The 42,855-nt window shown below is 69.6% G+C and carries 33 protein-coding genes and 2 tRNA genes (1 of these 35 running past the window's edge); 17 read left to right on the plus strand and 18 right to left on the minus strand.

Annotated features, from left to right (window positions below):
* The 3 genes from AC5RUW_RS14815 to AC5RUW_RS14825 form a co-directional block, all read left to right on the plus strand.
* Positions 1-951, plus strand: partial view of a cysteine desulfurase family protein gene (locus tag AC5RUW_RS14815; RefSeq protein WP_494161384.1) — the 3' portion only. It extends 198 nt beyond the left edge of the window; only the last 951 of its 1,149 coding nucleotides appear in the window; the start codon falls outside the window, past its left edge; it ends in the stop codon at positions 949-951.
* Positions 952-1,038: 87 nt separating this feature from the next.
* Positions 1,039-2,523 carry a M20/M25/M40 family metallo-hydrolase gene (locus tag AC5RUW_RS14820; protein WP_494161385.1) on the plus strand — a complete coding sequence of 495 codons (1,485 nt, stop codon included), beginning with the start codon at positions 1,039-1,041 and terminating at the stop codon, positions 2,521-2,523.
* A complete protein-coding gene (locus AC5RUW_RS14825) occupies positions 2,520-3,983 on the plus strand; it encodes an MFS transporter (RefSeq protein ID WP_494161386.1) in 1,464 nt (487 codons plus the stop codon). The genes AC5RUW_RS14820 and AC5RUW_RS14825 overlap by 4 nt, the downstream gene beginning before the upstream one ends.
* A gap of 17 nt (positions 3,984-4,000) precedes the next feature.
* Here AC5RUW_RS14825 and AC5RUW_RS14830 read toward each other — a convergent pair whose 3' ends face one another.
* The 5 genes from AC5RUW_RS14830 to AC5RUW_RS14850 all read right to left on the minus strand — a co-directional run bounded on the left by AC5RUW_RS14830 (position 4,001) and on the right by AC5RUW_RS14850 (position 12,259).
* On the minus strand, positions 4,001-4,519 hold the full coding sequence (locus tag AC5RUW_RS14830; protein ID WP_494161387.1) for a MarR family winged helix-turn-helix transcriptional regulator: 519 nt from the start codon (positions 4,517-4,519) through the stop codon (positions 4,001-4,003).
* Positions 4,520-4,523: 4 nt separating this feature from the next.
* Positions 4,524-5,663 (minus strand): LLM class flavin-dependent oxidoreductase, encoded by a 1,140-nt coding sequence (locus AC5RUW_RS14835; RefSeq protein WP_494161388.1) that lies wholly within the window; start codon positions 5,661-5,663, stop codon positions 4,524-4,526.
* A gap of 70 nt (positions 5,664-5,733) precedes the next feature.
* Positions 5,734-8,862 (minus strand): efflux RND transporter permease subunit, encoded by a 3,129-nt coding sequence (locus tag AC5RUW_RS14840; RefSeq protein ID WP_494161389.1) that lies wholly within the window; start codon positions 8,860-8,862, stop codon positions 5,734-5,736.
* Positions 8,863-8,988: 126 nt separating this feature from the next.
* Entirely contained in the window at positions 8,989-10,488 is a 1,500-nt protein-coding gene (locus tag AC5RUW_RS14845) for a malate:quinone oxidoreductase (RefSeq protein ID WP_494161390.1), read from the minus strand.
* An 88-nt stretch (positions 10,489-10,576) separates the two neighbouring features.
* On the minus strand, positions 10,577-12,259 hold the full coding sequence (locus AC5RUW_RS14850) for an ABC transporter substrate-binding protein (protein ID WP_494161391.1): 1,683 nt from the start codon (positions 12,257-12,259) through the stop codon (positions 10,577-10,579).
* A 128-nt stretch (positions 12,260-12,387) separates the two neighbouring features.
* On the opposite strand from AC5RUW_RS14850, the gene AC5RUW_RS14855 reads away from it, so the two are divergent.
* Positions 12,388-14,130 (plus strand): ABC transporter ATP-binding protein, encoded by a 1,743-nt coding sequence (locus tag AC5RUW_RS14855; RefSeq protein ID WP_494161392.1) that lies wholly within the window; start codon positions 12,388-12,390, stop codon positions 14,128-14,130.
* 80 nt (positions 14,131-14,210) lie between these two features.
* Here AC5RUW_RS14855 and AC5RUW_RS14860 read toward each other — a convergent pair whose 3' ends face one another.
* The 5 genes from AC5RUW_RS14860 to bcp all read right to left on the minus strand — a co-directional run bounded on the left by AC5RUW_RS14860 (position 14,211) and on the right by bcp (position 18,820).
* On the minus strand, positions 14,211-15,158 hold the full coding sequence (locus tag AC5RUW_RS14860; RefSeq protein WP_494005259.1) for an ABC transporter permease: 948 nt from the start codon (positions 15,156-15,158) through the stop codon (positions 14,211-14,213).
* Positions 15,155-16,159: an ABC transporter permease gene (locus tag AC5RUW_RS14865; RefSeq protein ID WP_494005258.1), complete on the minus strand. Its 1,005-nt coding sequence runs from the start codon at positions 16,157-16,159 to the stop codon at positions 15,155-15,157. The genes AC5RUW_RS14860 and AC5RUW_RS14865 overlap by 4 nt, the downstream gene beginning before the upstream one ends.
* A gap of 102 nt (positions 16,160-16,261) precedes the next feature.
* Complete coding sequence (locus AC5RUW_RS14870) at positions 16,262-17,956, minus strand: ABC transporter substrate-binding protein (RefSeq protein ID WP_494161393.1); 1,695 nt, start codon at positions 17,954-17,956, stop codon at positions 16,262-16,264.
* A 265-nt stretch (positions 17,957-18,221) separates the two neighbouring features.
* A tRNA-Leu gene (locus AC5RUW_RS14875) sits at positions 18,222-18,303 on the minus strand.
* A 49-nt stretch (positions 18,304-18,352) separates the two neighbouring features.
* Complete coding sequence (bcp, locus tag AC5RUW_RS14880) at positions 18,353-18,820, minus strand: thioredoxin-dependent thiol peroxidase (RefSeq protein ID WP_494161394.1); 468 nt, start codon at positions 18,818-18,820, stop codon at positions 18,353-18,355.
* A 181-nt stretch (positions 18,821-19,001) separates the two neighbouring features.
* On the opposite strand from bcp, the gene AC5RUW_RS14885 reads away from it, so the two are divergent.
* Positions 19,002-19,472 carry a MarR family winged helix-turn-helix transcriptional regulator gene (locus AC5RUW_RS14885; RefSeq protein ID WP_494161395.1) on the plus strand — a complete coding sequence of 157 codons (471 nt, stop codon included), beginning with the start codon at positions 19,002-19,004 and terminating at the stop codon, positions 19,470-19,472.
* 156 nt (positions 19,473-19,628) lie between these two features.
* Here the strand turns inward: AC5RUW_RS14885 and AC5RUW_RS14890 are convergent.
* Positions 19,629-19,704, minus strand: a tRNA-Lys gene (locus AC5RUW_RS14890).
* Between the two features lie 104 nt (positions 19,705-19,808).
* On the minus strand, positions 19,809-20,189 hold the full coding sequence (locus AC5RUW_RS14895) for a hypothetical protein (RefSeq protein WP_494161396.1): 381 nt from the start codon (positions 20,187-20,189) through the stop codon (positions 19,809-19,811).
* 131 nt (positions 20,190-20,320) lie between these two features.
* Here AC5RUW_RS14895 and AC5RUW_RS14900 point away from each other — a divergent pair, with 131 nt between their 5' ends.
* Positions 20,321-21,292: a 2-hydroxyacid dehydrogenase gene (locus tag AC5RUW_RS14900; protein WP_494161397.1), complete on the plus strand. Its 972-nt coding sequence runs from the start codon at positions 20,321-20,323 to the stop codon at positions 21,290-21,292.
* On the opposite strand, the gene AC5RUW_RS14905 is transcribed toward AC5RUW_RS14900, so the two are convergent.
* Positions 21,289-21,714 (minus strand): hypothetical protein, encoded by a 426-nt coding sequence (locus tag AC5RUW_RS14905; protein ID WP_494161398.1) that lies wholly within the window; start codon positions 21,712-21,714, stop codon positions 21,289-21,291. The genes AC5RUW_RS14900 and AC5RUW_RS14905 overlap by 4 nt on opposite strands.
* Before the next feature lie 205 nt (positions 21,715-21,919).
* Here AC5RUW_RS14905 and ilvD point away from each other — a divergent pair, with 205 nt between their 5' ends.
* From ilvD to metG, 8 genes are all read left to right on the plus strand, one after another.
* Positions 21,920-23,623, plus strand: a complete 1,704-nt coding sequence (gene ilvD, locus AC5RUW_RS14910) for a dihydroxy-acid dehydratase (RefSeq protein ID WP_494161399.1) — start codon at positions 21,920-21,922, stop codon at positions 23,621-23,623.
* 501 nt (positions 23,624-24,124) lie between these two features.
* Complete coding sequence (locus AC5RUW_RS14915; protein WP_494161400.1) at positions 24,125-26,032, plus strand: acetolactate synthase large subunit; 1,908 nt, start codon at positions 24,125-24,127, stop codon at positions 26,030-26,032.
* 3 nt (positions 26,033-26,035) lie between these two features.
* Positions 26,036-26,548, plus strand: coding sequence for an acetolactate synthase small subunit (gene ilvN, locus AC5RUW_RS14920; RefSeq protein ID WP_494005249.1), 513 nt, complete (start codon positions 26,036-26,038; stop codon positions 26,546-26,548).
* Positions 26,549-26,592: 44 nt separating this feature from the next.
* Complete coding sequence (gene ilvC, locus AC5RUW_RS14925; RefSeq protein ID WP_494161401.1) at positions 26,593-27,618, plus strand: ketol-acid reductoisomerase; 1,026 nt, start codon at positions 26,593-26,595, stop codon at positions 27,616-27,618.
* Positions 27,619-27,789: 171 nt separating this feature from the next.
* A complete protein-coding gene (gene serA, locus AC5RUW_RS14930; RefSeq protein ID WP_494161402.1) occupies positions 27,790-29,385 on the plus strand; it encodes a phosphoglycerate dehydrogenase in 1,596 nt (531 codons plus the stop codon).
* A gap of 196 nt (positions 29,386-29,581) precedes the next feature.
* Entirely contained in the window at positions 29,582-30,322 is a 741-nt protein-coding gene (locus AC5RUW_RS14935; RefSeq protein ID WP_494161403.1) for an ABC transporter ATP-binding protein, read from the plus strand.
* Positions 30,319-31,704 carry an FtsX-like permease family protein gene (locus AC5RUW_RS14940; protein ID WP_494161404.1) on the plus strand — a complete coding sequence of 462 codons (1,386 nt, stop codon included), beginning with the start codon at positions 30,319-30,321 and terminating at the stop codon, positions 31,702-31,704. The genes AC5RUW_RS14935 and AC5RUW_RS14940 overlap by 4 nt, the downstream gene beginning before the upstream one ends.
* 9 nt (positions 31,705-31,713) lie before the next feature.
* A complete protein-coding gene (gene metG, locus AC5RUW_RS14945; RefSeq protein WP_494161405.1) occupies positions 31,714-33,273 on the plus strand; it encodes a methionine--tRNA ligase in 1,560 nt (519 codons plus the stop codon).
* A 159-nt stretch (positions 33,274-33,432) separates the two neighbouring features.
* On the opposite strand, the gene AC5RUW_RS14950 is transcribed toward metG, so the two are convergent.
* The 5 genes from AC5RUW_RS14950 to AC5RUW_RS14970 form a co-directional block, all read right to left on the minus strand.
* The gene (locus tag AC5RUW_RS14950) at positions 33,433-33,936 is read right to left on the minus strand and encodes a hypothetical protein (protein ID WP_494161406.1); all 504 of its coding nucleotides are present in this window, start codon (positions 33,934-33,936) and stop codon (positions 33,433-33,435) included.
* Between the two features lie 181 nt (positions 33,937-34,117).
* Positions 34,118-36,646 (minus strand): ABC transporter permease, encoded by a 2,529-nt coding sequence (locus AC5RUW_RS14955; protein ID WP_494161407.1) that lies wholly within the window; start codon positions 36,644-36,646, stop codon positions 34,118-34,120.
* Between the two features lie 2 nt (positions 36,647-36,648).
* A complete protein-coding gene (locus AC5RUW_RS14960; protein WP_494161408.1) occupies positions 36,649-37,419 on the minus strand; it encodes an ABC transporter ATP-binding protein in 771 nt (256 codons plus the stop codon).
* 163 nt (positions 37,420-37,582) lie between these two features.
* Entirely contained in the window at positions 37,583-38,278 is a 696-nt protein-coding gene (locus AC5RUW_RS14965; protein ID WP_494161409.1) for a response regulator, read from the minus strand.
* Between the two features lie 4 nt (positions 38,279-38,282).
* Positions 38,283-39,497 carry a sensor histidine kinase gene (locus AC5RUW_RS14970; RefSeq protein WP_494161410.1) on the minus strand — a complete coding sequence of 405 codons (1,215 nt, stop codon included), beginning with the start codon at positions 39,495-39,497 and terminating at the stop codon, positions 38,283-38,285.
* A 181-nt stretch (positions 39,498-39,678) separates the two neighbouring features.
* On the opposite strand from AC5RUW_RS14970, the gene AC5RUW_RS14975 reads away from it, so the two are divergent.
* The 3 genes from AC5RUW_RS14975 (at position 39,679) to AC5RUW_RS14985 (ending at position 42,696) form a co-directional block, all read left to right on the plus strand.
* Positions 39,679-40,743, plus strand: a complete 1,065-nt coding sequence (locus AC5RUW_RS14975; RefSeq protein WP_494161411.1) for a 3-isopropylmalate dehydrogenase — start codon at positions 39,679-39,681, stop codon at positions 40,741-40,743.
* 62 nt (positions 40,744-40,805) lie between these two features.
* Entirely contained in the window at positions 40,806-41,912 is a 1,107-nt protein-coding gene (locus tag AC5RUW_RS14980) for a branched-chain amino acid aminotransferase (RefSeq protein ID WP_494161412.1), read from the plus strand.
* Between the two features lie 7 nt (positions 41,913-41,919).
* Complete coding sequence (locus AC5RUW_RS14985) at positions 41,920-42,696, plus strand: MBL fold metallo-hydrolase (RefSeq protein ID WP_494161413.1); 777 nt, start codon at positions 41,920-41,922, stop codon at positions 42,694-42,696.
* Positions 42,697-42,855: the final 159 nt, after the last annotated feature.

Genomic DNA, 42,855 nt, shown 5'->3' on the forward strand with positions numbered 1-42,855 from the left:
TCGGGCGGCACCGAGGCCGACAACCTGGCCGTCAAGGGCTGGGCCCTGGCCGCTCCGAGGGGCCGGCACCTGGTCTCCTCCGCCGTCGAACACCCCGCCGTCCTTGAGTCCCTGGACTTCCTGCGCCGGGTCCACGGGTTCCGGGTCACCCTGGTTCCGGTGGACGCCGAGGGCCGGGCGGACCCGGAGGCCTTCCGGGCGGCGGTCACCGCGGAGACGACGCTGTGCACTCTGATGTACGCCAACAACGAAGTGGGCACCGTCCAGCCCGTAGCCGAGGTGGCCGCGCACTGCCGGGCGCTGCGGGTGCCCTTCCACACCGATGCCGTGCAGGCGGCCGGCTGGCTCCCGCTGGACGTCGGCACGCTGGGCGTGGACGCCATGAGCATCTCCGGGCACAAGCTGGGCGCGCCCAAGGGCAGCGGGCTGCTCTACGTACGCGGGTCGCTGCCGTTGGAACCGCTGCTGCACGGCGGCGGGCAGGAGCGCGGGCGGCGCTCCGGCACCGAGAACGTCGCCGGCGCCGTCGCGGTCGCCGTCGCCCTGGCCCTGGGTGAGGCGGAACGGAGCGAGGCTGCGGAGCGGATCCGCCGGTATCGGGACCATCTGGTGCGCCGGGTCCTGGCCGAGGTGCCGGAGGCGGTGCTGACCGGGCATCCGGAGCAGCGGCTGCCCGCCCATGCCTCATTCTGCTTTCCGGGCACCAGCGGGGAATCGGTGCTGCTGGAGCTGGAACGGGCCGGGGTGCAGTGTTCCAGCGGCTCCGCCTGCGCTGCGGGCCGGGACGAGCCCTCGCCCGTGCTCACAGCCATGGGCTATGACCCCGACACCGCGGGCACCGCGGTCCGCTTCACCTTCCCGACCTCAGTGACGGAGGCGGAGGCGGCGCTCGCCGCCTCCGTCATCGGGCCTGCGGTGGCGCGGGTGCGCGGCCTGGCTCCACGCACCTGACGCCGGAGCCGGGGCCGGTTCCGCAACGCGCCGGCGGGCCGGACCGTCGTTCGCAGCGGTCAGCGTGAGCGCCGTTACACTGCCTGCATGCGCATCCCTTCCCGGCGGACCGCCCGGTTCCGCGGCCCTGCGGCTCCGCCGATCCGCCCTGGCACGACCGCCCAGGGCTCCGCCGCTCCAGCCCAGGCTGCATCCCCTCCACCCGCCGGTGCCGCCCCGGAGCAGGACGCGGCCGGCCTGGGCGCTGAGGCGGCCGAGCGCCTGGCCCGGCTGATCCGCTGCCGTACCGTCTCCTCCCGAAACGCGGCGGAGGTGGACCCCGGCGAGTTCGAGACGTTCATCGCGGCGCTGCGGGAGCTCTATCCCGCCGTCCACGCCGTGCTGGAGCACGAGCGGGTTAACGGGTACGGTCTGCTCTTCCGCTGGCCGGGACGCACCGCGGGCCGGCCAGCGGTGCTGATGGCGCATCACGACGTGGTGCCCGTGGCGGACCCGGACGGGTGGGTGCATCCGCCGTTCTCTGGGGCGGTGGCCGACGGGTTCATCTGGGGCCGCGGTGCCCTCGATGACAAGGGGGCCCTCGCGGCGATCATGGAGGCCGTCGAATCGCTGGCGGCCGACGGCTTCGTCCCGGCGCGGGACGTCTACCTCTCGTTCGGCAACAACGAGGAGACCGCCGGAGACACCGCCGCGGCGGCCGCGGCGCTGCTGGCGGCCCGTGGGGTGCGGCCCTGGCTTGTCCTTGACGAAGGCGGCGCCGTTGCGTCGCAGGCCTTTCCCCTCATCGCCGCCCCCATGGCCGTCATCGGAGTGTCCGAGAAGGGGATCCTCGACGTCGAGCTGTCCGCGGAGGATCCCGGCGGTCATGCCTCCACGCCGCGCCGCGGCGGAGCAACCGCCCGGTTGGCCCGCGCCATCGTGCGGATCGACCGGCGGCCCTTTCCGACGCTGCTGCCGGACGTGCCGGTGGAGATGCTGCACCGGCTGGCTCCGGCGGCGCCGCTGCCGCTGCGCCCCGTGCTGCGCCGGGCCCACGTGCTGCGTCCGGTGCTGGCCGCCGCGTTCAGCAGGCTGGGCGGGGAACCGGGAGCGATGGTGCGCACGACGGCGGCGGTCACCGAACTGCGCGGCTCGCCGGCGTCCAACGTGCTGGCGACCCGGGCCTCCGCCAACGTCAACGTCCGCATTGCGGTGGGGGAGGACATCGCCGGTACCCTGGACCGGCTCCGCCGCATGATCGCGGATCCGTCCATCGCGCTGCGGGTGGTCGAGGGCACCGAGCCCTCGCCGGTATCCGGGACCGCCAACGACCAGTTCCGGCTGCTGGAGGAGACCGTCACCGCCGTGTTTCCCGACGCCGTGCCCGCGCCCTACATTATGCTCGGCGGCAGCGACGCCCGCCGCTTCACCGGCATCAGCGACGCCGTGTACCGGTTCGCTCCGTTCCGGATGGACGCGGCCGCCCGGGCCTCCATCCACGCAGACAACGAACGGCTGGGCGTCGAGGCCTTCGGCGAGGGCATCCTGTTCTACCGGCGGCTGCTGCAGGCCCTGCCGGCGGCCCGGCAATGAGCGCGCCCGCCGCCGGCCTGCGCCGACTGGGCCCGGTGGTGCTCTTCCTGGCCCTGCTCGAGGTTACCAGCGGCATCCTGCAGGGCTACTACACGCCGATCCTGACCGACATTGCCCGCCACCTGCGCATCGCCGACGGCGACGTGAACTGGTTCGAGGCGGCGCAGCTGATGCTCAGCGCCCTCGCCGTGCCGGTGCTGTCCAGGTTGGGGGACCTGTACGGCCACAAGCGGATCCTGATGGTCTCCACGGTCCTCACCGCTGCGGCCTCGTGGGGCGTCGCGCTGGCCCCGGACTTCTGGACCTTCCTGCTCGCCTGGTCCCTGCAGGGCTTCTACGTGGTGTGGCTGCCGCTGGAAGTGGCGTTGATCTACAGCCGTGCCGCCGCTGAACCGGACCAGGCCGCACTGACCCGGCGCGCCGCGGGGCTGCTGGTGGGAGCCCTGCAGTTCGGCGTCATCGTGGGAGCCCTGGCCGCCGGCGCCCTGGTGGAGGTCTTCGCCGGGAGCCTGGCCCTGACCCTGGCCGTTCCCGCCGCCGCCGTGACGGCGTGCATTGCCGCCGTGCAGTTCGGGGTTCCCGACACCGGCGTCCGCGGGACCGGCGGGGTGGACCGTACCGGGTTCGCCCTGCTGGCCCTGGCGCTGCTGCTGCTGACCTCGGGGCTGACGTTCCTGCGGATCAACGGCCCCCACACCGGATGGGTGTGGCTGGTGCTGGCGGCCGGGCTGGCGGCCTTCGTGCCCTTTGTCCGCTGGGAGCTGGGCCGGAAGGACCCGCTCGTGGATATGCGGATGCTGCGCAGCCGGCGCATGTGGCCGGTGCAGCTGACCGCCGGGCTGTTCGGTATCTCGGTGCTGGGCGCGCAGGCGCCCATGTCCACCTTCGCCCGCACCGACCCGGAGGTCCACGGCTACGGGTTGGGCCTGTCGGCCGGCTCCGTCTCGCTGATCATCGGCGCCTACGTGCTGTCGGTGCTGGCCGGGGCGCTGCTCTTTCCGGCGGCCGCCCGGCGCACCACCCCGCGGAACACCCTCTGCGGCGCCGCCGTTCTGGTGGGCCTGGGCTACGGCCTGCTGCTGCCGCTGCACGGCAGCCTGGCCCAGGTGCTGGTCAACATGGTGATTGCCGGCCTGGGGTCGGGCGCACTGGTCGCGGCGCTGCCCGCCGCGGCCGCCGCAGCGGCTCCGCCGGACCGAACCGGAATGGCCACGGGACTGACCAACACCACCAAGACCGTGGGTGGGTCCTTCGCCTCGGCGGTGTTCGGCATTGCCCTGCTCGGCGCGGCGGCCGGCAGCGTGGGCGATGTGGCCGGCGGCGACGCCGCGGCCCCGCTGGCGGGCTACCTCACGGTGTGGGCGGTCTGTTCAGGCACGGCCCTGGTGGCCGCGGTGCTGCTGACGGCGGTGCCGAAGCTGGCCTTTGCCGATGTGCCGCCGGGCGTGGCCGCCGGCTGACCCGGTAGCCCGGCGGGTCAGTCCTTGGCGGCGGCCCGGGTCCGGCGGGTACCGGCGGCGCGGACCTTCACCTTCGGCTCAGGCAGCGGAAGCCCGCCCCGGAGCTTGTCGGTCAGCCGGCGCAGCTCCTCGAGCTCGTCGGCGTCAAGGGCTGCGGTCATCATCTCGTGGATGTCGCGCACGTGGACCCGGCCCAGCCGGCGCTGGACCTGGCGGCCCTCCTCGGTCAGCGAGAGCTCGACGCCGCGCTGGTCCTCGGCCGCGGGGCGGCGGCACACCAGCCCCTTGGCCTCAAGGCGCTCGACCATCCGGCTGAGGCTGGGCTGGCTGAGCAGCACATGTTCGTTGAGTTCGTTCAGGCGCAGCCAGCCGGTGGGGCAGCGCGTGAGGTTGAACAGCACGTCATATTCCCTCATGGTGAGGTCCTTGAACTCCGGGCTGCTTTGCAGGCGGCGCATCACGGCCACCTGGGCACGGAACAGGGACTCCCAGGCCTCGGCGGCCTGCTTCACGGGAACGTTGCTCTCCACGGACATCCTCCTAGCCTACTGTTGCTCCGCTGTCGGCAGCGGCAGGCTCGGGTGCCGCGGGTCCTGCGGGGGAACCCGCGGCGCGTGCGGCCACGCGGGCGGCGTGAACGGGCCCGTCCGGCACGTGCGCCGGACGGCGGGAGTCCAGTTCGCGTCGCAGCTCCGGCAGCACATGCTCACCGAACAGGTCCAGCTGCTCCAGCACGGTCTTCAGCGGCAGCCCGGCGTGGTCGATCAGGAACAGCTGGCGCTGGTAGTCGCCGAAGTACTCCTGGAAGGTCAGGGTCTTTTCCAGCACTTCCTGCGGGCTGCCCACCGTCAGCGGGGTCTGGGCGGTGAAGTCCTCCAGGGAGGGTCCGTGGCCGTAGACGGGGGCATTGTCGAAGTAGGGGCGGAACTCCCGAACCGCGTCCTGCGAATTCGGCCGCATGAAGAACTGGCCGCCCAGGCCCACGATTGCCTGGTCCGCCGAACCGTGGCCGTAGTGCTCGTAGCGTTCCCGGTACAGCCCGATCAGGCGCATGTAGTGCTCCTTGGGCCAGAAGATGTTGTTGGCGAAGAAGCCGTCACCGAAGTACGCCGCGATCTCCGCGACCTGCGGGGTGCGGATGGAGCCGTGCCAGACGAACGGGGCGACGCCGTCGAGCGGCCGCGGCGTGGCGGTGAAGCCGCGCAGCGGGGTGCGGAACCTGCCTTCCCAGTTCACGACGTCGTTGTCCCAGAGCTGGCGCAGCAGGTTGTAGTTCTCCACCGTGAGGTCCACCGAGTCCTGCGGGTTCTTCCCGAACCAGGGGTAGACCGGTGCGGTGTTGCCGCGGCCCAGGACCAGGTCCACCCGGCCGTCGGCGAGGTGCTGGAGCATCGCGAAGTCCTCCGCGATCTTGACGGGATCGTTGGTGGTGATCAGCGTGGTGGCCGTGGAGAGGATGAGCCGCTCGGTCTGTGCGGCGATGTAGCCGAGCAGGGTGGTCGGGGAGGAGGCGTAGAACGGCGGGTTGTGGTGCTCGCCGGTGGCGTACACGTCCATGCCGATCTCTTCGGCCTTTTGGGCGATGGCGACGGCGGCCTTGATCCGCTCGTGTTCCGTGGGGGTCCGGCCGGTGATGGGGTCAGGGGTGATGTCGCTGACGCTGAAGACGCCGATCTGCATGGTGTGCCCTTCCGTGGAGTTACCGGTTAAGTATATGCATTTGCATCTACCAACCGCCACGGCTGCGGGGTTATTCCACCGGTGCGGCAGGACCGCGCGCCGCGCGGCGGGCGGCTGACTTCTCCCTCCGTCCTTCAACGAGGCGGTAGAGCACCGGCACCAGGATGAGGGTCAGCGCGGTGGAGGAGACCAAGCCTCCGATGACGACGATCGCCAGCGGGCGGGAGATGAACCCGCCTTCCCCGGTGAAGCCCAGCGCCATCGGCGTCAGGGCGAACACGGTGGCCAGGGCCGTCATCAGGATGGGCCGCAGCCGCTGCCGGGCGCCGCGCATGATGGCCTCCTGCAGCGGCATGCCCGGGCCGCCCTCCTCGCGGGGCCGGCGGTACTGGTTGATCAGGTCCATCAGCACGATCGCGTTCGTCACCACGATCCCGACCAGCATCAGCATGCCCACCAGCGAGGGCAGGCCCACGGGCACGTTGGCCGCCAGCAGCAGCAGGATCGCGCCGGTGGCGGCGAAGGGCACCGAGACCAGCAGGATCAGCGGCTGGATCAGGGACTTGAAGGTGGCCACCATGATGACGTAGACGATGGCGACGGCGGCCAGCAGGGCCAGGCCCAGCTGCCGGAAGGACTCCTCCTGCTGGGTTGCGGCGCCGCTCAGCGACGCGGTCACGCTGGCGGGCAGGTCCAGCGTGTCCAGCTCGGCCTGGACCTCGGCGACGGTCGCGCCCAGGTTCTCTCCCGCGGGAGAGACGGAGACGACGGCGGTCCGCTCGCCGCCGGAGGAGGAGACCGACGTCGGCACCGCCACCTCCTCGACCGTGGCGACCTGTCCCAGCGTCAGGGCCCCGCCGCTGCCGGGCACGGGCAGCGCCCGCAGCTGGTCGATGTCGCTGATGTCGGTGCCCTCACCGATCAGGACGGGGAAGTCATCGGTGCCGATGCGCACCGACCCGCCGGGCAGGGGGCTCAGCGTGGCTGCGACCAGTCCGGAGATCTGCTCTTCGTCGAGGCCGGCGGCGACCGCGCGGGCCCGGTCCACGCTCACCTGGACCACGGGCTGGCTGGAGGAGAGGTTGCTCGTCACCTCCGCGCTGCCGGGCAGCTCCCGCATCGCGTCCGCCACCTGCTCCGCGGCGGGAGCGAGTTCGCCGGGGTCGCCGGCGGAGAGGCTGATGTCCACAGTGTTCGAGGTGCCGAACCCGCCCCCGGTGGTGCCGATGGAGATATCGCCCGCGCTGTCGTCGAGGTCGTCGAGGCCGCTGCGCACGGCGTCGCGCAGGGCCACCTGGTCGATGTCCGGTTCGGTGATCACCGTGAAGGATGCCGTGGAGGCGCTGCCGCCGGTGAAGGCGGAGAGCCCGGTGGAACTGGTGCCCATGGTGACCTGCACGTCCCGGACTCCGTCGATGCCGGTCAGGACCTCCTCCACCTCGGCCGCGGCGGCGGAGGTGCGTTCCAGGCTGCTGCCGGCAGGCAGCTCCTGGCTGACGCTGAACGTGTTCTGCCCGGTGTCCCCGAGCAGGTTGGTCTGCAGCAGCGGGGTCAGGGCCACGGTGCCGGCCAGGATCACCGCGCCGGCGGCCAGGGTGAGGCCGGGCCGGCGCTGTGTGCCGCGCAGGATCGGCAGGTAGCCGCGCTGCAGCAGGGAGCGCTGCTCCTTCGCCTCGGCCGCGGCGCGGAAGGCCTCCGGGTCCGCAACCGGCGGGCCGGACTTCAGGAACCAGTACGCCAGCACCGGAACGATCGTCAGCGAGACGAGCAGGGAGGCGAGCAGCGCCAGGGCGGTGGTCACCGCGAAGGGGCGGAACAGCTCGCCGGCCAGGTCGCCGACGAAGGCGATGGGCGCGAAGACGGCCACGGTGGTCAGGGTGGAGGCGGTGATCGCGCCGGCCACCTCGCGGACGGCGGTGAGGATGGCCGTGCGTTTGTCCTCGCCGTAGCCCAGGTGCCGCTTGATGTTCTCGATGACCACAATGGAGTCGTCCACCACCCGGCCGATCGCGATGGTCAGCGCGCCGAGGGTCAGGATGTTCAGGGAGTAGCCGAACGCGTAGAGGCCGATGAAGGTCACCAGCAGCGACAGCGGGATGGACACCGCGGTGACCAGGGTGGAGCGGATCGAGAGCAGGAACACGAGGATCACCAGCACGGCGAAGCCGAGCCCGAGGATTCCCTCGGTGGTCAGGTTCTCGATGGATTCCTCGATGAAGGGCGCCTGGTCAAAGACCACGGTGAACCTGGCACCCGAACCGAGTTCATCCGACAGGGCCGGCAGCAGGTCCAGCACTTCGTGGGAGATGCCCACGGTGTCGCCGTCGGGGGTCTTGGTGATGGAGATGGCCAGGGTCGGCTCGCCGTTGGTGCGGGTGATCGAGGTCTGCTCCCGGTCCTCGATCTGCACGGACGCCACGTCCGCGATCGTCGGGGGAGCTCCGCCGGCCGCGCCGTCCGCCGTCTCCAGGGGCAAGGCGGCGATTTTCTCCACGCTGTCCAGCGGGCTGCCCACCTGGATGGAGAGGCTGCGGCCCTCTTCCTCCAGGGTGCCGGCGGGGGTGAGGGCGCCGCTGTTCGCCAGCGCGTCCGCGATCGCCGAGACCGGAACGCCGGCTTCGGCCAGCGCGGTCTCATCCGGGAGGATGGAGACGAAGCGGGAGGCGCCGCCGGTGACGTCGGCCGTGCGGACGCCTTCGATCTTCTGCAGCCGCGGCACGGTGAGCCGCTGCAGGTCCGCGCTGAGCTCGCTGAGCGGCTTGTCGGAGGAGACGGCAAGATACACGATGGGGAAGTCGCTGATGCTCCCGGCCAGGGACTGCGGGGTGACGTCCTCGGGCAGGACCTGGCGGGCGTTTGAGATGGCCCGGTCCACCTGCCCGCGCGCACGGTCCAGGTTGGTGCCGTAGGCGAACATCAGGTTGATGGTGGAGATGCCGGAGCGCGAGGTCGCCGAGGAGGATTCCAGGCCCTCGACGGCGGTCAGGGCCGCTTCCAGCGGCTCGCTGACCTGGGCATCCACCACTTCGGGCGAGGCGCCGGGCAGGGCGCTGACCACGGTGATCTGCGGAAACTCCAGGGCGGGAATGAGTTCCTGCTTGAGCGAGCCCAGTGAGATGACGCCGAACACCATCGTGAAGACGGTGATCAGCGCGATCAGGGCCCGGTTCGCCAGGGACAGTTTGGCCAAACGCTCCATGTGCCTTGCCTTGCTCAGGGGCTCAGCGGGGACCGGGATGCGGCGTCGGCCCGTGCGCGTCGCCGCGGGGGACTTGCTTGCAGTTCGGGGCCGGAGGAACAGTGTTCCTCCGGCCCCGAAGTGATGCTAACCGTCCAGGCCGAGGACCCGGTTGGTGTCGTTGGTCAGTTCCTCGAGCAGGTTCTCGTTCTCGTTGAGCTTGACGCCGTAGCCCGGGATCATTTCCTTAATCTTGGGCTCCCAGCCGCCGAATTCCTTGGGAAAGCAGCGCTTGAGCAGGTTCACCATGATCGGCGGGGCGGTGGAGGCACCGGGCGAGGCGCCCAGCAGCGCGCCGACCGTGCCGTCGGCCGAGGTGATGAGCTCGGTGCCGAACTGCAGGATGCCGCCCTTCTTTGGGTCCTTCTTGATGACCTGGACGCGCTGGCCGGCGGTGATCAGTTCCCAGCCCTCGGTGGCGCCTTCGGGGTAGTACTCCTGCAGGGCGCCGGTCTTGCCTTCACGGGTCTTGAGGACCTCGGTGACCAGGTACTTGACCAGGGAGGTGTTGTCCTTGGCCACGGCCAGCATGGGGACCAGGTTGCCCGGGCGGACGGAGAACGGCAGGTCCAGCAGCGAGCCCTTCTTCAGGAACTTGGGCGAGAAACCGCCGTACGGGCCGAAGAGCAGGGAGCGGCGGCCTTCGACGAAGCGGGTGTCCAGGTGCGGCACCGACATCGGCGGGGCGCCCACGGAAGCCTGGCCGTACACCTTGGCGTTGTGCCGGGAAATGATGGTCTCGTCGGTGCAGCGCAGGAACTGGCCGGAGACGGGGAAGCCGCCGAAGCCCTTGCCCTCGGGAATGCCGGAGCGCTGCAGAAGCGGCAGCGCGCCGCCGCCGCCGCCGATGAACACGAACCGGGTGTGCACGGTGCGGGCTTCACCGGTGGCCCGGTTCTTCACGCGCACGTCCCAGCCGCCGTCGGAGGCCCGGGTCAGGTCCAGGACCTGGTGGCCGAAGTTGAGCTCCACGCCGGAGGCGCCGAGGTGGTCGACCAGCTGGCGGGTCAGGTTGCCGAAATCGACGTCGGTGCCGCCGGCCACGCGGGAGGCGGCGACGCGCTGTCCGGCGTCGCGGCCCTCCATGATCAGCGGGGCCCATTCGGCGATCTTCGCGTGGTCCTCGCTGTGCTCCATGGTGCGGAACAGCGGCTGGGCGCTGAGGGACTCGTACCGGCGGCGCAGGTAGTCGGCGTGTGCGTCGCCCCAGACGAAGCTCATGTGCGGAAGCGGGTTGATGAAGCTGTTGGAGATATGGCCCTGGGAGACCAGGAAGGACCAGAACTGCCGGGAGACCTGGAACTGCTCGTTGATGCCGATCGCCTTGGCCGGGTCGACGGACCCGTCCGGGCCGGCCGGGCTGTAGTTCAGCTCGCAGAGCGCCGCGTGGCCGGTACCGGCGTTGTTCCACGGATCGGAGCTCTCCAGGCCGGCCCGGTCCAGCCGCTCAAAGAGGGCAATGTTCCAGTCCGGGGCGAGCTGCTTCAGGAACGTACCGAGCGTGGCACTCATGATGCCGCCGCCGATCAGCAGTACGTCGGTTGTCGTGGCGGAACCCTCCGCCGGGCTTTGTGCAGTCAACTTCATATCTCCAGTCGCGTGGGCGCTAGCCCTAGAAGGGTATCTCTGAAAGCGCGCTTACAGACAATTCTCCGCGCTTGGAAGTCGCGGCGGGTCAGGTGGTCTGCGGATCAGTCAGTTCGATCAGGTTGAAGACCTCGTTGAGCACCGGGGAGGTCGGGTAGCGCACCACGCGCGGGGACATCGCGAGGATGGACACGGGGAAGGCCAGGGGCACGGCGGGAATCCGCGCGGAGATGCGGTCGGCGATCTCCGCGTAGGCGTCGGCCTGTTCCTGCCCGGCGGGCAGCGTTCGCGCCCGCTCGATCTTGGTGGCCAGCTGCGGGTCCTCGTAGCCGAATTCCTGGCTGTAGCTGCCGAAGAGCGGTCCGAGGAAGGTGTCCGGGTCCTCATAGGTGCCGGAGATCCCGAGCAGGTGCAGAGCCCGGTCCCCGTCCGACTGCACCTGGTCGAGGTAGCCCTCGGACCAGTCCACCGGCACCGGGCGGATGTTGAGCCCGACGGCGGTGAGCTGCCGGCTGAGCACCGCGTAGACCCGCTCCGGGGAGGGCAGGTATGCGCGGGTCACCCGGCGGGGGTAGTGGAAGGGCAGCTCGGCGCCGTCGTAGCCGATCTCCTCCAGCAGCGCCTTCGCCTTCTCCGGGTCATAACCGTAGTTGGTGACCGATGAGGAGGTCAGTCCCAGCTTCTCCGGCAGGAACTGGTTGGCGGTCTTGGTGCCGTTGAGGAACAGGCCCTCCAGCAGGGCGGGCTTGTCGATGGCATGGGCAATGGCCTGGCGCATCTTGGGCTCGTCCATGCCCGGGAAGTTCTGGTTCAGGCCCAGGTACAGCACCGAATAGGGGTCCCGCTGCAGGATCTGCTGGCCGCCGCGGGCGAGTTCGTCGACGTCGTCCACCGTGACCAGGTCATAGCCATCCACCTCGCCGTCCTGCAGGGCGCGCAGCCGGCTGCTCGGGCTGGTGATCGTCTTGAAGGCCACCGTGCCGATCTGCCCGCGCGTTCCCCAGTATTCGGGGAAGGAGCGCAGGCGCACCTCGTCGCCCTCCCAGGACTCGAAGCTGAACGGGCCGGTGCCTACCGGGTGCAGTCCGTACCGGCTGACGGGAATGTCGTTCATCCGTTCGGTCAGCTCGTTGGCCGCGGCCTCGCGCAGCGCCTTGGGCGAGGACATGGCGAAGGCGGGCGAGGCCAGCGCGGGAATGAAGCCGGTCAGCCGGTTGCGCAGCGTCACCGCGACCGTGAATTCGTCCAGGACCTCGCAGGATTCATACAGCGCCAGGTCGGGACTGTCGGCGTAGCCGCGGAACACGGCTCCGTACATGAGGTTCTCGGTGCCCCGGGCCGACACAGGAAGGTTGTACCAGCGCTCGAAGTTGGCCCGCACGGCGTCGGCGTTGAACGGTTCGCCGTCATGGAAGCGGACATCGCTGCGCAGGGTGAAGGTGTAGGTCCGCCCGTCCTCGGACTCTTTCCAGCTGCTGGCCAGCAGCGGTGCCGGGGCGCTGGTGAGCGGGTCGGTGCCGACCAGGCCCTCCAGCACCTGCCGGGTCACCCGGTGCGACTCGGTGTCCATGACCAGGGCCGGGTCCAGGCCCGCCGGCCGGGCGGCGGTGGCCAGGGTGAAGACGGCCGACGGCGCCGCGGAGGTGCTCGCTGCGGCGGAGGGGCTGCCGCTGGGCTCGCCGGTGCGGGCGGCGGTGCAGCCCGTCAACGCCAGGGCGGCTCCGGCCAGGCCGGCCCTCAGGACGGACCGGCGGTCGCAGGAACGGGCCACAGTTGCTTCTCCTTCGGGACGTGGGTCCCTGCAGTTCGGGGGTCGGATTCCAGTCTAGGCGATAAAAAACCCGCGAAACCGGAGGAGATCTGCCTCACACTCCTCCCTTTGTGCGGCAGGATGAGTCCATGACTGAATCCAGCCCTGCCCCGGCGCTGCTCGAGGTGAGCAACCTCGCCATTAACTTCCGCACCATCGACGGAGACGTCGAGGCCGTCAAGGAGGCGGGCTTCGTCCTGCCCCAGGGGCGGACCCTGGCCATCGTCGGCGAGTCCGGCTCCGGAAAATCCACCACGGCGATGGCCGTCATCGGGCTGCTGCCCGGCAACGGGCGCGTCGTGTCCGGGTCCATCCGCTTTGACGGACAGGAACTCGTGGGCCTGCCCGAATCCAAGATGCGCGCCATCCGCGGCCGGTCCATCGGACTGGTTCCGCAGGATCCGATGTCCAACCTGAATCCGGTGACGAAGATCGGCACCCAGGTGGCCGAGACCCTCCTGGTCCACGGAATGGCCACGAGCAGGGACGTGGACCGGAAGGTCGTGGAGGTCCTCACCGCTGCCGGGCTGCCCGACGCGGCGGAACGGGCGAGGCAGTATCCGCACGAGTTTTCCGGCGGCATGCGGCAGCGGGCGCTGATCGCCATCGGGCTGGCCTGCCGGCCGCGGCTGCTGATCGCCGATGAGCCCACCAGCGCGCTTGACGTGACCGTGCAGCGGACGATCCTTGACCAGATCGACCGGATGACCGAGGAGCTGGGGACTTCCGTCCTGCTCATCACCCACGACCTCGGCCTGGCTGCCGAGCGTGCGAGCGATGTCGTGGTGATGCACCGGGGCCGGGTGGTGGAAACCGGGCCGGCGCGCCAGCTGCTCGAAGACCCGCAGCATCCCTACACGCAGTCCCTGGTCCGGGCCGCCCCGAGCGTGGCCGCCGTCCGGCTGACGCCCGCCGCCTTCGCCGCTCCCGCCCGGCGGCTGCACGCCGTCGACACGGCGGCCGTCGAGGCCGACGCCTCCGACGCCGGGGCGCCGGGACCGGCGGACCAGATCGCTCCGCCTGCTGCGGCGCAGGACAACATCGTCGAGATCCGGGACCTGAGCAAGGTGTACAAGGTCCGCGGCAAGGGGGAGTTCCATGCGGTTAGGAACGTCTCGCTTGAGGTGCCGCGGGGGCAGACGGTCTCGATCGTCGGTGAGTCGGGCTCCGGCAAGACGACCACGGCGCGGATGCTGCTGAAGCTGGTGGAGCCCACCGCGGGGACCATGACCTTCGACGGCCAGGACGTGGCCGCCCTGAAGAAGGACGAGCTGCGGCAGTTCCGCCAGCGGGTCCAGCCCATCTTCCAGGACCCCTACTCGTCCCTGGATCCGATGTTCACCATCGAGCGGATCCTCGAGGAGCCGCTGAAGACCTACCGCCGCGGTGACCGGTCCGAGCGGTCGGCGCGGGTGCGGGAGCTGATGGACCAGGTGGCGCTGCCCGCCTCCATGCTCACCCGGTATCCCGCCGAGCTGTCCGGCGGACAGCGCCAGCGCGTGGCGATCGCCCGGGCGCTGGCACTGAAGCCGGAGCTGATCATCTGCGACGAACCGGTCTCCGCCCTGGACGTGCTGGTGCAGGCCCAGATCCTGACGCTTCTGGGGGACCTGCAGCGTGAACTGGGGCTCAGCTACCTGTTCATTTCCCATGACCTCGCGGTGGTGCGGCTGATCTCCGACTACGTCTGCGTGATGAAGGACGGCGAGCTGGTGGAGGCTGCCACCTCGGAAGAGGTCTTCTCCAACCCGCGCCATCCCTATACACGCAGGCTGCTGGCCTCCATTCCCGGCAACGAGCTGGGCATCGACGCCGCCGAGGAGGCCTCCTAGCCGCCGGCCCGGCAGACGAAAAAGGGCTGCGGCCCCGGTGGAAACCGGGGCCGCAGCCTTTTCGTTTGCCCTTGCGCCGCCTACTTGCGCCGGGTCTTCGGATCGAGAGCCTCGCGCAGGGACTCTCCCAGCAGGGTGAAGCCCAGCGCAGTCACCGCGATGCAGATGCCGGGCAGGAACGCGAGCTGCGGTGCCACGGCGAGCTCGTTCTGGGCGTACGTGAGCATGCGCCCCCATTCCGCGGATTCCGGCCGGCCGCCGCCCAGGCCCAGGAAGGACAGCGCCGCGGCGTCGATCACGGCCGTGGCAAGGGTCAGCGTGGCCTGCACGATGACCGGCCCCACGCTGTTGGGCAGCAGGTGGCTCATGGTGATCGTGCTGCGGCTCAGGCCCAGGGTCTGGGCGGACAGGATGTAGTCGGCCCCGCGCTGGGAGAGCATGGAGGAGCGCAGCAGCCGGGCGAAGATCGGCACCTGGGAAACACCGATGGCTATCATCACCGCTGCCGGGGTCTGCCCCAGGACGGCGGCGATGCTCACGGCCAGCAGCAGGTTCGGCACGGAGAGCAGCACATCCACGAACCGCATGATGAGCGAGTCCACCCAGCCGCCGAAGCCGCCGGCCAGCAGGCCCAGGATCATGCCGCCGGCCAGGCCGAGCGCGGTCGAGATGACGCCGATAAGCAGTGACGCCCGGGCGCCCCAGATCAGCTTCGACACCACGTCCCCGCCGAAGCGGTCCAGGCCCAGGGGATACGCGTCCAGCTCGCCCGGACCCGGAATGGAGGTCGGAGTGATCTCCGTGCGGCCCGGCAGGTCCTCCCCGCCGTAAGGGGCCAGGACCGGGGCCAGGATGGCCACCAGCAGGAACAGGCCGATGATGACCGCCCCGGCGATGGCCGCCGGATTGCGGCGCAGCCGGCGGAAGGCGTCGCGCCACATGCCGCTGCCGCGGGCTTCGGCGGTCAGCGGCTTCTCGTCGGGGGTCGTTACGGTTCCGCCGGGTGACGGCGGCAGGACTGTACTCATTGCACCCTCACCCTCGGGTCGATGAAGCCGTAGGACACATCAACCAGCAGGTTGATCAGCGAGTACGCCACGGCAATGAAAATGATGAAGCCCTGCAGCACCGGATAATCCAGGTTGAAGATGGCGTCCCGCAGGAAGCGTCCGATGCCGTTGAAGGCGAACACCGTTTCGGTGAGCACCGCCCCGGAGATCAGCAGGCCGGTCTGCAGGCCGATGGTGGTGGTGACCGGCAGCATGGCGTTGCGCAGCACGAACCGGCCGCGGATCGTCTTCTCCATCAGGCCTTTGGCGCGGGCGGTGCGGACGTAGTCCGCGCCCTGCACCTCCAGGACGGAGGCGCGGGTGATGCGCACGATGATGGCCAGCGGAATGGTGCCCAGGGCGATGGCCGGCAGCACCAGGTGCATGATCGCGTCCCAGGATGCATCCCATTCCCTGGTCAGCAGGCCGTCCAGTACGTAGAACTCGGTGACGTGCGTAGCGTTGATCCTTGGATCCTGCCTGCCGTCGGTGGGGAACCAGCCCAGCTGGATGGCGAAGGCCCACTTGAGCATGAACGCAAGGAAGAACACCGGGATGGTGATGCCCAGCAGGGAAAGGACCACGGAGCCGTGGTCCAGGATGCGCCCCTGGTGGCGGGCGGCGAGGTAGCCGAGCGGAATGCCGATGGCGATCGCGAAGATCAGGGCGACGACGGCAAGTTCCAGCGTCGCGGGAAAACGGTTGGCGAACTCCTCGAGCACGGGGCGGCCCGTGACGGTGGAGACGCCGAAGTCTCCCTGCAGCAGCTTGCCGACATAGGTCAGGTACTGCTCGTGCAGGGGACGGTCGAAGCCGTAGGCCTCATTGATGCGGGCAATGGCTTCAGGTGTGGCCTTTTCGCCCAGCAGGGCGGTGGCGGGCCCGCCCGGAAGGCTGCGTACCCAGAGGAACAGCAGGACCGAGAGGCCGAAGAGTGTGGGGACCAGCAGGAGCAGGCGTTTGCCGATGACTCGCAGCACAGAAGTCCTTTCTCAGCCCGGAAGGAGCTGACAGGAGTCGAGAAAGGTCGGCCGGAAGGCCGGAGACGGCGCGCGTCCCCGGCCTTCCGGTGGATGGTTTCGCTACTCGGTGAGCTGGATCTTGTTGAAGACCTCGTCGTTGACGGGGCTGGCCGGGTAGGACTCGACGCGCTCGGAGAACGCCAGCGACGGCGCCGGGTGCGCCAGCGGCACCGCGGGCAGGAACTGGGCGATGTCCTCGTTGATCTGTTCGTACATCGGGGTCTGCTCCTCGACCTTGGTCACCTGGCGGGCTTCCTCCAGGGCCTGGAACAGCTCGGGGTTGTTGAAGCCGAACTCGTCCTTCTCGCTGCCGAAGAACACGCCGACGAAGTTGTCGGTGTCGTTGTAGTCGCCGGTCCAGCCGAGCAGGTGCAGGCCGTGGTCGGGCGTGGCCTGGACCTGGTCCAGGTAGTCCGGGGACCACTTGGCCGGCTTGGCCTCAACGGTGATGCCCACCTCGGCCAGCTGGGCCGAGATGTTGGAGAACACCTGTTCCGGCGTCGGCATGTACGGGCGGGAGACGCCGGTGGGGTAGTTGAAGTCGATGGTGAAGCCCTCCGGGTAGCCGGCCTCGGCCAGCAGGGACTTTGCCTTCTCCGGGTCGTACTCGTAGGTGGTGACGTCCTCGTTGTAGCCGTTGACCACCTCGGGGATGAACTGGGTGGCCACCTTGGTGCCTTCCGGCAGGGTCTGGCGGACCAGGGCGTCCTTGTCGATCGCGTGGGCGATGGCCTGGCGGACCAGGGGATCGGCCAGCTGCTCGACCTGCTGGTTCATGCCCAGGTAGAGGATGGTGAACGGCTCGCGGGGAATGACGTTGAAGCCCTCGTCGGTCAGGGCCTGGGTATCGGCGGGCGCCACCAGGTCATAGCCGTCGATGTCGCCGGCCTGCAGGGCCTGGCGGCGGGAGTTCGGGTCGTCAATGACGCGGAAGATGATGTCGGTGACCTGGCCCTGCTCGCCCCAGTAGTCCTCGTAGGCGGAGAGGGTGATCTGGTTGCCCACTTCCCAGCCCTCGAACTTGAACGGGCCGGTGCCCGTCGGATGCTCCTTGGCGTAGGCGGTCAGCTCCGGAGCCTCCTCGGTGCCCGAGGCGTTGTTGGCGCCGTGCTCCTCCATGGCGGCCGGGCTCTGCATGGCGAAGGCCGGCAGGGACAGGGCGGCGATGAACCCGGCGAACGGCTTGGCCAGGGTGACCGTGGCCTCGTTGTCTCCGGTTGCTTCACAGGACTCATAGGTGGCGGCCTCCGGGGTGTCCGAGAAGCCCTTGAACAGCATCCGGTAGTAATAGGCCTGGCTCTCGGCCTGCTGGATTCCGGTGAAGTTGTACCAGCGGTCGAAGTTCGCGCAGACGGCCTCGCCGTTGAACTCGGTGCCGTCGTGGAAGGTCACGCCTTCCTTGAGGTCGAAGGTGTAGGTCAGCCCGTCCTCGGAGATCTCCCAGTCCTCGGCCAGCAGCGGCTCGGGATCGGCCGTGCCTTCCTTAACCCCGACCAGGCCTTCGAAGATCTGGCGGCTGACGCGGAAGGATTCCCCGTCGGAGGCGAAGGCCGGGTCAAGGGACTTCGGGTCGGACGAGGCCGCGAAAATGAACGTGCCGTCGACGTTGGACTCCCCGCCGCCGCCGGCATCGCCGTCGCGGTTGCTCTCGGCGCAGCCGGAGAGGATGAGGGCGCTCATGGCGAGTCCGGCCGTGATGGCCGAGGCCCGCCTGCCGGACGGGCGGCGCCCGGCGTTCTTGCCAGCAGGTGACATATCGGTGCTCCTAGGGGCGAGTGGTAGGTCACGGCGCAACGGCGCCGCGACTGTGTCATGCGACACAAGCCATGCACAGAGCCTAGGGGCATCGGCGGCCCGGAACGGGCAGGCGGAAGGCGGGTGTGGTCACAATTGGGTCACGGCGTGGCCGGGCGGCGCCGGTCGCAGGAAAGGTGCCGGAACGAAAAACACCCCGACCGATGGGTCGGGGTGTCGGAGCCGAAGGGCTCAGGCGCCGCCCGTCGACCGGGCGGCGGAGAAGTGCGCGAGGAGGGACTTGAACCCCCACGTCCGAAGACACTGGAACCTAAATCCAGCGCGTCTGCCAATTTCGCCACTCGCGCCTGGCCGCCCCCTTGGGGGGGGGCGGGCCAGCCTACAGTGTACCGGAGCCTAGTCGAGGCCGAGGTCGCGGCGCAGCTTGGCAACGTGGCCGGTGGCGCGGACGTTATACTGGGCGAGGCTTACCACGCCCTCCGGGTCGATCACGATTGTGGAACGGATGAGTCCTTCATAGACTTTTCCGTAGTTCTTCTTCTCGCCCCAGGCGCCGTAGGCTTCGGCCACGGCATGGTCCGGGTCGGAGAGCAGCGGAAAGTTCAGCGCCTGGTCCTCCGCGAACCTGGACAGCTTGCTGACCGGATCGGGTGAGATGCCCAGGACGGCGTAGCCGGACTGCTGCAGGCCGGCCAGGCTGTCCCGGAAGTCGCAGGCTTCCTTGGTGCAGCCGGGAGTGGCTGCGGCGGGATAAAAGTAAACAATGACACTGCGGCCGGAAAAGTCGGACAGCGAGACCGGGGTGGACGCCGAGTCTTCGAGGGTGAAATCGGGGGCGACGTCGCCGACGGTCAGTCTGGACATGAGGTGCTCCTGTTTGTATCGATTAGGTTGCGGGGCCCGAGGCCGCGCGACAGCTCAGGACTGCGGTGGCTATCGTAGTCAATGGATTTCAGGCTAGCCGATCGGCCTAATGAATCCGAACCCCTGAAAGGAAGAGTTCTGCTTTATGCCGGATATGGAGCGTTGGCCCACCGGTCGCCTGTTGTCGACTGCCGCACGGCTTGTTGAGCACGCCTGGAATGAGCGGCTGGTCAGCATCGGAGTAACCCACGCCGGCGTCATCGCCCTGGGCGTGCTTGATTCCCAGGGCCCCATGACGCAGGCCCACCTTGCCCAGCTGGTGCGGGTGCAGGCCCAGACCATGGGCAAGACCCTGGCGCGGCTGGAAAGCCACGGGCACGTTAAGCGCGTGCGCAACGACATGGACAAACGCAGCCACATGGTCTCGATCACCGACCAGGGCCGCGAAGCCCTGCATGAGGCGCAGAACATCGAGCGGACCCTGCTGGAAGGCGGCGAGCTGATGTCCGAGGAGCTGCGCGGGCAGCTGCGCCGCGTCATCACCGAACTCGGCAGCCCCCGCTGGCAGGCCGCGGTCGATGTCTCCGGGATCCCGGTGGCCATCGATCCCGCTCCGGGGATGCCGCAGCCCCCGGTGTTGAACGCCGGGTAGTCACGTACGTTCCGCGGCGGCGGGGGGAAGGCCTTCTGGGCCTCCTCCCGCCGTCGTTGTTTGTGGGCCCGGCGTCCGGGGCGTGCAGCCGTTGCGTCGGCGCCGCATAATACAAAAAAAGACTCCCGCCGACTATGTCGGCGGGAGTCTTCATTGTGGTGCACCCCCCGGGACTTGAACCCGGAACCCATTGATTAAGAGTCAATTGCTCTGCCAATTGAGCTAGAGGTGCATTTTGCCGCTGCGCCGGATATCTCCGCGGTGCGCTGCAACGACATGAAACATTACCAGCACTCTGCCCGGAACCTGAAATTCAGGCGGTAAAAGTAGGGCAGATCACATTCCGGAGGGGCCGGGGCGCCTGATCACGCACTCGCCGGCGGTGCCGTCCCACTCCGGCCCGGCCTCCACCACCCAGACCCGCCGCGGTTCCGGGCCGGACGGATCGGCCGGCGCCGGCGGGCGGCGTTGGACCCGGCGGGGGAGCGTGCCCCGCCAGGCGCTGTGGCGCGCGCCCTCCTGTCCGTCCGCACCGTCCGCGCCCCGCCGGACGGTCACCGTGACGGAGCCCCGGTCCGGCGGGCCGGCCCGGCGCCCTGCGCCCGGCGCGCCGGGCGGCGGTGCATCGCGGTCTCTCCGCCGGCGGAGCGCGGCGGCCAGGGCGCCGCCGGCAAGCGCCGCCGCGAACACCAGCCGATTGAGCCGTGAGCGTTCCATCGCCGGTCCTCCCGTCGCTGAGGCATCCTCCTATGACGGTAGGACGGCGCCGGGCCGGCGGTAAACCCGCCCGGATGGCACGCGCCCCGGCGGCGTCGGATACGTTGATCCGCGCCGGTAGGCTGGCGGACATGGCAGACCAGATCCCGTTCCGTCCCGTCCGCACGCTCACCGTTCCGGATGCGCAGCTGCTGCGTGATCTGGGCCCGCTGCCCGAAGCCATCACGGCGGCGGTGTGGGACCTGGCCGGGGAACCGGAGGGTGTGGACGCCGCGGAAGTGGACGCCGTCGTCCTGCCCTACGCTCCCGCCGGCGACTGGCGCCCGGCGCTGGCCCGGGCGCCGCGCCTGCAGCTGGTGCAGACCCAGACCACGGGCTACGACGGCGTGCCCGAACTCGTTGGACCGCAGACCGCGGTTGCCACCGCCGCCGGAGTCCATGCTGCCGCCACCGCCGAACTGGCCCTCGGGCTGATGATCGCCTCGCTTCGGGGCATCCCGGAGGCCGTCCGCAGCCAGGGGCGGCAGCTCTGGGAACCGACGCGGTGGCCCGGCCTGGCGGACCGCCGCGTCCTGCTCCTCGGGGTGGGCGGCATCGGCCGCGAAATCGCGGCGCGGCTGAAGCCCTTCGACGTGGAGCTGACCCGGGTGGGCTCCCGGGCACGCACCGACGCGGAGGGGCAGATGCACGGGGCCGCCGAGCTGACCGGCCTGGCGCGGACGGCAGAGGTGCTCGTGGTCATCACCCCGCTGAACGGGGACACCCGGCACCTGGTCAATGCCGAGGTCCTTGCCGCGCTGCCCGACGGCGCGCTGGTGGTCAACGTGGCCCGCGGGCCCGTCGTCGACACCGCGGCCCTGACCCGTGAAGTCGTGTCCGGAAGGCTGCGGGCCGCCCTCGACGTCGTGGATCCGGAGCCGCTTCCGTCCGGCCACCCGCTGTGGTCGGCGCCCAATGCCCTGATCACTCCGCACAACGGCGGCAACAGCGGCGCGTTTCCGCCGCGGATCGCCGCCCTGCTGCGGAGGCAGGCCGCCCGCTTGGCAGCCGGCAGGGAACCGGAGAACCTTGTCATCCCCGGCCCCTGGGGGCGCGGCTCCTAGCCGATCCGGCGGAACTCCGCCAGGAACCCGGTGAAGTCCTCCAGGTCCGCGGCCTGCTCGACCACCCCTGCGCCGTCGGTTACCGGCAGTCCGGCCTTCGGATGCACCTCGAACGTAAAGACACGGCCGGTGATCGTCGCCACGGCCAGCCGTCCCGGCCCGACCGGCTCGGTGTGGGCCAGGTTGGTGGACCCGACGGACGTCGGCACCTCAACGCCCTGAAGGGTGTGCGGGTCGAAGGGGGCGAAGATGAGCTCCAGGGGATTCCAGCGGTAGCCCAGCACGTAGTGCCGGTCGTCGGCCCCGGCCGGCGAGGCGCACACCAAGTTGTAGCTTCCGTAGTTCGGAATCTGGGAGTCGAAAATCCTCCGCAGGGCCGCCTTGAGTTCGTCGCTGTCCGGGTGTCCCTGATCGGCAGTCATGGGGCCAGTCTAGGGAGGCGGACCGCCGTCGAGGGAGCCCGCGCGCCGGACTGTTACCTGATCGTCAGCACCGGCCGGGAACCCTCCCGGCCCGTCCGGTCGTTGGAAACCGGGGGAGGTCCAGACAGGAAACATGTCCGTAACACGGCACCGCGCCCCGTCACATCCCCGGGCCGCGACCGGCAATGGTCATAGGATTTAGCGCATGAGCGTGGAGAACACCCCAGACATCAAACCGAGAAGCCGTGTCGTCACCGACGGCATTCACGCTGCCCCGGCCCGCGGTATGTTCCGCGCGGTCGGCATGGGCGACGACGACTTCGCCAAACCCCAGATCGGCATCGCCAGCTCCTGGAACGAAATCACCCCCTGCAACCTGTCCCTGAACCGCCTGGCCCAGGGAGCCAAGGAAGGCGTGCACGCAGGCGGCGGCTTCCCCATGCAGTTCGGCACCATCTCCGTCTCCGACGGCATCTCGATGGGCCACGAAGGCATGCACTTCTCCTTGGTCTCCCGCGAGGTCATCGCGGACTCCGTCGAAACCGTCATGATGGCCGAACGCCTCGACGGCTCCGTGCTGCTCGCCGGCTGCGACAAGTCCCTGCCCGGCATGCTGATGGCAGCGGCCCGCCTCGACCTCTCCAGCGTCTTCCTGTACGCCGGGTCGATCATGCCCGGCTGGGTCACGCTCGAAGACGGTTCGGAGAAGCAGGTCACCCTCATCGACGCCTTCGAAGCCGTCGGCGCCTGCGCCGCCGGCAAGATGAGCCGCGGCGACCTCGACCGCATTGAACGGGCCATCTGCCCCGGCGAAGGCGCCTGCGGCGGCATGTACACCGCCAACACCATGGCCTGCATCGGCGAGGCCCTGGGCATGTCCCTGCCCGGCTCGGCCGCCCCGCCGTCGGCTGACCGGCGCCGCGACGAATTCGCCCGCAAGTCCGGCGAAGCCGTCGTCAACCTGCTGCGCAAGGGCATCACCGCCCGGGACATCATGACCAAGAAGGCGTTCGAAAACGCCATCGCCGTCACCATGGCCTTCGGCGGCTCCACCAACGCCGTCCTGCACCTGCTGGCCATCGCCCGCGAAGCCGAAGTGGACCTCACCCTCGAGGACTTCAACCGCATCGGCGACAAGATTCCCCACCTGGGTGACCTCAAGCCGTTCGGCCGCTACGTGATGACCGACGTCGACAAGATCGGCGGCGTGCCCGTGATCATGCGGGCGCTGCTCGACGCCGGCCTGCTCCACGGCGACTGCCTCACCGTCACCGGCAAGACCGTCGCGGAGAACCTGGCCGAGATCAACCCGCCGGACGTCGACGGCAAGATCCTGCGCGCACTGGACAACCCGATCCACAAGACCGGCGGCATCACCATCCTGCACGGCTCGATGGCCCCCGAAGGCGCCGTGGTGAAGAGCGCAGGCTTCGACGCAGACATCTTCGAAGGCACCGCCCGCGTCTTCGAACGCGAACAGGGCGCCCTCGATGCCCTCGACAACGGCGAAATCCACGCCGGCGACGTCGTCGTCATCCGCTACGAAGGCCCCAAGGGTGGCCCGGGCATGCGCGAGATGCTCGCCATCACCGGCGCCATCAAGGGCGCCGGCCTGGGCAAGGACGTCCTGCTGCTCACCGACGGCCGCTTCTCCGGCGGCACCACGGGCCTGTGCATCGGGCACGTCGCCCCCGAAGCCGTCGACGGCGGCCCCATCGCCTTCGTGAAGGACGGCGACCGGATCCGCGTCGACATCGCCGCCCGCAGCTTCGACCTGCTGGTGGACCCCGAAGAGCTCGAAGCCCGCAGGGTCGGCTGGCAGCCGCTGCCGGCCAAGTTCACCAAGGGCGTGCTGTCCAAGTACGCCAAGATGGTGAACTCCGCCTCCACGGGCGCCTACTGCGGCTGATACGGCCTCCCCAACTCCATCCGCCGGGGCGGATGGAGTTGGGGCCCCTCAGGCCGTTGCAGCCTTATTAAGCCCTGCCGCCGAAGTGCCTCAATGGTGCCCTGCCGCCTGAGGTGCGCAGGGTACCTTCCGGGTCAGAACAACAAAACAGCAGAGCGGGGGGCGGTTTCCGGCCCAGTAGTCCTCCCGGATCGGGCGGAGCGTAATGTCCGGAAGGTGGACGCTTCGTCTCATATAATGAGACGAAGGTAACGCCGGTTGACACTCACCAGAGGGGACCGGAAGACTGAGGGTTATGCAGAAGGTAACCGTCGTCCTTATTCAGCGCGTGGCATAAGAGCCCCGTCTGGTAAGTGACGCCACGCGCAGACCCCTACGGAGCCAACCGGCTCGAGGGGTTTTTTTATTGGCTTCAGGAAGCACAAAGGCCCCGCCCGGGATAACCCCCGGGACAGCCGCAGCACAGATCAATATGGATAAGCATCCGCAAAGGAAGTCCTCATGACCAAGGGATCGCCGATCAGCCCCTCGCTGATGGCCCACCGAGCCGGACCGCCGCGCGCGGCGCAGGCCAAGGCCCGAGACACTGCCGGTAGTGCGCCGGTGCTTGCTGACGCCGTGGATGAGCGCATCCAGGGCCCCAACAACATTGTTCCGCCCACCGAGATGACCGGCTCCCAGGCCATCGTCCGGGCGCTGGAGGAGCTGGGCGTCACCGACGTCTTCGGGCTTCCCGGCGGGGCCATCCTGCCCACCTACGATCCGCTGATGGATTCGTCGAAGATCAACCACATCCTGGTGCGGCACGAGCAGGGCGCCGGCCACGCGGCCGAGGGCTATGCCATGGTGACCGGCCAGGCCGGCGTGTGCATCGCGACCTCCGGCCCCGGCGCCACCAACCTCGTCACCGCCATCGCCGACGCGCACATGGACTCCGTGCCCATGGTCGCCATCACCGGCCAGGTCAACAGCTCGGTCATCGGCTCCGATGCCTTCCAGGAAGCGGACATCGTCGGCATCACCATGCCGATCACCAAGCACTCCTACCTCGTCACCAAGGCCGAGGACATTCCCTCCGTGCTCGCCGAGGCCTTCCACATCGCCACCAGCGGCCGTCCCGGTCCGGTGCTCGTGGACGTCACCAAGGACGCCCAGCAGGCGAAGACCACGTTCTCCTGGCCGCCGAAGATCGACCTGCCCGGCTACCGCACCGTGGTGCGCGGGCACTCCAAGCAGGTCCGTGAAGCCGCCCGGCTGATCGGCGCGTCGCAGCGCCCCGTGTTCTACGTCGGCGGCGGCGTGCTGAAGGCCAACGCCTCGGCCGAGCTGCTGGAGCTGGCCGAACTGGTCGGCGCCCCGGTGGTGACCACCCTGCAGGCCCGCGGCGTGTTCCCCGACTCGCACCGCCAGCATGCCGGCATGCCCGGCATGCACGGCTCGGTCTCCGCCGTCACCGCCCTGCAGCAGTCGGACCTGCTGATCACCCTCGGCGCCCGCTTCGATGACCGGGTCACCGGCGTGCTGTCCTCCTTCGCGCCCGGCGCCAAGGTGATCCACGCCGACATCGACCCGGCGGAAATCTCCAAGAACCGCCCGGCCGACGTCCCGATTGTCGGCTCGGTCAAGGAGATCATGCCCGAGCTCGCCGACGCGGTCCGGGCACAGTTCGAGGCCGCAGGCACCCCCGACCTCTCCGCCTGGTGGCAGGTCATCGACAAGCTGCGCGAAACCTACCCCACCGGCTGGTCCGAGCCCGAGGACGGGCTGATGGCCCCGCAGAAGGTCATCGAGCGCATCGGCGCCCTGACCGGCCCGGAGGGCGTGTACGTCGCCGGCGTCGGCCAGCACCAGATGTGGAGCGCGCAGTTCATCAAGTACGAGCGGCCCCGCGCGTGGCTGAACTCCGGCGGGCTGGGCACCATGGGCTACTCGGTGCCCGCCGCAATGGGCGCCAAGGTCGGCAACCCGGACCGGGTGGTCTGGGCGATCGACGGCGACGGCTGCTTCCAGATGACCAACCAGGAACTGGCGACCTGCGTGATCAACAACATCCCGATCAAGGTCGCCGTCATCAACAACTCCTCGCTCGGCATGGTGCGCCAGTGGCAGACCCTCTTCTACGAGTCCCGCTACTCCAACACCGACCTGAACACCGGGGCGGACACCGTGCGGGTGCCCGACTTCGTCAAGCTGGCCGACGCCTACGGCTGCGCCGGCCTGCGCTGCGAACGGGACGAGGACATCGACGCCACCATCCAGGCGGCGCTGGAGATCAACGACCGCCCCGTGGTGATCGACTTCGTGGTCAGCCGCGACTCCATGGTCTGGCCGATGGTCCCCTCCGGGGTCAGCAACGACCTGATCCAGATCGCCCGCAACATGACCCCCAGCTGGGACGAGGAGGAGTAGGACATGGCCCGCCATACCCTGTCGGTGCTGGTCGAAGACGTCCCCGGTGTGCTCACCCGGGTCGCCAGCCTCTTCGCCCGCCGCGCATTCAACATCCATTCCCTGGCCGTGGGCCCCTCCGAGGTGTCCGGGCTGTCCCGGATCACCGTGGTGGTCGACGCCGAGGGTGACCTGCTCGAACAGGTCACCAAACAGCTGAACAAGCTCATCAACGTCATCAAGATTGTCGAGCTGGTTCCCGAATCCTCCGTGCAACGCGACCACATCTTGGTCAAGGTTCGCGCGGATGCCGCAACCCGGCTGCAGGTAACCCAGGCAGCCGAGCTGTTCCGCGCTTCAGTGGTCGATGTGTCCACCGACTCCCTGATCGTTGAAGCCACAGGCACCGCCGAGAAGCTCAACGCACTGCTCTCAGTGCTTGAGCCCTTTGGCATCCGCGAAATTGTTCAGTCCGGAACCCTGGCGATCGGCCGCGGCGCGAAGTCCATGAGCGACCGCGCGCTGCGCAGCGCCTAGTTCCCCCGGATACCTTCATCCAAGACCCAACAGGAGACACACAAGTGACCACCATGTTTTATGACGACGACGCCGACCTGTCGATCATCCAGGGCCGCAAGGTCGCCGTCATCGGCTACGGCAGCCAGGGCCACGCCCACGCCCTCAGCCTGCGCGACTCCGGCGTCGACGTCCGCGTCGGCCTGAAGGAAGGCTCCGCCTCCCGCCCCAAGGCCGAGGCCGAGGGCCTGCGGGTGCTCAATGTCGCCGACGCCGTCGCCGAGGCCGACCTGATCATGATCCTCACCCCGGACCAGGTCCAGCGTTTCGTCTACGCCGAGGAGATCGCCCCCAACCTGAAGGCCGGCGATGCGCTGTTCTTCGGCCACGGCTTCAACATCCGCTACGGCTACATCCAGCCGCCGGCCGACGTCGACGTCGCCCTGGTCGCTCCCAAGGGCCCGGGCCACATCGTCCGCCGCGAGTTCGAGGCCGGCCGCGGCGTGCCGGACCTGATCGCCGTCGAGCAGGACGCCTCGGGCAAGGCCCGCGACCTGGCGCTCTCCTACGCCAAGGCCATCGGCGGCACCCGCGCCGGCGTCATCGAGACCACCTTCACCGAAGAGACCGAAACCGACCTGTTCGGCGAGCAGGCCGTGCTCTGCGGCGGCGCCTCGCAGCTGATCCAGTACGGCTTCGAAACCCTGACCGAGGCCGGCTACCAGCCGCAGGTCGCCTACTTCGAGGTGCTGCACGAGCTCAAGCTCATCGTCGACCTGATGGTCGAGGGCGGCATCGCCAAGCAGCGCTGGAGCGTCTCCGACACCGCCGAGTACGGCGACTACGTCTCCGGCCCGCGCGTCATCACCCCCGAGGTGAAGGAGAACATGAAGGCCGTCCTGGCCGACATCCAGAACGGTGCCTTCGCCAAGCGGTTCATCGACGACCAGGACGCCGGCGGCGGGGAGTTCAAGGACCTGCGCAAGAAGGGTGAGGAGCACCCGATCGAGGCCACCGGCCGCGAGCTGCGCAAGCTGTTCTCCTGGCTGAAGAACGAGGACGACTACACCGAGGGATCCGTCGCCCGCTGATTGCCGCCGGGTAACAATCCCTGCGCTGCGGACTCCTGAGCACGGCGGGCGATAGGCTCGAAGTGCACGCCGCATCGGCAACGGGGCCGGGCCCGGCAACCGCCGGGCCCGGCCCTTTTGCGCGTGAAGCGCGGAACCACCAGAACACGACACCAGCTGAAGAGGTCACCGGTGACTGCCACCAAACCCGTAGTACTCCTCGCCGAGGAACTGTCCCCCGCCACGGTCGAGGCCCTGGGCCCCGACTTTGAGATCCGCCAGGCCAACGGCGCGGACCGCTCCGAGCTGCTGCGCGAGATCGCCGACGTCGATGCGATCCTGGTCCGCTCGGCCACCCAGGTCGACGCCGAGGCGATCGCCGCCGCGAAGAACCTGAAGGTCATCGCCCGCGCCGGCGTGGGCCTGGACAACGTGGACATCAAGGCCGCCACCCAGGCCGGCGTCATGGTCGTCAACGCCCCGACGTCGAACATCATCTCCGCCGCGGAGCTGACGGTCGGGCACATCCTGTCCCTGGCCCGGCACATCCCGCAGGCCTCCGCGGCCCTCAAGGGCGGGGAGTGGAAGCGGTCGAAGTACACCGGCACCGAGCTGTACGAAAAGAAGGTCGGCATCATCGGCCTGGGCCGCATCGGCGCGCTGGTCGCCGCCCGCCTGCAGGCCTTCGGCACCCAGATCCTGGCCTACGACCCCTACGTCACCAGCGCGCGCGCCGCGCAGCTCGACGTCGAGCTGGTTTCCCTGGACGAACTGCTGGAGCAGTCCGACTTCGTGACCATCCACATGCCCAAGACCCCGGAGACCCTGGGCATGCTCGGCACCGAGGCGTTCGCGAAGATGAAGGACACGGCGTACGTGGTCAACGTCGCCCGCGGCGGCCTGGTCGACGAGGAAGCCCTCTACACCGCGCTGACCGAAGGGCAGATCGCCGGCGCCGGCGTCGACGTGTTCGTCAAGGAACCCAGCACCGACCTGCCGTTCTTCGCCCTGGACAACGTCATCGTCACCCCGCACCTGGGCGCCTCCACCGACGAGGCCCAGGAAAAGGCCGGCATCTCGGTGGCGAAGTCCGTGCGCCTGGCCCTGGCCGGTGAGCTGGTGCCCGACGCCGTCAACGTCGCCGGCGGCGTCATCGCCGAGGACGTGCGCCCCGGCATCCCGCTGATCGAGAAGCTTGGCCGGATCTTCACCGCCCTGGCGCACGATTCGGTGACCGCCATCGACATCGAGGTGGCCGGCGAGATCGCCGCCCTGGACGTGAAGGCGCTGGAGTTGGCCGCGCTGAAGGGCATCTTCACCGACATCGTCTCCGATCAGGTCTCTTACGTGAACGCCCCGGTGCTCGCCGAGCAGCGCGGCATCGAGGTGCGCCTGCTCACCACGCCCGAGGCGGATGACTACCGCAACGTGCTGACCCTGCGTGGGGCGCTCTCGGACGGCACCCGGATCTCCGTGGCAGGCACCCTGACCGGGCCGAAGCAGATCGAGAAGCTCGTGGGCGTGAACGGCTACGACCTGGAAATCCCGATCAGTGAGCACCTGGTGGTCCTGCTCTACCAGGACCGGCCGGGCGTCATCGGCGCCCTGGGCCGCGTGCTGGGGGAGAACCAGGTCAACATCGCCGGCATGCAGGTCGCCCGCCGCACCGAGGGCGGCCAGGCGCTGTCGCTGCTCACCGTGGACTCCTCCGTGCCGCAGGAGGTGCTGGAGGCCCTGAAGCAGGAAATCAACGCCGACGTCGTCCGCGAGGTCGACCTGCAGGACTGACGCCTCCACCGGCACGGCCCCCTCAGGGGCGCGCAACGGCAGGGATGGACCGCTTCGGCGGACTGTCCCTGCCGTTGCCGCGTCTCCGGCCGGCAGCGGGATGAGCCGGACTCCGCCCAGGGTAGGAGGAGCACCCGGTACGGTTTCATGCCCGGCTCCGACGCGGGGCAGGCCCGGCCCGGGACAGCATGGAGGCATGAGTACATCCGCGCCCGGAGCGCCCCTGCTGACAGCCGAAAACCTCGTCAAGAGCTACGGCGGCCCGCCCGCCCTGGACGGTGTTTCCCTGGCCGTCCGGCCCGGTGAAGCGGTGGCCGTCATGGGCGCCTCCGGCTCCGGAAAGACCACCCTGCTGCACTGCCTGGCCGGCATCCTGCTGCCCGACGCCGGCAGCGTCCGCCTGTTCCAGGGCGGAGCCGCACCCGTGGAGGTCACTGCGCTGAATGACGACGAACGCTCCGCCCTGCGCCGCCGGGACTTCGGCTTCGTCTTCCAGCAGGGGCTGCTGATCCCCGAACTCACGGCGGGGGAGAACGTCGCGCTGGCCCTGATGCTGGGCGGCGTCGCGCGCCCGGACGCGGAGCAGGCCGCGGCGCACGCCCTGGCCGCCCTGGGCCTGGCCGGCATGGAACAGCGGCGCATCGGTGAGCTGTCCGGCGGCCAGGCCCAGCGGGTCGCCATTGCCCGGGCCCAGGTCACCGGCGCGCGGATCCTGTTCGCGGACGAACCGACCGGTGCCCTGGATTCGCGGACCTCAGCGGAGGTCATGCAGCACCTGCTGCGCTCCGTGCAGGGCAGCGGCCGGGCCCTGGTGGTCGTCACCCATGATCCGGAGGTGGCGCGCTGGTGCGGGCGGGTCATCACGCTGGCCGACGGCCGGATTGCCCACGACACCGCCGGCACGCCCGGCACCGGCCCGATGGGAGCCGCCCGATGAACGCCCCTGCAGCCGCCTCCGCCGCGTCCTTGCCGCCCTCGGCCCCGGCCCCGGCGGCCGGCGTTCCGTTCCGCGTGGCGTGGATGCTGAACCGCCCCGGCACCGCCGGCCGGGCCACGGCCGCGCTGCCCGCGGCGTCCTTCGCCGTCGTCACCACGCTGCTGCTGACCGTGCTGGCCGGTGCCGCCTCATTCCTGCAGTGGCAGGACGAGGAAGGCATCCTCTACCAGGTGCTGGCCGCCTTTGCGCTGATCCTGCTGGTACTTCCGCTGATCACCCTCGGCGGGTCCGCCGCCCGGCTGTCCGCCCGCCGGCGGGACGAGCATCTCTCCACGCTTCGCCTGCTCGGCGCCTCCGCCCGGACCGTGCAGCTGGTGACGGTCCTGGAGGCCACCGCCCTGGCCGCTGCCGGCGCCGTCGCCGGGGTGTTCGGCTACCTGTTGCTGGCGCCCTTCGTGCAGCTGATCCACTTCCGCGGCGCCCCGCTGGGCGCCGCCTACTGGCTGCACCCGGCGGCCCTTGCCCTGACGGTGCTGCTCGTGGTGATCCTCGCCGCCGTCAGCTCGGCCCTGGGCCTGCGGCGTGTCGTCATCTCGCCGCTGGGCGTACGGAACCGGGCCCAGCCGCAGAAAGTGCACAAGGGACGGGCCTGGGGCGCCGTCGCCGTGGTCGGTGTCGGTTTCCTGGCCCTGCTGACTCCGTTCGCCTCCACTGCCGTGGCGGTTGCGGTGGTTTTCGGCGTTTTTGCCTCCGGCATGGCGGTCCTCAACCTGGTCGGACCGTGGCTGGTGGCCCGCTCGGCGCGGCGCCGCCTGCGGCGTGCCCGCAGCCCTCAGGCGCTGCTCGCGGCCCGGATGGTGCTTGATGCGCCCAAGGCGGCCTGGCGGCAGGTCAGCTCCCTGTCGATGGTGTGCTTCACCGCGGTCATCGGCGGTTCGATCACCGCGGCTGCCCGGGGCTCGCAGGGAGAGAACCCGGAGGACTTCCTGCTGCAGGACCTCCAGACCGGAATCCTGATCACCGTGGTGGCCGGATTCCTCATGGTGGCGTGCTCAGCCGGGATCAACCAGGCGGCCGACGTCCTGGACCGTGGGGAGCTGTACCGCAGCCTCGACCGGATGGGCATGCCCCGGCACGTGATCGACGGCGCACGCGTCGCAGCCGTGATGCAGCCGCTGCTGCTGGTGTGCGCGGTGTCGACGGCGACGTCGGGGCTGCTGCTCTCACCGCTGGTGGGCGCGGCGCTGCTCTTTGGCCCTGCTTCAATGGCGATCCTGGCCGCGACCGTGGCCGCCGGCGTGCTGCTGGTCCGGGCCGGGCTCGCCGCGACGGGCCCCGTGCTGAGCATGGCGCTGGAAGCGGAAGCCGGCAAAAGAGGGTAATTTTCTAGTGTGACTTCTTCCGAATCCCGTACCCCGTTCTACATCACCACGGCCATCTCCTACCCCAACGGAGAGCCCCATATCGGGCACGCCTACGAGCACATCGCCACCGACGCGATGGCCCGCTTCAAGCGGCTGGACGGCTACGACGTGTTCTTCATGACGGGCACGGACGAGCACGGGCTCAAGATGCAGCAGTCCGCAGACAAGGAAGGCATCACCGCCAAGGAACTCGCGGACCGCAACTCCGCTGCCTTTAAGCAGATGGAAGCGGACATGGGGACCTCCTATGACCGGTTCATCCGCACCACCGACGCCGACCACTACGCCGCGGCCCAGGCCATCTGGAAGCGGATGGAGGAGAACGGCGACATCTACCTCTCCAAGTACGCCGGCTGGTACTCCGTGCGTGACGAGGCCTACTACGGCGAGGACGAAACCGAAGTCCGGGAAGACGGCGTGCGGTACTCCAAGGAGACGGACACCGAGGTGACCTGGACCGAGGAGGAAAGCTACTTCTTCCGCCTCTCCGCCTACCAGGACAAGCTGCTGGCCCTCTACGAGTCCCAGCCGGACTTCGCCGCCCCGCGCTCGCGGTTCAACGAGGTCATCAGCTTCGTCAAGGGTGGACTGGAGGACCTGTCCATCTCCCGCACCACCTTCGACTGGGGCGTCCCGGTGCCGGGCAACCCGGACCACGTGATGTACGTGTGGGTGGATGCGCTGACCAACTACCTGACCGGCGTCGGCTTCCCCGACACCGACAGCGAAGCCTTCCGGAAGTACTGGCCGGCCGACGTGCACGTCATCGGCAAGGACATTTCCCGGTTCCACGCCATTTTCTGGCCGGCGTTCCTGATGTCCGCCAAGCTGGAGCTGCCCAAGCGGATCATGATCCACGGCTTCCTGCACAACAAGGGCGTGAAGATGTCCAAGTCGCTGGGCAACGTGGTGGCGCCGAAGGACTGGGCGGACCAGTACGGGCTGGACGCTGTGCGGTTCTTCCTGCTGCGCGAGGTGCCCTTCGGCGCGGACGGCTCGTACAACCATGAGGCCGTGGTCGCTCGCATGAACTCCGACCTCGCGAACAACCTGGGCAACCTGGCCCAGCGTTCGCTGTCGATGGTGGCCAAGAACTGCGGCGCCGCGGTGCCGCAGCCTGGAGAGTTCACCGACCAGGACACCGCGCTGCTCGACGCCGCCGGGAAGCTGCTGCAGATCTCCCGCGAGGCCTACGACGTCCAGGACTTCCACGGCGCGCTCGAGGCCACCTGGAAGGTCCTCGGAGACACCAATGCGTACTTCGCCGAGCAGGCGCCGTGGGTGCTGCGCAAGACCGACGTCGAGCGCATGAACACCGTGCTGTACGTGACGCTGGAGGTGCTGCGCATCGTGGCGATCCTCGTCCAGCCGGTGATGCCCGGCAGCGCGGCCAAGCTGCTCACGGTCCTGGGCCAGGACGAGGGCGCAGCACGGCAGTTCAGCGCCATCGGCACGCCGCTGGCCCCGGACACCGCGCTGCCGGCCCCCGCCCCGATCTTCCCGAAGTACGAGGAACCGGCGCAGTAGCAGGCGTCCCCGCCGGCTCCGGACCGGAACACACAGCTGCGGCCCGCACCGATCACGGTGCGGGCCGCAGCTGTGTCCCGGAGCTCCCTTGTCCGGCTCAGACAGCATCCTGGCGCAGGCGCCGGGCTCAAACCATCTCTCCGGGGGCCGCCTGCGATCTTACGTCAGGAACCGCGCGGCGGCGGTGGCCTCCATGACCCCTGCCACCTCCTGCTGCTGGCGCTGAGCCGCATCGAGCAGCTCACGCAGCCGCGACGGGTTGAACCGGCGGTCCCGGGTGGAAAGCACCAGCAGGGTACGCCACATGGATTCCTTCTGCCGCACCAGGGACTGCAGGGTCTCCAGCTCGAGCTGCCCGGTGGGACCGCCCCCGGTGTTCAGCGGATTCAGCGGACCCAACCTTCCGACCAGTGCGCCCGCCCATCCGGCCAGTGCCTTGGCCTTGGACCGGCTGTAGCCCAGCGCGATGATCAGGTTCTCCAGCTCGTCCCGCTCGCCGGAAAGTTCCTCCGCCAGCGAGGTGAAGACCGACTCGTATTCGGACCCCTGCCAGGTATCGGACGCCGCGCGGAACAGGCGCACCCCCGTTTCGGCGCCCACCAGATGGTCGTTCAGGTACGCGGCCAGCGACTCGTGGGCCGGTTTCCAGTCCTGCTCTGCCATCGTCTGTTCCTCCGATTCGGTCTCGGTTGTTTCTGCCTGCAGCTCAGTGTGCTTAGTATCCTTGCAGATCGGCCGGGCTGCTACGAGTTTTGGGACAGCCGAAGGCCCGGCCCGCCGATACGGCGGACCGGGCCTTCGGTCCTTTGCGGATCCGACCGCGGGGCCGGGCCGGGATGCCCGCTCAGTCGGCGGCCAGGCCTTCCACGGGGGAGAGGCGGGCGGCCCGCCGGGCCGGAAGCACGCTGGCCAGCAGTCCGGCGACCAGGGCCACGGCCAGGACCCCGATCAGCTGCAGCCACGGGACGGCCGGGACGACGGCGGCAAACGCGCCGAGCGCCGACTGTGCACCGAGCCAGCCGTACACCACGCCCAGGCCGCAGCCCAGCAGCGCGGCAACACCGGCAATCAGCACGGCCTCCAGGGCGAGCATGCCGCGCAGCTGGCCGCGGGTCAGGCCGAGGGCCCGCAGCAGCGAAGACTCCCGGGTCCGCTCCAGCACGGACAGCGACAGGGTGTTGGCCACTCCCACGAGGGCGATGACCACGGCCACGCCCAGCAGGCCGGTCACCACCAGCAGCAGCACATTGATGACCTGTTCGAAGGCTGCCCGCTGGATGGCCGCGCCATCGATGTAGTAGTCATCAACGTCCAGCACCTCCGCCAGTTCGGTGCGCAGGTCCATGAGCTCGGTGGTGCTCATCCCGGAGGCCACGGACAGCCACAGCTGCGGCTGGGGAGCCGGCTCGCCCAGTACCGGGGCCAGGTCTCCGCCGATCCGTTCGGCCGTGGCCGGGGTGATCAGGGGGTCGAGGTACGGATTTCCGGACTCGATGACCTCGAGCTCCACCTGGGCCGCAGCGCCGCGGACGGTCACGGTCTTCGCAGTGGTGCCCTTGGGCATGGAGATGGTGCCGTCCGTCGGGATCAGTCCCGCGTCGTTGAGCACCGGACCGTCGGCTGCTTCCAGGACGTACACCGGCCAATCGGAGCCGTCCACCTCCACTGCGCCGCCTGGGGACAGCAGGATAGCCTGTTCCACGCCATCCATGCTGAGGGCCTTGCGCACGTCGGCGTCGGTGTACGGTTCCTCGCTGTCGTAGTCGGCATCGACGGAGACATCCACCGGGTACTGCTCCGAGAGGGTGCTGTCGAAGGCGGACCTGGACGTTGCCGCTCCGGTCATCATCATCGCGACGAGGGTGACACCGATCAGCAGTGCCGAGGACGTCGCGGAGGTCCGTTGCGGGTTGCGGACCGCGTTGACGGCCGCCAGCTTGCCCGGGACGCCCAGAGGTGCGGCCAGGGCGCCCACTGCACGGACCAGGTGCGGTACAAACAGCGTGGCGCATATCAGCACGCCGATGAAGCTGAGGATGCCCCCGGGGAGGGCGATCAGCAGGTCCTCGGAGACCGCTCCGGCGCCGAGCAGCAGGGCGCCCCCGGCGAGAATCACGAGGCCGATGGCCAGGCGGATACGGCCGCGGCGGGTACCGGCCCGCACCTCCTCGGCCGGACGCAGCGCCGCCAGTGGTGCAACAGTGGTGGCGGCACGGGCGGGGACCAGCGCGGCGAGCAGGGTGAGGACGATTCCTGCGGCCAGGCCGGCCAGGACGGCGCCGGGGCCCACCGCGAGGGTCGCAAAGCCGGCTTCCGGAACCGTCTTCAGGTAGGCGATGATGCCCGCCATCAGACCGATCGCCAGCAGCACGCCGGCCACTGAGGACACGACGCCGACCACCAGTGCTTCCATGATGACGGACCGGCGGATCTGGGCACGGCCGGCACCGATGCAGCGCAGCAGCGCCAGCTCACGGGTGCGCTGGGCCACCAGCACGGAGAACGTGTTCGAGACCACCAGGGCACAGACCAGCAGGGCGACTGCGGCGAAAGCCAGGAGGATGAGCGTGAGCTGGTCTTCTCCGCCGGTGAAGCCTGCCACCGTCTCGTTCACCTGTTCCGCGGCGGTCCGGACGACAACACCGCTGATTCCGGCGTCGGCGAGCGCCTGCTCCACGTCCGCCTTGGCGCCGGCGGCGTTGACGTCGTCGGCCACGGCAAGCTGAAGGTTGGAGAAATCGGGGGAGGCATTGCCGAGCTGCTGCACTGTGGTGTCGAGGGCATACAACTGGGCTGCGCCGTACAGCATTGGATCCTCCGACGTGCTGACCAGGCCGGTGACCTTCAGCTCCGTCAGCGGGGCAGGAGCCGTCGCGGACCCGGTTTCGGTATCCGCGAAAAACTCGGTATCGAGGGCCAGGACCGAGCCGGGCGCCAGTTCCTGCCGGTCTGCGGTGGCCTCGTCCAGGACCACCTCGCCGTCGGCCGCGGGCAGCGCGCCCTCAGTCACGTCGACCGGCAGCAGTTCGGTGGATTCCGGCATGCTGCGGACCTGGCCGTACGTCCGGTTCCGGCCTTCACCGAAGACCGCGAAGGCCTCGCGAAGGGCATAGGTGCCGGCGACGCCGTCAGCCTCGGCGACGGCGTCAGCCGCGGCCTGGTTCAGGGTCTCCGGCTCGCGCGGATCGGCGGCGGTGAGGACGAGGTCCGCGTTGCGGAAACCATGGCCCACGCTCTGGGCCAGCGAGGCCTTCGAGGAGGAGTTGATGATCAGGGTGGCCGTCAGGAACACGACGGCGATGATCACGGCCAGGGAGACGGCGATGAACCGCCGTGCATTCAGGCGCACCTGCGCCAGGGCAACCCGCAGCATGGTCAGGCCCCCAGGGTGGACAGGGCGGCCAGGACGGAGTCCGGGGTGGGGCTGTCCAGCTCGCCGACCAGCGCGCCGTCGTTCATCAGGACGACGCGGTCGGAGTAGGACGCCGCCACCGGGTCGTGCGTGACCATGATGATGCTCTGGCCCAGTTCCCGGGTGGAGCGGCGCAGCAGGGACAGCACCTCCGCACCGGACTTGGAGTCGAGGTTGCCGGTGGGCTCATCGCCGAAGATGACGTCGGGGCGGGTCAGCAGGGCGCGGGCGACCGCCACGCGCTGCTGCTGGCCGCCGGAGAGCTCATGCGGGCGGTGCTTCAGCCGTCCGGTCAACCCCAGGGTTTCGGTGACGTACCCCAGCCAGTCGCGGTCCACCGTGCCGTTGGCCAGGGAGACCGGGAGGGTGATGTTCTGCTCGGCGGTGAGGGTAGGCACCAGGTTGAAGGACTGGAACACGAAGCCCACGCTGTCCCGGCGCAGGCGGGTGAGGTCGGCGTCCTTCAGCCCGGTGATTTCGGTGTCGCCGATCCAGATGCGCCCGTTGTCGGCGTTGTCGAGGCCGGCGAGGCAGTGCATCAGGGTGGATTTGCCGGAGCCGGAGGGGCCCATGATGGCGGTGAAGGTGCCGGCCTCGAAGCTGACGTCCACGTCTTTGAGCGCGTGGACGCGTGTGTCGCCGCTGCCGTAGGTCTTGTTGAGCTTCTGTGCTGCGGCCGCGCGGGCCGGCCTGCCGGCGCCGGACGCGGCGGAGTGCTGTGCGAGTGTCGTCATGCCCATAACGCTATGGCGGGGGCAGGGGGCGGCACATCGGAGGGTGGAACGGTTCGCCGGCGCCCGGCCTCATACCCTGGGTGGAGCGCCGCCGGCCAGCCGGTAGGACCCGGGGAGCAGGCCGGCAGGGGCCCGCTGTCCGGGCGGCGGGGCCGGGCGGGTTCTAGGGTGCGACGATTCCGGTTTCGTAGGCAATAACCACGGCCTGGACCCGGTCGCGGGCCTCGAGCTTGGCCAGGATGTGCCCCACGTGCGTCTTGACGGTGGCCTCGGAGAGGAACAGCTCCGCGGCGATCTCGGGATTGGAGAGCCCGCGGGCAATGAGCGTGAACACTTCGCGCTCGCGGGGAGTCAGGGACTGGACCCGCGCGGCGTTGCCGCTGGTTTCGGCGCCCGGCTCCCGCAGCAGGGGAGCGACGTGGTCCAGCAGCCGCCGGGTGGTGGACGGGGCGATCACGGCGTCTCCCCGGTGGACGGTGCGGATGGCCTCGAGCAGTTCCTCAGGCGGAGCGTCCTTGAGCAGGAACCCGCTGGCGCCGGCCCGGATGGCCGAGAGGGCGTACTCATCGAGGTCGAAGGTGGTCAGGACCACGACCTTCAGCCGGTCGGGATCCGCCGCGCCGTCTTCCCCCAGCAGGCGGGTGGTCGCCTCGATCCCGTCCATCCCGGGCATCCGGACATCCATCAGCACGACGTCGGCGGGCACCGCGGCAAGCGCCTGCAGGGCCTCCCGGCCGTTCCCGGCTTCGGCCACCACTTCGAGGTCGGGCTGGGAGTTGATCAGCATCTTGAAGCCGCCGCGGACCAGCTGCTGGTCATCGACGAGGGCGACGCGGATGGGGCCGGCGTCTTCGGGCATGGGGTCAGGCCTCCGTGTAGGGGATGAAAGCGTCCACGTGGAAGCCGCCGCCCGTGGCCGGGCCGGCGGCCACGGTTCCATCGTAGAGGCCCACCCGCTCGCGCATGCCGTTGATGCCCTGCCCGGCGCCGTCGGAGGAGGCCGCGGCGGAGGCGCCCCGGCCGTCGTCGTGCACGCTCAGCTCCAGGCCCCGGAGCGTCCATGCCAGCCGGACCTCGGCGCGGGCGGACGGCCCGGCGTGCTTGAGCACGTTGGTCAGGGCCTCCTGGACCACCCGGTAGGCGGTGAGCTCGGCGCCGGCGGGCAGCGCCCGGCGCGGCACGCCGTCGATGGCGTGGGAGACCTGCAGCCCTGCCCGGCGGACGGATTCAATCAGTCCGTCCAGGTCCGCCAGCGAGGGCAGGGGACGGGTGGAGGCGTCGTCGTCGCCGCGCAGCACGCCCAGCAGCCGGCGCATCTCCCGCAGCGATCCCCGGCCGGTTTCCGCGATGGTTCCGAGGGTCTGCCGCGCAACCTCGGGATCGTCGGCGCTCGCATACCGTGCACCGTCGGCCTGGGTGATGATCACCGACAGGGAATGGGCAACAATGTCGTGCATTTCCCGGGCAATGTGGCTGCGCTCGTCGGCCGCCGCGAGGTCACGTTCCTGCTGGCGTTCCACTTCAAGCCGGCGGGCCCGGTCCTCCAGCGCCTGGACGGTCAGCCGCCGGGTGCGGGCCAGGTCCCCGAAGGTCCAGGCGGCGAGGACGGTGGCTTCGATGGCGACCAGGGCGATCCCCATCACGATCATGAAGTTGACGAGGTTCATCGTCTGGTCGACGACGGGGAGCAGGAAATAGCGCAGCAGGAACAGTGCCCCGCCGATCAGGGCCAGGACCAGTCCGGCGAGGCTGGCCCAGCGCGGCCCGTAAGCCGCGAGACCGTGCACGACGGCGATCACGAGGATGTCCGCCGGCAGGGCGGTCTCCGGAATGAGGAACAGCTGCAGGATGCACGCCGCGGCCTGGACGGCGGCCGCGTGCACCGGGCGGGTCCTGCGCCAGGCCAGGGGCAGGCAGATGGCCGCGGAGAGGGCGAACTCGACCAGGGCGAAGCGGTCGTAGATCGCCACGAGCAGGAAGGGGCCGGCAAAGACCAGCGTGGCGGCCAGGGCCTGCCACAGGTCCACCTTGGCGTGGTTCGCCTGCATCCAGGCATAGAGACGTCGGTGCACGAGCATGGACACCCACTTTAGGCGGCGCGGCGCAGGCGCACCTCATGCCGCGGTATGAACCGCAGCCCGCGCCCACGCGCCCGGGAAAACAACCTCCGGCAGGACGCCGTGACGCAGTGTTTCCTGCAGTCCGTCCGCATTATGGACTGATTGCCCAGCATTCGGACGCTCTTCCTAGAATGCCGATATGAGCCAAGAAGCAGCGCGCACCGTGTCACTGGCCGTCATCCCCGGGGACGGGATCGGCCCCGAAGTCATCGCGGAGGCCGTCAAGGTCCTTCGCCGTGCCACCGCCGCCAGCGCGGCGACCTTCGAGCTGACCGACTACCGGCTCGGCGCCGAGCACTGGCTGCAGACCGGTGAGACGCTGACCGATGAGACCCTGGAGCGCCTGCGCGGCCACGACGCCATCCTCTTCGGCGCGGTCGGCGCCGCCCCCGGCGACACCCGCATGCCGTCGGGGCTCATCGAGCGGGACATGCTGCTGAAGCTGCGCTTCAGCCTCGACCACTACGTGAACCTGCGCCCGTCCAAGCTCTACCGGGGTGTGCCCAGCCCGCTGGCCGAGCCCGGCGACGTCGACTTCGTCGTCGTGCGCGAAGGCACCGAGGGGCCCTATGTCGGCAACGGCGGGGTGCTGCGTGAAGGCACGCCGCACGAAATCGCCACCGAGGTGTCGCTGAACACCGCGCACGGCGTGGAGCGGGTGGTGCGCGACGCGTTCCGGCGCGCCGCGGCCCGGCCGCGGCGGAAGCTGACCCTGGTGCACAAGCACAACGTGCTGGTGCATGCCGGGCGGCTGTGGAAGCGCACCGTGGAGAAGGTGGCGCAGGAGTTCCCGGAGGTAACCCACGACTACCTCCACGTGGATGCCGCGACCATCTTCATGGTCACCGACCCGTCCCGGTTCGACGTCATCGTCACCGACAACCTGTTCGGCGACATCCTGACCGACCTCGCCGCCGCGGTCACCGGCGGCATCGGGCTGGCGGCGTCGGGCAACATCAACATGGACGGCACCGCACCGTCCATGTTCGAACCGGTGCACGGTTCAGCGCCCGACATCGCGGGCCGGCAGCTGGCCGACCCCACCGCGGCGATCCTGTCGGTGGCCCTGCTGCTGGAGCATCTGGGCTTCGCCGACGAAGCCGCCGCCGTCAACCGTGCGGTGGAGGCCGACATCGCCGCACGCACCGGCGAACCGCGTTCCACCGCCGCCGTCGGCGATGCGATCGCCGCCGCCGTGGCATAAGCTCGTCCTACCAAATCAACGCCGTATTGCCGGACGGCCGTGCCGTCCGGCGTGGAGGAACCATGTCTGTCAGCGCTCTGGAATTCACCAGGAAGCTCTCCGCCCACCCGAAGTCAGTGCAGGAGCGGGCGGCGATCCTGGCCGACCCGGGCTTTGGCAACCACTTCACCGACCACACGGCCGTCGTCGACTACCGTGCGCCGGAGAGCGGCGAGGGCAGCTGGCAGGACGCTCGGATCGAGCCGTACGGGCCGATTGCGATGGATCCGGCCGCCTCCGTCCTGCACTACGGCCAGGAGATCTTCGAGGGCCTGAAGGCCTACCGGCACGCCGACGGCTCGATCGTCAGCTTCCGGCCCGAGGCCAACGCCGCCCGGCTGAACGCCTCCGCCCGTCGGCTGGCCCTGCCCGAGCTGCCCGAGGAGCTGTTCCTGGACTCGCTGCGCCAGCTGGTGGAGGTGGACCGGGACTGGGTGCCCACCGGAGACGGCGAGGCGCTCTACCTGCGGCCGTTCATGATCGCCACCGAGGCGTTCCTGGGCGTGCGGCCGGCACGGGAGGTCTCCTACCGCGTCATCGCCTCGCCGGCCGGCAACTACTTCGGCGGCGAACTGAAGCCCGTGTCCATCTGGCTGTCCACCCGGTACGCCCGTGCCGGGCGCGGCGGCACCGGCGAGGCCAAGTGCGGCGGCAACTACGCGGCGTCGCTCGTTGCCCAGATGGAGGGGGAAGCGCACGGCTGCAAGCAGGTCCTGTTCCTGGACGAGGCGAACGACAACGCCGTCGAGGAGCTCGGCGGCATGAACGTATTCTTCGTCTTCAAGGACGGGCGCCTGGTGACCCCGGCCCTGTCCGGCACCATCCTGCACGGCATCACACGGTCCTCGGTCCTGCAGCTCGGCCGCGACCGGGGCATGGACGTGCAGGAACGGAAGATCACCCTGGATGAGTGGCGCGACGGCGTCGCCTCCGGAGAGATCACCGAAGTGTTCGCCTGCGGCACCGCAGCGGTGATCACCCCGATCGGCGAGCTGAAGTCCGAGGACTTCACGGTCGGTTCGCCCGACGCCGCCGCCGGAGAAGTCACCATGTCCATCCGCGGGCAGCTGCTCGGCATCCAGACCGGCACCGTGGAGGACACCCACGGCTGGCTCACCCGCCTGGCCTAGCATGCAGATGCCGGCGCCCGCCCCCGTCCGCAGCTCGGAGCTGACCAGCTTCCTGCTCGCGCCCAACCCCGGACCGATGAGCCTCGACGGGACCAACAGCTACCTGCTGTCGGCGCCCGGAGCGCAGGGCCTGGTGGTGGTGGATCCGGGCCCGGCCGATGAAGGGCACCTGCAGGCGCTGGCCTCGGCCGGCAGCGTCGAGCTGGTGCTGATCACGCACCGGCATCCGGACCACACCGAGGGCAGCGTCCGCTTCGCCGAACTGACCGGAGCGCCGGTCCGCGCCCTGGACCCGGAGTACTGCGTCAACGGAAAACCGCTGGCCGACGGCGAGGAGATCACCGCCGGGGGAGTGCGAATCCGGGTCGTCGCGACGCCGGGACACACCTCCGATTCGGTGTGCTTCCTCCTGCCCGACGACGGTCCGGCCGGCGCCGTGCTCACTGGGGACACCATCCTCGGCCGCGGCACCACCGTGCTCGACTGGCCCGACGGGACCCTCGCGGACTACCTGCGTTCACTGGACGTGCTGGACCGGCTCGGGCCCGCCACGGTGCTGCCCGCCCACGGGCCCGTGCTGCCCAACCTCTCCTCGGTGGTCCTGACCTATCGGGACCACCGGACCGAGCGGCTGGCGCAGATCCGGGCGGCGCTGGAGCATGCCGGTGCCGACGCCACCGCGGAACAGGTCGCGGACCTGGTGTACGCGGACGTGCCGGCCAATGTCCGCGCCGCCGCCGAACTTTCGGTGGCCGCCCAGCTGGAGTACCTGCGCAGCCGGTAACTTCCGGCAGGACGCGGCCCTCGGCCGTTTGACCGGGATCACATCCAGTCGAGTTGCGGTGAGGTGGCCGGGTGCGTATAGTTGAATCTGTTGCCCGCCGGAGAGCGGAGCGACGATCCCCTTCACAACTGATCGGATGAGAATTCCGGGTGGCTTTGC

This window comes from Arthrobacter sp. Y3222053 (assembly GCF_059092805.1).

Excerpts from the sequence above, each read along its gene's own strand:
- AC5RUW_RS14820 (WP_494161385.1), top strand. The coding sequence starts at position 1,039 with ATGCGCATCCCTTCCCGGCGGACCGCCCGGTTCCGCGGCCCTGCGGCT.
- AC5RUW_RS14825 (WP_494161386.1), top strand. The coding sequence starts at position 2,520 with ATGAGCGCGCCCGCCGCCGGCCTGCGCCGACTGGGCCCGGTGGTGCTC.
- AC5RUW_RS14830 (WP_494161387.1), bottom strand. The coding sequence starts at position 4,519 with ATGTCCGTGGAGAGCAACGTTCCCGTGAAGCAGGCCGCCGAGGCCTGG.
- AC5RUW_RS14835 (WP_494161388.1), bottom strand. The coding sequence starts at position 5,663 with ATGCAGATCGGCGTCTTCAGCGTCAGCGACATCACCCCTGACCCCATC.
- AC5RUW_RS14840 (WP_494161389.1), bottom strand. The coding sequence starts at position 8,862 with ATGGAGCGTTTGGCCAAACTGTCCCTGGCGAACCGGGCCCTGATCGCG.
- AC5RUW_RS14845 (WP_494161390.1), bottom strand. The coding sequence starts at position 10,488 with ATGAAGTTGACTGCACAAAGCCCGGCGGAGGGTTCCGCCACGACAACC.
- AC5RUW_RS14855 (WP_494161392.1), top strand. The coding sequence starts at position 12,388 with ATGACTGAATCCAGCCCTGCCCCGGCGCTGCTCGAGGTGAGCAACCTC.
- AC5RUW_RS14860 (WP_494005259.1), bottom strand. The coding sequence starts at position 15,158 with ATGAGTACAGTCCTGCCGCCGTCACCCGGCGGAACCGTAACGACCCCC.
- AC5RUW_RS14870 (WP_494161393.1), bottom strand. The coding sequence starts at position 17,956 with ATGTCACCTGCTGGCAAGAACGCCGGGCGCCGCCCGTCCGGCAGGCGG.
- bcp (WP_494161394.1), bottom strand. The coding sequence starts at position 18,820 with ATGTCCAGACTGACCGTCGGCGACGTCGCCCCCGATTTCACCCTCGAA.
- AC5RUW_RS14895 (WP_494161396.1), bottom strand. The coding sequence starts at position 20,189 with ATGGAACGCTCACGGCTCAATCGGCTGGTGTTCGCGGCGGCGCTTGCC.
- AC5RUW_RS14900 (WP_494161397.1), top strand. The coding sequence starts at position 20,321 with ATGGCAGACCAGATCCCGTTCCGTCCCGTCCGCACGCTCACCGTTCCG.
- AC5RUW_RS14905 (WP_494161398.1), bottom strand. The coding sequence starts at position 21,714 with ATGACTGCCGATCAGGGACACCCGGACAGCGACGAACTCAAGGCGGCC.
- ilvD (WP_494161399.1), top strand. The coding sequence starts at position 21,920 with ATGAGCGTGGAGAACACCCCAGACATCAAACCGAGAAGCCGTGTCGTC.
- AC5RUW_RS14915 (WP_494161400.1), top strand. The coding sequence starts at position 24,125 with ATGACCAAGGGATCGCCGATCAGCCCCTCGCTGATGGCCCACCGAGCC.
- ilvN (WP_494005249.1), top strand. The coding sequence starts at position 26,036 with ATGGCCCGCCATACCCTGTCGGTGCTGGTCGAAGACGTCCCCGGTGTG.
- AC5RUW_RS14935 (WP_494161403.1), top strand. The coding sequence starts at position 29,582 with ATGAGTACATCCGCGCCCGGAGCGCCCCTGCTGACAGCCGAAAACCTC.
- AC5RUW_RS14940 (WP_494161404.1), top strand. The coding sequence starts at position 30,319 with ATGAACGCCCCTGCAGCCGCCTCCGCCGCGTCCTTGCCGCCCTCGGCC.
- AC5RUW_RS14950 (WP_494161406.1), bottom strand. The coding sequence starts at position 33,936 with ATGGCAGAGCAGGACTGGAAACCGGCCCACGAGTCGCTGGCCGCGTAC.
- AC5RUW_RS14955 (WP_494161407.1), bottom strand. The coding sequence starts at position 36,646 with ATGCTGCGGGTTGCCCTGGCGCAGGTGCGCCTGAATGCACGGCGGTTC.
- AC5RUW_RS14960 (WP_494161408.1), bottom strand. The coding sequence starts at position 37,419 with ATGACGACACTCGCACAGCACTCCGCCGCGTCCGGCGCCGGCAGGCCG.
- AC5RUW_RS14965 (WP_494161409.1), bottom strand. The coding sequence starts at position 38,278 with ATGCCCGAAGACGCCGGCCCCATCCGCGTCGCCCTCGTCGATGACCAG.
- AC5RUW_RS14970 (WP_494161410.1), bottom strand. The coding sequence starts at position 39,497 with ATGCTCGTGCACCGACGTCTCTATGCCTGGATGCAGGCGAACCACGCC.
- AC5RUW_RS14975 (WP_494161411.1), top strand. The coding sequence starts at position 39,679 with ATGAGCCAAGAAGCAGCGCGCACCGTGTCACTGGCCGTCATCCCCGGG.
- AC5RUW_RS14980 (WP_494161412.1), top strand. The coding sequence starts at position 40,806 with ATGTCTGTCAGCGCTCTGGAATTCACCAGGAAGCTCTCCGCCCACCCG.
- AC5RUW_RS14985 (WP_494161413.1), top strand. The coding sequence starts at position 41,920 with ATGCCGGCGCCCGCCCCCGTCCGCAGCTCGGAGCTGACCAGCTTCCTG.